The sequence below is a fragment of the Candidatus Liberimonas magnetica genome, assembly GCA_020523885.1.
In the GTDB taxonomy this organism is placed as follows: Bacteria; Elusimicrobiota; Endomicrobiia; order Endomicrobiales; family JAFGIL01; genus Liberimonas; species Liberimonas magnetica.
This window is the reverse complement of sequence record JAJAPY010000014.1, coordinates 1-57,671: the sequence shown is the minus strand read 5'-3', so window position 1 is coordinate 57,671 and position 57,671 is coordinate 1. Positions and strand designations below refer to the sequence as shown.

The 57,671-nt window shown below is 40.6% G+C and carries 58 protein-coding genes and 1 tRNA gene (1 of these 59 running past the window's edge); 39 read left to right on the top strand and 20 right to left on the bottom strand.

Annotation, left to right across the window (positions count from 1 at the left end):
- The 12 genes from LHV68_10405 to LHV68_10350 all read right to left on the bottom strand — a co-directional run.
- Positions 1 to 409, bottom strand: the 5' portion of a protein-coding gene (locus LHV68_10405; protein ID MCB4792281.1) for a flavin reductase family protein. It extends 104 nt beyond the left edge of the window; only the first 409 of its 513 coding nucleotides appear in the window; it begins with the start codon at positions 407 to 409; its stop codon lies beyond the left edge, outside the window.
- Between the two features lie 96 nt (positions 410 to 505).
- A complete protein-coding gene (locus LHV68_10400; GenBank protein ID MCB4792280.1) occupies positions 506 to 871 on the bottom strand; it encodes a cupin domain-containing protein in 366 nt (121 codons plus the stop codon).
- A 61-nt stretch (positions 872 to 932) separates the two neighbouring features.
- Positions 933 to 1,445 (bottom strand): flavin reductase family protein, encoded by a 513-nt coding sequence (locus LHV68_10395; GenBank protein ID MCB4792279.1) that lies wholly within the window; start codon positions 1,443 to 1,445, stop codon positions 933 to 935.
- A gap of 12 nt (positions 1,446 to 1,457) precedes the next feature.
- Complete coding sequence (locus LHV68_10390) at positions 1,458 to 1,805, bottom strand: hypothetical protein (protein MCB4792278.1); 348 nt, start codon at positions 1,803 to 1,805, stop codon at positions 1,458 to 1,460.
- A gap of 12 nt (positions 1,806 to 1,817) precedes the next feature.
- The gene (locus tag LHV68_10385) at positions 1,818 to 1,991 is read right to left on the bottom strand and encodes a hypothetical protein (GenBank protein MCB4792277.1); all 174 of its coding nucleotides are present in this window, start codon (positions 1,989 to 1,991) and stop codon (positions 1,818 to 1,820) included.
- 13 nt (positions 1,992 to 2,004) lie between these two features.
- Positions 2,005 to 2,565, bottom strand: coding sequence for a nitroreductase family protein (locus LHV68_10380; protein MCB4792276.1), 561 nt, complete (start codon positions 2,563 to 2,565; stop codon positions 2,005 to 2,007).
- A 14-nt stretch (positions 2,566 to 2,579) separates the two neighbouring features.
- Positions 2,580 to 3,443, bottom strand: coding sequence for a thiamine pyrophosphate-dependent enzyme (locus LHV68_10375; protein ID MCB4792275.1), 864 nt, complete (start codon positions 3,441 to 3,443; stop codon positions 2,580 to 2,582).
- 307 nt (positions 3,444 to 3,750) lie between these two features.
- Positions 3,751 to 5,463: a 2-oxoacid:acceptor oxidoreductase subunit alpha gene (locus tag LHV68_10370; GenBank protein ID MCB4792274.1), complete on the bottom strand. Its 1,713-nt coding sequence runs from the start codon at positions 5,461 to 5,463 to the stop codon at positions 3,751 to 3,753.
- A 19-nt stretch (positions 5,464 to 5,482) separates the two neighbouring features.
- The gene (locus tag LHV68_10365) at positions 5,483 to 5,893 is read right to left on the bottom strand and encodes a rhodanese-like domain-containing protein (GenBank protein MCB4792273.1); all 411 of its coding nucleotides are present in this window, start codon (positions 5,891 to 5,893) and stop codon (positions 5,483 to 5,485) included.
- Between the two features lie 18 nt (positions 5,894 to 5,911).
- Complete coding sequence (gene thiM, locus LHV68_10360; GenBank protein MCB4792272.1) at positions 5,912 to 6,712, bottom strand: hydroxyethylthiazole kinase; 801 nt, start codon at positions 6,710 to 6,712, stop codon at positions 5,912 to 5,914.
- 263 nt (positions 6,713 to 6,975) lie between these two features.
- Positions 6,976 to 7,788: a 4Fe-4S binding protein gene (locus tag LHV68_10355; protein ID MCB4792271.1), complete on the bottom strand. Its 813-nt coding sequence runs from the start codon at positions 7,786 to 7,788 to the stop codon at positions 6,976 to 6,978.
- A gap of 92 nt (positions 7,789 to 7,880) precedes the next feature.
- On the bottom strand, positions 7,881 to 8,306 hold the full coding sequence (locus LHV68_10350) for an Rrf2 family transcriptional regulator (GenBank protein MCB4792270.1): 426 nt from the start codon (positions 8,304 to 8,306) through the stop codon (positions 7,881 to 7,883).
- A gap of 470 nt (positions 8,307 to 8,776) precedes the next feature.
- Between LHV68_10350 and LHV68_10345 the strand changes: the two genes are divergently transcribed.
- Both LHV68_10345 and LHV68_10340 read left to right on the top strand, forming a co-directional pair.
- Positions 8,777 to 9,325, top strand: coding sequence for a nucleotidyltransferase domain-containing protein (locus tag LHV68_10345; GenBank protein MCB4792269.1), 549 nt, complete (start codon positions 8,777 to 8,779; stop codon positions 9,323 to 9,325).
- Entirely contained in the window at positions 9,322 to 9,708 is a 387-nt protein-coding gene (locus LHV68_10340; protein ID MCB4792268.1) for a hypothetical protein, read from the top strand. Before LHV68_10345 ends, LHV68_10340 begins: the two co-directional genes overlap by 4 nt.
- A 130-nt stretch (positions 9,709 to 9,838) precedes the next feature.
- On the opposite strand, the gene mnmA is transcribed toward LHV68_10340, so the two are convergent.
- From mnmA to feoB, 5 genes are read right to left on the bottom strand one after another with little or no spacing between them, the layout of a single operon-like run.
- Positions 9,839 to 10,915 carry a tRNA 2-thiouridine(34) synthase MnmA gene (mnmA, locus tag LHV68_10335; GenBank protein ID MCB4792267.1) on the bottom strand — a complete coding sequence of 359 codons (1,077 nt, stop codon included), beginning with the start codon at positions 10,913 to 10,915 and terminating at the stop codon, positions 9,839 to 9,841.
- Positions 10,906 to 11,205, bottom strand: a complete 300-nt coding sequence (locus LHV68_10330) for a 4Fe-4S binding protein (GenBank protein MCB4792266.1) — start codon at positions 11,203 to 11,205, stop codon at positions 10,906 to 10,908. The genes mnmA and LHV68_10330 overlap by 10 nt, the downstream gene beginning before the upstream one ends.
- Positions 11,206 to 11,259: 54 nt before the next feature.
- A complete protein-coding gene (locus LHV68_10325) occupies positions 11,260 to 12,276 on the bottom strand; it encodes an acetyl-CoA synthase subunit gamma (GenBank protein ID MCB4792265.1) in 1,017 nt (338 codons plus the stop codon).
- An 11-nt stretch (positions 12,277 to 12,287) separates the two neighbouring features.
- Positions 12,288 to 12,941: a metal-dependent transcriptional regulator gene (locus LHV68_10320; GenBank protein ID MCB4792264.1), complete on the bottom strand. Its 654-nt coding sequence runs from the start codon at positions 12,939 to 12,941 to the stop codon at positions 12,288 to 12,290.
- Between the two features lie 14 nt (positions 12,942 to 12,955).
- Positions 12,956 to 14,899, bottom strand: a complete 1,944-nt coding sequence (gene feoB, locus LHV68_10315) for a ferrous iron transport protein B (protein ID MCB4792263.1) — start codon at positions 14,897 to 14,899, stop codon at positions 12,956 to 12,958.
- Positions 14,900 to 15,090: 191 nt separating this feature from the next.
- Here feoB and LHV68_10310 point away from each other — a divergent pair, with 191 nt between their 5' ends.
- From LHV68_10310 to LHV68_10135, 36 genes are all read left to right on the top strand, one after another.
- On the top strand, positions 15,091 to 16,980 hold the full coding sequence (locus LHV68_10310) for a carbon starvation protein A (protein ID MCB4792262.1): 1,890 nt from the start codon (positions 15,091 to 15,093) through the stop codon (positions 16,978 to 16,980).
- A 146-nt stretch (positions 16,981 to 17,126) separates the two neighbouring features.
- Positions 17,127 to 17,711 (top strand): hypothetical protein, encoded by a 585-nt coding sequence (locus LHV68_10305; protein MCB4792261.1) that lies wholly within the window; start codon positions 17,127 to 17,129, stop codon positions 17,709 to 17,711.
- Between the two features lie 127 nt (positions 17,712 to 17,838).
- The gene (locus tag LHV68_10300) at positions 17,839 to 18,903 is read left to right on the top strand and encodes a hypothetical protein (protein MCB4792260.1); all 1,065 of its coding nucleotides are present in this window, start codon (positions 17,839 to 17,841) and stop codon (positions 18,901 to 18,903) included.
- Between the two features lie 400 nt (positions 18,904 to 19,303).
- Entirely contained in the window at positions 19,304 to 20,368 is a 1,065-nt protein-coding gene (locus tag LHV68_10295; protein ID MCB4792259.1) for a hypothetical protein, read from the top strand.
- Positions 20,369 to 20,687: 319 nt separating this feature from the next.
- Positions 20,688 to 20,779, top strand: a tRNA-Ser gene (locus LHV68_10290).
- A 531-nt stretch (positions 20,780 to 21,310) separates the two neighbouring features.
- The gene (locus tag LHV68_10285) at positions 21,311 to 23,686 is read left to right on the top strand and encodes a sodium-translocating pyrophosphatase (protein ID MCB4792258.1); all 2,376 of its coding nucleotides are present in this window, start codon (positions 21,311 to 21,313) and stop codon (positions 23,684 to 23,686) included.
- 90 nt (positions 23,687 to 23,776) lie between these two features.
- Positions 23,777 to 24,460 carry a DedA family protein gene (locus tag LHV68_10280; GenBank protein MCB4792257.1) on the top strand — a complete coding sequence of 228 codons (684 nt, stop codon included), beginning with the start codon at positions 23,777 to 23,779 and terminating at the stop codon, positions 24,458 to 24,460.
- Between the two features lie 12 nt (positions 24,461 to 24,472).
- Positions 24,473 to 25,924: an NADH-quinone oxidoreductase subunit L gene (locus LHV68_10275; protein MCB4792256.1), complete on the top strand. Its 1,452-nt coding sequence runs from the start codon at positions 24,473 to 24,475 to the stop codon at positions 25,922 to 25,924.
- Positions 25,921 to 27,753, top strand: a complete 1,833-nt coding sequence (locus tag LHV68_10270) for an NADH-quinone oxidoreductase subunit L (protein MCB4792255.1) — start codon at positions 25,921 to 25,923, stop codon at positions 27,751 to 27,753. Before LHV68_10275 ends, LHV68_10270 begins: the two co-directional genes overlap by 4 nt.
- A 119-nt stretch (positions 27,754 to 27,872) precedes the next feature.
- Positions 27,873 to 29,309 carry an NADH-quinone oxidoreductase subunit L gene (locus LHV68_10265; protein MCB4792254.1) on the top strand — a complete coding sequence of 479 codons (1,437 nt, stop codon included), beginning with the start codon at positions 27,873 to 27,875 and terminating at the stop codon, positions 29,307 to 29,309.
- 148 nt (positions 29,310 to 29,457) lie between these two features.
- Positions 29,458 to 29,946: a hypothetical protein gene (locus LHV68_10260; protein ID MCB4792253.1), complete on the top strand. Its 489-nt coding sequence runs from the start codon at positions 29,458 to 29,460 to the stop codon at positions 29,944 to 29,946.
- A gap of 1 nt (position 29,947) precedes the next feature.
- The gene (locus LHV68_10255) at positions 29,948 to 30,268 is read left to right on the top strand and encodes an NADH-quinone oxidoreductase subunit K (GenBank protein ID MCB4792252.1); all 321 of its coding nucleotides are present in this window, start codon (positions 29,948 to 29,950) and stop codon (positions 30,266 to 30,268) included.
- Between the two features lie 4 nt (positions 30,269 to 30,272).
- Positions 30,273 to 30,605 carry an NADH-quinone oxidoreductase subunit A gene (gene ndhC, locus LHV68_10250; GenBank protein MCB4792251.1) on the top strand — a complete coding sequence of 111 codons (333 nt, stop codon included), beginning with the start codon at positions 30,273 to 30,275 and terminating at the stop codon, positions 30,603 to 30,605.
- A gap of 119 nt (positions 30,606 to 30,724) precedes the next feature.
- On the top strand, positions 30,725 to 31,201 hold the full coding sequence (locus LHV68_10245) for an NADH-quinone oxidoreductase subunit B family protein (protein MCB4792250.1): 477 nt from the start codon (positions 30,725 to 30,727) through the stop codon (positions 31,199 to 31,201).
- A gap of 1 nt (position 31,202) precedes the next feature.
- Complete coding sequence (locus LHV68_10240; protein ID MCB4792249.1) at positions 31,203 to 31,652, top strand: NADH-quinone oxidoreductase subunit C; 450 nt, start codon at positions 31,203 to 31,205, stop codon at positions 31,650 to 31,652.
- Positions 31,653 to 31,755: 103 nt separating this feature from the next.
- Entirely contained in the window at positions 31,756 to 32,973 is a 1,218-nt protein-coding gene (locus LHV68_10235; protein MCB4792248.1) for a nickel-dependent hydrogenase large subunit, read from the top strand.
- Between the two features lie 77 nt (positions 32,974 to 33,050).
- On the top strand, positions 33,051 to 33,992 hold the full coding sequence (locus tag LHV68_10230) for an NADH-quinone oxidoreductase subunit H (GenBank protein ID MCB4792247.1): 942 nt from the start codon (positions 33,051 to 33,053) through the stop codon (positions 33,990 to 33,992).
- Complete coding sequence (locus LHV68_10225) at positions 33,989 to 34,384, top strand: 4Fe-4S binding protein (protein MCB4792246.1); 396 nt, start codon at positions 33,989 to 33,991, stop codon at positions 34,382 to 34,384. The genes LHV68_10230 and LHV68_10225 overlap by 4 nt, the downstream gene beginning before the upstream one ends.
- A complete protein-coding gene (locus LHV68_10220) occupies positions 34,381 to 34,896 on the top strand; it encodes a hydrogenase 3 maturation endopeptidase HyCI (protein MCB4792245.1) in 516 nt (171 codons plus the stop codon). Before LHV68_10225 ends, LHV68_10220 begins: the two co-directional genes overlap by 4 nt.
- Positions 34,893 to 35,345: a hypothetical protein gene (locus LHV68_10215; GenBank protein MCB4792244.1), complete on the top strand. Its 453-nt coding sequence runs from the start codon at positions 34,893 to 34,895 to the stop codon at positions 35,343 to 35,345. The genes LHV68_10220 and LHV68_10215 overlap by 4 nt, the downstream gene beginning before the upstream one ends.
- Positions 35,323 to 35,841: a DUF4416 family protein gene (locus tag LHV68_10210; protein MCB4792243.1), complete on the top strand. Its 519-nt coding sequence runs from the start codon at positions 35,323 to 35,325 to the stop codon at positions 35,839 to 35,841. Before LHV68_10215 ends, LHV68_10210 begins: the two co-directional genes overlap by 23 nt.
- 100 nt (positions 35,842 to 35,941) lie before the next feature.
- Complete coding sequence (rpmH, locus tag LHV68_10205; GenBank protein ID MCB4792242.1) at positions 35,942 to 36,079, top strand: 50S ribosomal protein L34; 138 nt, start codon at positions 35,942 to 35,944, stop codon at positions 36,077 to 36,079.
- A 54-nt stretch (positions 36,080 to 36,133) separates the two neighbouring features.
- The gene (gene rnpA / locus LHV68_10200) at positions 36,134 to 36,529 is read left to right on the top strand and encodes a ribonuclease P protein component (protein ID MCB4792241.1); all 396 of its coding nucleotides are present in this window, start codon (positions 36,134 to 36,136) and stop codon (positions 36,527 to 36,529) included.
- A gap of 3 nt (positions 36,530 to 36,532) precedes the next feature.
- Positions 36,533 to 36,775, top strand: coding sequence for a membrane protein insertion efficiency factor YidD (gene yidD, locus LHV68_10195; protein MCB4792240.1), 243 nt, complete (start codon positions 36,533 to 36,535; stop codon positions 36,773 to 36,775).
- A gap of 2 nt (positions 36,776 to 36,777) precedes the next feature.
- A complete protein-coding gene (gene yidC, locus LHV68_10190) occupies positions 36,778 to 38,286 on the top strand; it encodes a membrane protein insertase YidC (GenBank protein MCB4792239.1) in 1,509 nt (502 codons plus the stop codon).
- A complete protein-coding gene (locus LHV68_10185; GenBank protein MCB4792238.1) occupies positions 38,279 to 38,929 on the top strand; it encodes a protein jag in 651 nt (216 codons plus the stop codon). Before yidC ends, LHV68_10185 begins: the two co-directional genes overlap by 8 nt.
- A 198-nt stretch (positions 38,930 to 39,127) precedes the next feature.
- Entirely contained in the window at positions 39,128 to 40,543 is a 1,416-nt protein-coding gene (mnmE, locus tag LHV68_10180) for a tRNA uridine-5-carboxymethylaminomethyl(34) synthesis GTPase MnmE (protein ID MCB4792237.1), read from the top strand.
- Between the two features lies 1 nt (position 40,544).
- Positions 40,545 to 41,321 carry a 16S rRNA (adenine(1518)-N(6)/adenine(1519)-N(6))-dimethyltransferase RsmA gene (gene rsmA / locus LHV68_10175; GenBank protein MCB4792236.1) on the top strand — a complete coding sequence of 259 codons (777 nt, stop codon included), beginning with the start codon at positions 40,545 to 40,547 and terminating at the stop codon, positions 41,319 to 41,321.
- Positions 41,322 to 41,428: 107 nt separating this feature from the next.
- Positions 41,429 to 42,796: a chromosomal replication initiator protein DnaA gene (gene dnaA, locus LHV68_10170; GenBank protein MCB4792235.1), complete on the top strand. Its 1,368-nt coding sequence runs from the start codon at positions 41,429 to 41,431 to the stop codon at positions 42,794 to 42,796.
- A 197-nt stretch (positions 42,797 to 42,993) separates the two neighbouring features.
- Positions 42,994 to 44,100, top strand: coding sequence for a DNA polymerase III subunit beta (dnaN, locus tag LHV68_10165; GenBank protein MCB4792234.1), 1,107 nt, complete (start codon positions 42,994 to 42,996; stop codon positions 44,098 to 44,100).
- A 154-nt stretch (positions 44,101 to 44,254) separates the two neighbouring features.
- Complete coding sequence (locus tag LHV68_10160; GenBank protein ID MCB4792233.1) at positions 44,255 to 44,539, top strand: DUF721 domain-containing protein; 285 nt, start codon at positions 44,255 to 44,257, stop codon at positions 44,537 to 44,539.
- 121 nt (positions 44,540 to 44,660) lie between these two features.
- A complete protein-coding gene (gyrB, locus tag LHV68_10155) occupies positions 44,661 to 47,117 on the top strand; it encodes a DNA topoisomerase (ATP-hydrolyzing) subunit B (protein MCB4792232.1) in 2,457 nt (818 codons plus the stop codon).
- 64 nt (positions 47,118 to 47,181) lie between these two features.
- Positions 47,182 to 49,749 (top strand): DNA gyrase subunit A, encoded by a 2,568-nt coding sequence (gene gyrA, locus LHV68_10150; GenBank protein ID MCB4792231.1) that lies wholly within the window; start codon positions 47,182 to 47,184, stop codon positions 49,747 to 49,749.
- Positions 49,709 to 50,155 carry an archease gene (locus LHV68_10145; GenBank protein ID MCB4792230.1) on the top strand — a complete coding sequence of 149 codons (447 nt, stop codon included), beginning with the start codon at positions 49,709 to 49,711 and terminating at the stop codon, positions 50,153 to 50,155. Before gyrA ends, LHV68_10145 begins: the two co-directional genes overlap by 41 nt.
- Positions 50,152 to 51,219, top strand: coding sequence for a CehA/McbA family metallohydrolase (locus LHV68_10140; protein MCB4792229.1), 1,068 nt, complete (start codon positions 50,152 to 50,154; stop codon positions 51,217 to 51,219). Before LHV68_10145 ends, LHV68_10140 begins: the two co-directional genes overlap by 4 nt.
- A gap of 95 nt (positions 51,220 to 51,314) precedes the next feature.
- On the top strand, positions 51,315 to 52,178 hold the full coding sequence (locus tag LHV68_10135; GenBank protein MCB4792228.1) for a bifunctional methylenetetrahydrofolate dehydrogenase/methenyltetrahydrofolate cyclohydrolase: 864 nt from the start codon (positions 51,315 to 51,317) through the stop codon (positions 52,176 to 52,178).
- A gap of 98 nt (positions 52,179 to 52,276) precedes the next feature.
- Here LHV68_10135 and LHV68_10130 read toward each other — a convergent pair whose 3' ends face one another.
- Positions 52,277 to 54,679, bottom strand: coding sequence for a homocysteine S-methyltransferase family protein (locus LHV68_10130; GenBank protein ID MCB4792227.1), 2,403 nt, complete (start codon positions 54,677 to 54,679; stop codon positions 52,277 to 52,279).
- A 207-nt stretch (positions 54,680 to 54,886) separates the two neighbouring features.
- Between LHV68_10130 and LHV68_10125 the strand changes: the two genes are divergently transcribed.
- Positions 54,887 to 56,308: a transglycosylase SLT domain-containing protein gene (locus LHV68_10125; protein ID MCB4792226.1), complete on the top strand. Its 1,422-nt coding sequence runs from the start codon at positions 54,887 to 54,889 to the stop codon at positions 56,306 to 56,308.
- A gap of 32 nt (positions 56,309 to 56,340) precedes the next feature.
- On the opposite strand, the gene LHV68_10120 is transcribed toward LHV68_10125, so the two are convergent.
- Positions 56,341 to 57,033 (bottom strand): hypothetical protein, encoded by a 693-nt coding sequence (locus tag LHV68_10120; GenBank protein ID MCB4792225.1) that lies wholly within the window; start codon positions 57,031 to 57,033, stop codon positions 56,341 to 56,343.
- Positions 57,030 to 57,566: a MarR family transcriptional regulator gene (locus LHV68_10115; protein ID MCB4792224.1), complete on the bottom strand. Its 537-nt coding sequence runs from the start codon at positions 57,564 to 57,566 to the stop codon at positions 57,030 to 57,032. The genes LHV68_10120 and LHV68_10115 overlap by 4 nt, the downstream gene beginning before the upstream one ends.
- Positions 57,567 to 57,671 lie beyond the last annotated feature (105 nt).

Here is a 57,671-nt window from a genome sequence, read left to right as displayed (position 1 = left end):
GTGCCTCTACCACCCTGCCTACGAAGACAGTGTGTGTCCCGGCGTCCAGGCAGCTCTCAAGCTCGCATTCAAAAAAAGCTAGAGAATTGGCAGTAATTACGGGAGCACCTGTCACCCCTTTTTTGTATTCCATATTCTCAAATTTATTGAATGTTTTCCCGGATTTAAACCCGAAATGCCCGATAAAAGTCATCGGCACATCCTGTTCCAGGACAGATACAGAAAATACTTTACTATCCCTGATAAACTGATGGGTAAGGTTATCCCTATGCAAACAGGCGGTTATTTTTGCCGGTTCTGCCGTTATCTGTATCACGGTCGTAGCTACCTGAGCGTTCAATTTATCTGCGTTCTTTGACCCGACAATATACATGCCGTAACTTATTTTCTCCAATGCCTTTAAATCCATTTTCATTCCTTTAATGCCTTACCGAAAATATAAGCCCCGACTCATGTCGGGATAAGAAAGTTAATGATAGCGGGATGTCACGTTATTAAAGAAGCCTCAAGTTTCAGCCGGAGAAGCTTCGTTTGAACGGATCATCGTTAAAACCATTTTGAATTGATTCGTTGCTTCCAGGGCATGAGGTTCGTTTGCAGGAAGTATTATCATTTCTCCGGCTTTAATATCATGCTTTTTTCCTGATATCATTATTCTGGCACCGCCTTCTAAGATATAAATGTATGCATCAAAAGGTGCTTTATGCTCGCTTAAAGCCTGGCCCTTATCAAACGCAAAAAGCGTGATGTTCCCGGTCTCTTTTTTTAATATCACCCTGCTGACTATGGAACCGGCTTGGTATGATATAAGCTTATTTAGCTTAATAGCTTTACCTATAAGCTCGCCTTTTCCTGTCTTTGCGTTATCCATTTTTCTCCTGCTTTTCTCCTGCAAGTAACTTTAAGGATTTCTTAAATCCCTGTATAAAAATTTATATAGTTTCGTAAGCTTTTAGAATTTTCCCGTAAAACAAGGTATGAAAACTGTCATCTCCGTAATATTTTTTTATTATGCCGGGTTCTAAGGTTTCTTTAAGCAGGGAATTCTTATGGATTATTTCGCATTCGTAATACAGATCGCATCCTTCAACGATTTTAACTCCTTGGATTTTTCCGTTGGCCAGTTTAATGCCGCTTTTCTCTATTTTGTTTTCTATTTCGCCCGAATGTGACCCGCAGTACGAGAGTTCTTCTTTTAGTTTACCTCCGGGTACGCTTACGGAAAAATACCTGGCATTCTTCAGAAGTTTGTACGTATGCCGTAACGGCCTTACCAAAACCGTCATTACCGGTTCATTCCATATAACACCTATCATCCCCCAGCCGATAGTCATTACATTTATCTTTCCTTCTTTATCTTCAACGCATAAAAATACCCCGTCTTCCAGCATCGCTTCATAAAATTCCCTGCATTTTGAAAATATTTCGATTTCCCTTATTCCCATTTATAGTTCCCTTTATTTTAGAAATACCCTCATTTTAGTAACCAGACTGCCTCCGAGGTTACATTCGGATTTTACTGCTACCTCATCGCCCGGTTTTACGTCTATCAAAACATAAGAGGCGTCCTGGCTTGCATTGCTTGTCTGGCTTTGAAAATTCTGCTTTACTAATTCTTTTCCGTTTACAGAAACTCTTATCTCTTCTATGAAATGTTTTTTTCTGTCCCTTGAATCATGCAGGACACTAACGCTTAACATTTTTGTTTTATTGTCAAAACTCAAGGTTGTATCTTTTGCCGGATGAGCCAGTAAAACCGCTGCATTTAAAATCAGGGTAAAAAAAATAAAATATGTTTTAAACATTGTCCCCGTCCTTTAGCTGTTAGCTATAACAACTATAATGAAATGTATCGTAGCAAGAATGATTGCGCTAAAAGCAAGAAATTTATGGTACTTCAATTTCCATCTTAATAATCCGCTTAATGCCGTAATAAAAACAAGCGAATACGCGATTATTCCGAGCGGTTTGATTAAAGTGTGTATCTGCATAATTTACCTTCCTTCATATTTTATACTTATTGAAAAATACTATAGCTTCCACCGGTTTGCGCTGGGGCCTTTCTTTTTCTGTTTCTGCCTGCTTTTGGCTTAAACTGGGTTTCATCACATCTGAATGCTTGCCGAATATAACAAGGGTGATAACTTCCATTTCCTGCGGTATTCCGAGGGCTTCCCTGACCTTTTGCGGGGCATAGCCTGCTATAGGATGGGCTACAAAGCCAAGTTCAGCGGCACGCAATATCATAAAAGCCGTGGCCATTCCGGTATCGAATAAATAGTAATCCCTGCCGTCTTTGATAACACAGTCCAAATCTTTTTTACTTGTAACCGCTATTATCATCGAAGCGTCAGTTGCCCATTTATTGCCTTCATTAAGGGCCTCTTTTACTTTGTTTAATGCATCCTCTTCATAAGCAAAAACGTACCTCCAGGGCTGGTTGTTGAAACACGACAGGCAAAGCTGAATCGCGGAAGCGAGCTCATTCAACAGGTTTTCATCGATTTTGACCCGGTCAAGGGACCGGTATGACCTTCTTATTTCTATGGCTTTTTTTACATCCATAAAATACCTCTTTTTCAGGCTTTAAGCGTTTCAATCATTTTAGACAATTCGCCCTTATTTACTTTTCGTTTATATAACGGGTCTTTCATATTCTTATAAACGGCTAAGCTGTTCTCAAAAGGAGTTCTCTTTTCATTGATATAAAATATACCAAGCGGGAGTTTGTTTTCCTCCGTTGCTCTTTCAAAGGCCTTGACTTTATTATGAGGGTCATAGGCATCTTCTAAATAATAAGTATTTTCCTTAAACCAGGCAAACGTGTTTGTTTTATTAAAAGTCACACAGGGCTGCAGTATGTCGACCAGGGCGTATCCTTTATGTAAAACAGCTTTTTTAATTATTTCTTTTGTTTTATCCGTATCCCCGGCAAAAGCCCTTGCAACAAAAGGGGCTTCAAGCGAAATTGCAATCGCTAAAGGGTTAAACGGCTGTTCTATTACTCCCTGCACCTGGACCGGAGTTACAAAACCAAGCTGGCTTGTAGGCGAGGCCTGGCCTTTCGTAAGACCGTAAACCATATTATTGTGCACGATATGCGTTATGTCCGGGTTTCTCCTGATCACATGCAGGAAATGGTTCCCGCCTTCGCCGTAAGTGCAGCCGTCGCCGCTTTCTGCTATTACCACAAGTTCCGGGTTAGACATCTTTATGGCACTTGCGACAGGAAGAGACCTTCCATGAAGCCCGTTAAAATAGTTGCATTTGAAATAATGCGGTGCTTTTGCCGCCTGTCCGATACCTGATGATACCACAAGCCTTTCAGGGTTTATAGACAGCTCTGACAGAACCTTTTTCAGGATATTTAATATAGCGTGGTCTCCGCATCCCGGGCACCAGGCAATATCCACATTTCCCACATCATAGTCTTTTGGTTCCATACTAGTCCTCAAAACGAAAATTCATGTTCGACCTTGTTAAAGATGTAAACCCTTAAAAATTTCCACAATGGAATTTATATCTTCAAATTGAGACATTTGTTAGTTAAACTAAAATATATTTGAATTATCAATCAATTATTATAATTTATGTTAGCACAAAGTTTATCTAAATTTGACTATTATTGGTAGTATTTGTGCCTATTTAGTTATACTTAGCAGTATTAATACCTATTTAACTATAGTTAACTCTATTTAATAAATAATAACTTATTCCATTTTTTCGCTTTAATGACAGTTTTATATTAACTTATTTTACAATTATTTCTTTCAGTTTTTGCTCTACCTCTTCGACCGAGAACGGCATACCGCTGTATTTTAGTATCTTGTTTTCTATTTCTATACCTGTTTCAAGTTTGATGAGTTTTGCAAACTGCGAAGTTGCATTATTTTCTACGATTATAAGTTTTTTTGCTTTCTTTAGGTACTCCGAGGTTTTTGGATGAAGGGGATATACCTGCTTGAAATAAAGAAATGAAGCATCTTTCGTCCCTATGTTCGATATCGCTTCATCTATGATATGGCATGTCGAACCCCAGCCGATCACGAGGGTTTTGTAATCTTTATTGCCTATCAGCTCAGGTTCAAGTATATCCTGTTTTATCAATTCCATTTTTTTTAGCCTTTTATCAACCATTTTTACCCTTAATGAGAGGTCTTCTGTTATACGTCCATCTTCGTCATGCTCGTCGCTGTCTGCGCACACCATTCCCTCGCCGTACCCCGGGATTCCTCTCGGAGATATGCCGTCACCGGCCAGCTTGTACCTTTTGTAATCTTTTGAAGTCTTAACGAAGAAGTTTTCCTTATTCTCATCTAATTCAAGTGATTTCATATTGTAGTAGGCATCAATAATATACTGGTCGGTCAGGACAAAGACCGTGACCTGGTACTTGTCTGCCAGGTAAAAAGCTTTCTGGCCGATCATAAACATATCCTTTAATGTCCCGGGAGCAAAAATAATCCTCGGGAATTCCCCGTGGCCTGAATAAAGAGCAAGCTCAAGATCCGCCTGTTCTGTCCTTGTGGGAAGGCCGGTAGCAGGGCCCGGCCTCTGCGCCAGATGTATGACCAGAGGAGTCTCCGTCATAGCAGCAAGGCTTACTCCTTCTTCCATAAGGGCAAAACCGCCTCCTGAAGTAGAAGCAAGCGCTTTTGCACCTGTATAAAATGCGCCTATCGCCATATTTATAGCGCTTATCTCGTCTTCTGCCTGTTCTACGGCAATTCCGAACTTCTCGGCATTTTTTGCCATATAAGTCAGTATGCCGGTTGACGGGGACATAGGATAAGCCGATATAAAATTACAGCCTCCTGAAATAAAGCCCAAGCTTAATATCTCGGCTCCGTCTACAAGTATCTCATGTTTTACGTCATTATCTTTATTTATTTTAAAATCTATGTTTTCTTTCTTCTTTAATTCATCTCCCAGAGAATACCCCTTGTCTACAGCTTTAATGTTTTTTGTAAGGATATCTTCGCCTTTTCTTTTAAACAGCTTTGTAATCTCTCCGGTTAAAACAGCCTTTTCGCAGTCAAATAGACTTGCAATTATCCCTGCTGTTATCACATTTAAAAAAATCTTCCCGCCTATTTCCTCGGCTATTTTCGTCAACGGAAGCCTGATAATCGTATTTTTCGAAAGCATCTCGGTTTCGATGTTTTCCTCTTCGCCAATCACTATAGTTCCTGCCCCTATCCTGCCGGAAAGCCTGATGACACTGCCTTTTGTCAGGCAAAGGAGCACATCTATCCTGTCGGAATAGGCATATACTTTATTTGATGAGACCCTTATAGCTGTGGAATTTATTCCGCCTCTTACCCTGGACATGTATTCCTGGGAGGCAAAAACATTGTACCCGGAAAGTTTAAAGGCCCGGACAAGTATGCTTTCAATACTCTGAATGCCCTGGCCTGCCTCGCCTGCTAAAACGATCGAATAACCTTGTTTTTTATCCATCATTTTACCCTGTTTTCGTTCCTTACCTTACCAGCGGGTATTTTTCGCTGTCCCAGTCTAATATCCCGTTTTTCAAGTTATATACGCTCTTGATATCGGCTTTTTTCATAACACCAAAAGCCAGCCCGCTTCTATTCCCGGAACGGCAATATATAAAATAAGTTTTATTCTTATCAAGTTCCGACACTTTTGCTTTGAAATCATTGCCGTAGAAATCGATATTTACGGCATTTTGTATGTGGCCGGAACTAAATTCTTCAGGAGTCCGCATATCAATTATTACAAAATCCTTGTTATCCTTATGGCTCTGTATCAAAGAAAACGCCTTTTCAGAGTTCAGCTGCGCTGGGTCTGTCGCTTTTCTAATATAGGCTGACAAAAACAGCACTAGGATAACCGCTATCAGAACATGGCCGATATTTTGCAAATTCATATTTTCCTTTTAATTTATTTAGTTTATTACAGACACTTTCTGCATTTTTTCTATGGTGTCTTTATCAAGTTTGTATATTTCATCATAGAGTTTTTCTTTGAATGTGCCCGGCCCATAAGACACTTTTTGAGCAAGTTCTGCAGCTATTTCAAAACAGCAGAGCCCGCTTGCTGCGGCCAACGCAAGGTCTTTTTCAACAGCTGCAAATGTCCCTATAACAGAAGCTGCCATACAGCCTGTCCCTACTATGTTTGCCATAATACTGTGGCCGTTCTTTACAAAATAGGTTTTAGCGCCGTCGGTAACTATATCTTCTTTCCCTGTTATTACGACCGTACATTTACGTTTTTTAGAAAGGTCTTTTGCTATGTCCACAAGGTCTTTGTTGACCTCGGTTGAATCAACTCCCTTTGTCTTTATATCCTGGCCTGAAACCCTTGCTATCTCACTGGCATTCCCTTTGATTATATCAATTTTTACCTGGCCTAACAATTCAAAAACTTTATTATCCCTTAAAGCCGTTGCACCGGCCCCGCAGACGTCCAAAATGACCGGGATCCCTTTTTTATTGGCTGCTTTTGCGGCAATTTTCATAGAATCAATGAACTCCACGGTCAGAGTCCCGATATTTAAAACAAGGCTTGAGGCAATACCCGCCATCTCCTCGACCTCTTCCTTTGCATGCGCCATTACAGGAGAGGCTCCGAAAACCTTTACTACGTTTGCACAATCATAAATAGTTACCCAGTTCGTGAGGTGATGAACAACAGGTTTTTGTTTCCTTACCTGCGCAAGAATTTCACTGATCTTATCTTTCACAAAGATTCTCCTTTATTTAAAAGTTAAAATATGTTGATTTTTTTAGGTTTTACATTATATTACTTTTTTACTTATCTGTCGAGCCTCTAATTCTCTTCGTGTGTCCAAACTGAAAAACATAAACCGTAGGAAAGTGTTTTTTCGATTTTAAATGGCATTTTTTGTCATTCCTGCGAAAGCAGGAATCTATCTCAATGGGAGTTTTATTTCTAGATACCCGTTTTCACGGGTATGACACCTAATATGGACAGCTATGACTGGCTTTATTCTTTTATTTCGCCCTGAAGTGTTATCGTGGTATCGCAATAAGGTATCTTCTTTTTTGAATCCACAATAGCATCCTGTACTGCTTTTTGAAGGCCGAAACAACACGGCACCTCCATATTTAATACTGTCACGCTTTTAATATTCGATGTTTTAAAAAGCTCTGTAAGCTTATCTTTGTAATATTTTATGTCATCAAGTTTCGGGCACCCTATTACAAGGCGCTTATCTTTCAGGAAATCGCTGTGGAAATTGGCATACGCAAAAGGAACGCAGTCCGCCGCTATTAACAGGTCGGCCCCGTCAAAATAGGCAGCCTGCGGGTTTACTAAACTAAGCTGGACAGGCCACTGTCTCAGTTCAGATTCAGCTCTTGGGGCATCTTTTTCTTCTTTTTCATTTCTTTGTGTCTTTTTTTCTCCCCAGTCCATTGTGCGCGACCCGGGACACCCACCCATCTCAAATGGATGGCGTGTGTGGCCTTCTTTATTGAACTCTTCCGGGATTTCCATACCGTGTTTTTTTAAATGTTCAATGTGCTGGCCTAATTTGTCCGGTGCAGTTTTTTTAATATGTCTGATAACGCCTTTTTCATCATATTCATCAGCTTCACGTTCAACCACCTGCAGGGCATCAACAGGGCACTCACCAATGCATGCTCCCAACCCATCGCAGAAATTTTCTTTCACAAGCTTTGCCTTCGGCCCTTTCGGAGTATCTATAATTTTAAGGGCTCCTTCCGGGCACCCTGTTATACAGTTCCCGCAACCGATACATTTGTCTTCATCGATTTCAATCATCTGCCTTTTAATTTTAGCCATTTTTATCTCCTTGTTTACTTCAGTTATAAGTTATAAGCTGTAAGAAGACGTTACTTAATACTTAGTACTTATTCCTGCAGTTTTTATTTTTTCCAAAACGGTGTTTTTGCCTGTTCTTTTGCAAGCTCTGCCAAGGTTACATTTAACACTTGTTTTACAGCATCTCTTACCTTCTTCCATAATTTGTGTTGCACGCATTTTCGGGTTCTGCCACATACCCCGGCACCAAACACACAATCAAGAAAAGATATCTGTCCTTCAAGCGCGTTTACCACTTCAAAGGCGTATATCTTCTCAGACGGCCTTGAAAGCATATAACCGCCGTGCCCACCCCCTACGTTTCTAATGAGTCCTGCCAGTTTCAGGTTAGTGATTATGTGATCAAGATATTTTAAAGAATATTCATACCTACCGCAAATATCCTTTAACAAAACCGGTTTTTCTTTTGCATGCATCGCAAGGTCTGTCATCAGCCTCATCCCGTACCTTGTCCTTGCCGAAAGTTTCATAACTACCCTCTATTCTATAAATTCTATTGGTTTAGTAGAATTATACATTAAACCATTATTCTTTGTCAAGGAAGCAGTGGATTTTGGATAGTAATTAGTGCCTAGATCACAAATGAGCACAGCTTCTGTCTATCAAAAGGAAGAATGTGTGGATGCAAGACCTGACCTCAAACATGTTCGTTTGCTCCTGTTTCGTTCCGTGCTTATACGAGGAATGGCTCAAAATATTGGCTAAAAAGTGCTACAAAATTTAACTGGTGCTATCCAAATACTTATAATTCAATTTTTAAATACAAGCATGGTATGAATATACCATAATCATGGTAAACAAATACCATAATAACATCGAATATTTACGAATATTTTTATCTAAATTACTAAGTAGGAATCAAGAATAAAATAGTATTGACATATCTGCATGTTTATGGTATATTTATACCATAAACATGGTATAAACAGGATATCGAAAAATGATATTTAACCTTCGTTCTAAAATCACCAGAAAAATTCTTAATTTCTTTTTTTTAAATGATGGGGCAAGGGTTTATGTTAACGAGATAGCCCGCCAGATAGACGAAGAACCTAAAAACGTTTACAGGATATTAATCCGCCTTGAGGAATCAGGAATATTAGTAAGCGAATTTTCCGGGCGGGAAAGGTATTTTACTGCCAATTTAAAAAGCAGCCTTTTAAAAGAATATAAAACCATTTTTATGAAAACTTCAGGTATTGAAGCAATGCTAAAAAAAGCAGTACTGAAAATACCTGAAATACAAGAAGCCTTTATATACGGGTCCTATGCAAGCGGGAAATATAAACCAGGAAGCGATATTGACCTGTTGCTGGTAGGCAATCATAAAAGCATGGATGCTCAGAAAGTGATTTTTGACCTTCAAAAAGCAGCTAACAGTGAAATAAATGTTATTAATATTACTCCTGAAAACTTTAATAATAAAAAAGTGGAAAAAGACCAGTTGATATCTTCTATTTTTGCCGGGAAAGTAATTAAACTGCTATGAAATTTGACAAGAATTATTTTGTTGTTCAAAAATTTACATCCAATGAGCTTGAAAAGATACGGAAATCTGCCAAGCGAAACATGGAGTTAGCAGGTTCAGGCAATGCCCCTGAAATAATTTTTCATTTCTCATATATGACTCTCATAAAGATCGGTATTTACTGCATAGCTAAAGAAGGGTATAGGATTAAAAGCCGGCCTGGCCACCATGTAAAAATAATTGAAACTTTAAGCCAACTATTAGGGTCAAAAGATATCTTAATAGCCGGTGATAAAATGCGGAAAGACAGGAATATTGACCTTTATAGCGGGGACTCAGTAATTGATGAGAAAGAAGCTAAGGAGTATTATGAAATAGTCGAAGAACTTATTAAGAAAATATAGAAATAATAATCTTAATTCAGGTTGTTCTATTTCTTATAATATAATTACATATCATCCGATACTGTTTGTCAATAATTAAACAATTAGGGAATTATTATAAAACGATTAACGCTGATTACCTTTTGGCAAGTTACATAACCTTATCTATTACGCCGCCGCCAAGGACTTTGTCGGCTTCGTAAAATACGGCGGCCTGGCCTGGGGTGATGGCCCTTTGGTTTTCTTTAAAGACTATTTTTATTTCATCTTTTGATACCGGGTAGATCGTTGCTTCACTTTCTGTGTGTTTATACCTTATCCTGGCTTTTGCAACGAACGGTTCATCGGGCTTATCTATTGACACCCAGTTTACCTCTTTTACTATTACCGTGTTTTTGTACAGTTTTTCATCAGGGCCTATTATTATCGAATTGTTTTTTGAATCTATGGCAAGCACATAATGCGGGACGCTGTGGGCGCCGATGCCTTTTCTCTGGCCTATGGTAAAATTGTCTATCCCTTCGTGTTTTCCCACAACTTTGCCGTTTTCATCAAGGATTTTGCCAGGTGTAAATTTCTTCTCGCTAAACCACATCCTTAAAAACTTCCTATAATCGTTGTCCGGGATAAAACATATCTCCTGGCTGCCGGGTTTATCGTGAACTTTTAGCCCAAAGCCTTTGGCAAGCTCTCTTATTTCAGTTTTTGTATAGTCACCGAGCGGAAAAAGCGTTCGGGAAAGTTGTTCTTGCGTTAATGCGTACAAAAAGTATGACTGGTCTTTATTTATGTCCTTTCCTTTCTTTAAAATGTATCTATTTGCGGATTTATCAAACTCTACTTTTGCATAGTGGCCGGTTGCTATAAACTCAGCGCTAAGCCCCAGGGCTTTTTGGAGTAAACTACCGAACTTCATCAGCTTGTTGCAGGCTATACACGGGTTTGGGGTTCTACCGTTAGCATACTCATTAAAGAAATAGTTTATAACATTCTCTTTAAATTCTTTTTCATAATTAAGCGCGTAAAAAGGGATACCGATCTTATTTGCCACAGCCCTTGCATCATCTATGCCTTTAACCCCGCAACAGCCGGAATCGGAAAGTTCCCCGGTGTTTGGAAGCTTCATCGTAAGGCCTATGACTTCATAGCCCAGTTTTACTAAAAGGCACGCGGCGGTAGAAGAATCTACCCCTCCGCTCATTGCTATAACTACTTTCTTCATGAACAACACCCGCCTTTATCACTTCCGCAATCGCAGGTCGGCTCTGTGCCGCGCAAAAAACCGGTTATGACGGCATTGGCGCACCCTACGCCCGAACTTACCTCTATGGCTTTAAAAGCGCAGTTTCTTTTGCATGCCCCGCATTCCATACATTTGTCTTTATCCAGTATCCGGGCTTTTTTGTCTTTTATTTCAAAAACCGCATGCGGGCAAACCGTTACGCACATGCCGCACCCCGTACATTTTCCCGCATCAAGTTTCAAAGTTGATACGTTCTTTAAATATACTTGATCCATAAGTGCTCCTTAGATTCTTAAACCACATTCCACCTACGCTGTGGAACATGGTTATTAAATAAAGCGGTTTATTATCCACAAAAGAGTTCCCAGAAGTACCGCGGACAGCTGCAGGGGAACGGCTGTTTTCATTTCTTTTTTTACTCCCGAAAGCGAAGTATAAGTTGAGGCGCCTGTAAAGTTCATTAGAATAAAAGAAGAGACCGCTGGGATAATTAAAAACCATGCTGTTATTTCAACAGGGCTAAATTGTTTCAGATACAAAAAATAAATTATAAAAAATACTATTAAACCGGCAAAATAACCTTTAGATGAAAAACTTCTTAGCGGCAGGTACGGTAAAAACAGCGGGCCTATAACAGAACCGGTAATATATGCGATTAAAATAGTCTTGCATGAGATTATACCGTAAGATATTGAAAGTTGGAAGAAATATCCGTGTTTGTTAATGCCTGCCAATAGAAAAAAAGCTAATAGAGAAATAAGTAAATATTTTAAACCTCCCACAAACTCCAGAGGCACAAGCACCAACCGGTCATAAAACGAGAACCTCACTTTTCTCATTTCATCACCTGCTTTCATTCCGTTTAAAATAAATTGTTTTATATCCTCGGCGCGGATGGGGCCGTAGATAACGGAAAAACCTGAAAAGAGCTTTATGGTTTGAGCCGCAACGCCAACCGCGCCGAGCTGGGGAAGTATAAGCTGTTTATGGCTGACTATTTTTTCAAGGTTCACCGCGTTTATCCTGTTTAAAAGCTCCAGCGTACCGAAAGTTCCTTTGCCAGCCGCACACCAGACGTTTATTCCTTTTGTGTCAAGGACAAGCAGCCAGGCGTTTAGGCCGCCAAGTTCTTTTCTTAAGCTGTCGAACGTCAATTTATAATTCGCCGTGACAAAAACAACGGAGTCTTTGTCCGGGTTTCCTACAGCGTACATCCCTGGGTCAATTTTATAATTATCGCGGAGTATCCCAAAACGCATGCCAACCGCGCCAAACCAATCGTTAAACCCAAGGCTTGCGGAAACCTGCGGGATGTCTCCTGCTGCGGTATTTATCGTACCTATCATATATTCTCTATTCATTTTGGCAGTTTTTTTACATAGATGTTTTCAGCTATCTCGTCTTCCAACGCTATCTGTATCTCTTTTGACTGTATAACATATGAAGGGAATGTCTGGTGAACCTTTATTATGCTTCCGGGAAGTATTCCAAGGGACATAAGTTTGTGCAGCTGTGTCTGCACACCGGAAAGAATGTAGGATATTTTTGCTTTATCATTGGATTTCAGCTTTGTTAAAGGAACTATTATGCTTTCAACCTGGGTCTTTGCTTTCCTGCAGCATTCTCCTTCAGGTATAACGGCCCCGTGCGGATTTTGCCTCGGATGGCCAAGCAGGGTGCATATGCTATCTTCCACTTCCTTCGGGATAGTATGTTCAAGTTCGCAGGCAAAATGTTCGGCTTCTTCCTTTGTAATATCTAAAACATCGCACAAAAGCCGCTCGGCTATGCGCTGCCGCCTTATAATATCAGTTGCTATTTTCTCACCTTCAGGAGCAAGCTCTATTTTATCCTTATTTACCGTAACATAGTTATCTTTTATAAGCAACTCACCTGTTTTTTCATTTACCCTTTTTGTTATTTCGTCAAATACCTCTTTTGAATCATCCATCTTCTTTTCTTTAAGTTCCCATATTATGCTCAAAGCTTCTTCTATATTTTTGTCTATCATAAATTATCCTCCGCTTATAATTTTAACAACCCCGTGCTTAATAGATACGTTAGTATCAAATTTAAGATTCCACCCGTACTAAGCGCAAATATTGATACAAAGGTAATTATAGCAAATGCAACTTTTATCCCGCGTTCTTTAACTGTTACAAGAAACTGCGCTATGCATGGGATAAAAAGCGTAATAACCACAAGGCTAACCAACAGCTGCTGGTTAGTTAAAAAGCCGTTCTTTGCAAGAACATATAAACCCGCTGTGCCGTAATCACGCCTTAAAAAACCCATGATAAATATCTCGGCTGTATCAACCGGAAGCTGAAGCAAGTTTACGGTGATAGGGCTCAATATATTTTTTATCAAATCTAAAACTTTAAAAAAATCGCAGAAAAACAATAAAAGCGTGCCTGCTATGAACAAAGGTACAGCTTCGGTCAAGTACCATTTCAGCCTGTAAAAGGTCTTTGTAAGGATATTTAAAAGCTTTGGTATTCTGAATGGAGGGATCTCCTGAATAAAGCTGCTTCTTTCTCCTGGAATAAGCTTTGAGCTTATGTATCCCACTAAGGCCATTATAGTAAGAAGCACGATTACAAGTATATAGAACCCGCTAAAAGAAAGCCCACCCATAAGGCCCATTATTACACCAAGCTGTGCGGAGCAGGGAACGCACAAGGCAAGAAGAAGCGTTATTATCATCCTTTCTTTTTTAGTGTCAAGTATCCTTGAAGTTAAAACCGCCATAGTGCCGCAGCCAAGCCCGAGTATCATGGGTAGTATCGCCCTCCCATTTAACCCTACCACTTTAAATATCCTGTCAGACAAGGAAGAGAGCCTTGGCAGATACCCGGAATCTTCAAGCATCCCGAAGAAAATGAAAAATGCAGTAACTATAGGAAATATTATAGCAAAAGCATATGTAAGCGCCATCGTGATTATTCCGTACTTTCCGACCAATATATCCTTAAAAAAAGTAAGCTTTATATTGTCTGATACGAATTCTACTATATAAGGGTTTATATGTTTTTCAAAAACCGTGTGTTCAAGATAATCTACAACTGTACCTGCGGCAAATTGGCCTACGAATTTATACATTAAATATAACACTAATACCAGGATAACAAACCCGGAGAAAGGGTTCATCATGGCATTTCCGATATAGTTCTGAATCATCCTGCCAAGCGGTTTTGAAGTGTTTACGACTTTTTTTACTATATCTTCAATAACTTTTATCTTTTCTTCAAGAAGGACTATCTCTATTTCTTTATGCAGCTTATCCCTGCACTGTTTCCTGATAGTCTCGATTTTGGCCAAGTCCAAATTAAGGTATTTTACTATATCATCGTCTATGTCTCCGCTTGAAATAAGCCATAACAGCACAGCGCGATTGTTTTTAAAAGCGTCCGGCACTTCTTTTGCTATTTCTACAAGCGCATTTTCTATTACATCCGGATATCTGATATTCAGCAACCCTTTCCTGGGAGCAGCAAGAGCGGTTTTCAGTTTTGGTATCCCTTCTTTTGTGGTTGCTATAGTTTTTACGGTATCGATACCGAGGATATCGAATAACTTGCGGGTATCGATATCTATACCGCGCTCTTTTGCTTCGTCATCCATGTTAAGGTCAAGCAGCATCGGAAAACCAGTTTCCATAAGCTGCAAAGTCAATAGCAGCGACCTCTGGAGGTTTTTTGCATCTGCAACCTGAACAATACAGTCTATGCCTCCCTTGATGATAATATCAAGAGTTACCATCTCGTCTTCCGAGTGAGGGATTAGTGAATTAACGCCCGGCGTATCTATTACTTTATATTGTATGCCGTGAAAAGTTGCAAGGCCTTCCGCTATATCAACTGTGGTACCGGGATAGTTCGACACAGTTACATAACTTCCGGTTAAAGCGTTAAAAATAACGCTTTTCCCGACATTTGGGTTTCCTGCCAAAACTATTGTTTTTTTCATATTCGTTTCTAAAAAGTTTTTATATTATTATCCTTATATTTTTGAGTTTTATCCCCCTTCGCAGGTTGATGCTTCGGGGGATTTCGCTGAAGAAAATGAAGTACCCTGGTCGTAAGACCATGGGGTTTCATATTATAATCAATATATAGGCATGTTGCAATAGAGAACATAAATAAATATAATACTTACAGGTGAAAAAAATATTCTGGATATTTATTTCCATTACCGGCGCGGTTTCGCTTTCAATAGCAGCAGGGATATTTAACCCGCAGGAAAAAGTAAACGCGCTCTGGTTAATAACAGCAACCGCCTGTTTTTATGCTCTCGCTTACAGGTTTTATTCGGCTTTTTTAGTTACAAAAGTCCTTATGATTGATGAAACCGCCAAGACTCCTGCCATAAGGATGAATGACGGGATGGATTTTGACCCGACCAATAAATGGGTTTTATTCGGGCACCATTTTGCGGCTATCGCTGGAGCCGGGCCTCTTATCGGGCCGATGCTTGCCGCTCAGTTCGGTTACCTGCCCGGATTTTTGTGGATCCTTATCGGCGCTACTCTGGCAGGAGCTGTCCATGACCTGGTAATTCTTGCGGCTTCAGTAAAGCGAAACGGCAACTCCCTTGCTCAGATAGCTAAAGACGAAATAGGCCCTGTGGGAGGTATCGCCTGTTCTATAGCGATAATCTTTATTATTATCGTAGCACTGGCTGGCCTTGGCCTTGCTGTAGTAAACGCTCTGACCCACAGCCCCTGGGGAACATACACTATCGGGCTAACCATACCTATAGCGCTTTTTATGGGTTTTTATCTATGCAAAATCCGACCTGGGAAAATAACAGAAGTTACGATTATCGGGGTAACGCTACTGCTTCTTGCAGTTATTACAGGCCATTATATACCCGGGTCTTTCCTTGACCCGTATTTTAATTTATCAAGAAATACCCTTGTAATCATAATAGCTTTTTATGGATTTGTAGCATCTGTGCTTCCTGTCTGGATGCTATTATGCCCGAGGGATTACCTTTCTACTTATATGAAGATAGGAACTGTCCTTCTTCTTTCAATAGGCGTAATCGCCCTGGCTCCAGACATTCAAATGCCTGCTGTAACGAAATTCGCCTCTGGCGGCGGCCCGATAATCCCGGGAAAACTTTTCCCGTTCATGTTTATTACTATCGCCTGCGGCGCTATTTCCGGGTTTCACGCGCTTATCGCTTCAGGAACAACGCCTAAAATGATTATGTCAGAAAAGGATATCAGATTTATCGGTTACGGAGCAATGCTTACTGAAGGCTTCGTTTCCATGATAGCTCTTATCGCTGCAACGATACTTATCCCCGGGGACTATTTTGCAATAAACACAAAACTTTCTTTTGAACAGCTTGCCAGCATGGGTTTCCCGGTCCAAAGAATAACAGAACTTTCTCAAATGGTGGGGATAAACGTGGACGGAAGGCCCGGAGGAGCGGTATCTTTAGCCGTGGGCATGGCATCTATCCTTGGAAGTCTGCCGGGAATGAAAAACCTTATGCCATACTGGTATAATTTTGCTTTAATGTTTGAAGCGCTTTTCATTTTAACGACTGTCGATGCAGGCACAAGGGTGGCAAGGTTTTTGCTTCAAGAATCCGGCGGCTGTATCTGCAAACCACTCGCAGAAAGGCGCTGGCTGCCCGGGATAATATTATCGAGCCTTGTTGTAGTCTTTGCCTGGGGATACCTTATTTATTCCGGTAATGTTTCAACTATCTGGCCGATGTTCGGCGTGGCAAACCAGCTCCTTGCTGCTATAGCGCTCGGGGTAGGAACAACTATAATAATAAAATCCGGAAAGCTGAAATATGCCTTGGTAACCTTCATACCTATGCTGTTTATGTTTGTCACAACCTTAACCGCAGGTTTTCAGTTGTTCTTTATTTTTTTAAATAAAGCTTCGGTATCCGCTATAGCATCTGAAATAATCTCTCTTAAACTTGACGCTTTTTTGGTGCTTGTTATGGGAGTACTTGCTGTTGTGGTATTGATTGATATGGTTTATAAGTGGTATAATATGATTTATAATAATAAGGCTTTTTAAAATTAGTGGCGACCCCTTCTCAGGAGCCGGGGGCTCCTTAAATCTGTCGCCCTCCCGGGATGAATGCGAACGCATTCCTCCCCCGTCTCAAGACGGGGGATTCCATGTCGCGGAATTGAAAAAATCAGCAAGGAGAGAACGTAAAAATGACAGAATTCAAAGCATTTATGCCGCATGTAGAGGTAAACGGGCAAACCGTATTATCGATAGTTGACGGTTTAACCGTAAAAGAAACCGGCTTTAAGATCCTGGCAGCAAACTGGATAAAAGACCCGAAGCCGAATCACTGGTACTTGCAGGAAAACTGGCTTAATGCGTTTAAAGAGATATCAAAAAAAATAGGGCCTCTTGCGCTCAATGCCATAGGACGCAAGATACCCGAAAATGCAGACTGGCCTTCTGAAGTCAATTCAATAGAATCCGCGCTTCAGTCCATCGATATCGCTTACCATATGAATCACAGGATAAACGGCGAAGTTATGTTCAACCCTGCAACCGGAGCTATGAAAGAAGGCATTGGCCATTATGAATTCAAAAAAAACGAAGAAGGCCAGGTCCTTATGATTTGTCAGAATCCTTACCCGTGCGACTTTGATAAAGGAATAATTTATGCGGCTGCAAATAAATTTAAACCTGCCGGCGTTAAACAAATATCAGTTGTAGAAGAAGAAACTAATACCTGCAGAAAAAAGGGCGATGATACCTGCATTTATATTGTAAGCTGGTATTAAAATAGCGGATAGCCCAGGAGGAGCAGAGATTTACTCCCGCACTGGGATGGTAGTAGAGGGGAGTGCCAAGGTCAAAGACTTTGAAGCCCCTATTAGCTCCACGCTATCCGCTGATAAAGGAGATTTCATGTATTGTCCAAGCTGTGAAAACCTGATGGAAGAAGATTCTAAATATTGCGGTAAATGCGGGATGTTCCTCAACAAAACAAGCGAGATCCTTGTGCATGCAAGCATTGATTTTGCCTGGATATGGCGAAGGAGCTGGGCAGGATTTGCCGCTGCATTTATAGGCTGGATCATAGTATTCATCATAAGCCGGATGACGGGAAAAAATCTTTCCCCTATGATGAACAATGTTTTTGGAGGCATGGTTTGCGGCGTATTTTTAGGTACGGTCGGCGGTATAGTGGAAGAATCGGGTTACAAAGCGTTCTGGGGAGCGATACTAGGGACTATAGGCGGTGCGCTCGGCGGAATTGCTAATATCCCTTTAACGGACCTTTTAAGCGGTTTTACTTATGCCTATCCGTTATCAATACTTGCAACCTGGGCAATAGGCGGCATGTTCATCGGAGCAACAAGCGGAATTATAGAAAGGAACCTAAAAAAAATACTGGCCGGTTCTTTATTCGGTTTGATAGGCGGAGCTATCGGAGGGTTGCTTGGTTCGATCTTTTATGGTTCCATTTTATTAGAATTTAAACCTGAAAGCTGGGTCCTCAGCAGAATTATCGAAGGGGTTTCAGGAGGTCTCGTCGGAGCAGTTTTGTGGTTTTCAATAGGGCTAATAGAAAAAATATATATTTTCCACAGGAGGGAAGACCCGAAACTCGACAAAAAAACATGCAGTTTTTGCGGGAAAGTCAATCTCCTGAAGTTTTGGTATTGCGTAGCCTGCGGCCAGCCTTTGCAGGTTGCTGCATCGCGCCAGCGGATAACTATTCCGCCTTTTCGGGGTATGGAAAGGGTCGTTAATGCCTTCAGGTTCCTGTCGTGGCTCTTTGGAATGACTGGAATAATTATAACTCCTGTCATATTTTTTGTTTTCCTATCAAGGGACGTGTCCCTTGCACTTATATGCGCTGTTTTTAGCATATTGTTAAGCTACCTTTCCGTTGTATGTTTCAGGTTTATTTCCGACTTTTTGTCCTGCCTTATAAAAATATCGCTGCAAGAAAAATCCGAAGTTTAGGATATCCAACCTAAAAATAGGCCCATACCAGGGGCGGGAAAACGCTATGTTTTCAGCTATAATTGCACTTATATGCACTAATTGTTTTAACTGAGCTCATTTTAAGAAAGAAAGTTTCTATCTTTTCAATGCTTTTTGGCGGTATTCTTTACCTCATCTATATTACCAATTTGTTTTTCTAATCCTCTTGACATTGTAAAATAAAATATAATATAATAACTAATGTAACTATTTAGCAATATATAACAATAGTAATTATTTTTTATTTTTGTAATAGAACTCAAAAGGAGGTGATTATTTTATTCACTTTCTAATTGATTTATCATAACAATATTGTTGCATAAGTTATTTGAAACATCTCTTCGCAATCCGAAGGGAAAAACTTATATGGAGGAGAAGCATGAAAAAAATATTTTTTGTTGCAGTTTTATTGCTTGTAATTGCTTCAACTGTGATAAGAGCTGAAAATAAGATTGAAACCAAGTTTTCTGGTGTAATTTTTGTGAATTATATGATGCTTACTTCAGAATTTGCTAAAGGCGGTTCAGCTGCCAAAAATTTTAATAGCTTTGATATCAGCCGCGTACAGCTTGGCGCCAAGTCAAAATTCTCGGAAAACGTAGGTTCTTTCATACAATTCGAAGCAAATATGTATTCATGCGACAGCATGAAGAATCAATACACAGATAACATAGTCTACCTTAAGCAAGCATACCTTGAATACAAGGAACTTTATCCGAACGGGACACTTTTATTCGGGCTAATCCCCAGCGCTTGGACCGGATTTGAAGAATCGATGTGGAAAAACCGTTTTGTAGAAAAATTAAGCGCAGATGAAGACCTTTCAGTCCCGACCACTGAAAGAGGCATAAAAGTAAAAGGGAAAGTTTCGATAGCCGATTATGAGGCGATCGTCATGAACGGCGAAGGCAACAAAGTCGCTTCAGGAAGCGGTGGAGCTTTCAATAGCGCTACTACTACAGAAGTTAATCAATATAAAGATGCTGCATTAAGAGTAGCTGTCAGTCCTTTTGATTCAGAAGACCTGAAAGGAATAAAGATAAACGGATATATCCAGCAGGGGTGGGGCGCAATTGTAGATATAAAAAGAAACCGTTTATTTTACGGTGCATCCTATGAAGCGACAAAACTCAATGCAATGGCTACTTTGTATACCACTGAAGGGAATGGAGCATCACTTACAAATCCAAAAGGCTCTGGTTTATCTATTTTCGGCAATTATACTTTCATGGACACAAAATATGTATTTGCGCGCTATGATTCCTGGGATCCTAATAAGGATGTTTCAAATAACGCATACTCTAGAATCATCCTAGGTATAGGCCAAAATATTGTTGACAATGTAAGGGTTGCTCTTGCCTATAGCGCTATAACTCAGGAATTGGAATCCTCATCAGCAAAAAATCAAGGAATAGCCTCCGCCAACGTAGAAGTGAAGTTCTAGTAAGAACATTAAGCAAGCTTTATTATGGAAAACTGCCGCTATAGTTTTACAGCGGCAGTTTTTTTGTTCTCCCGTTTCTGTTGATTACGTTTGATAACTTGATTTAATCCAAATATTTTGATATGCTGTCGAAGATATTCATTGGTTTATCATTTCATTTTGGCAAAATCACTTGTTTTCGTAGCGAGAATTTAGATTTTTGAGCAAAACGACGGAATTTGAGGTGCTGCGTAGCCGCCGGCTACGTGAAACTGAAAATTCCAAAGTTGCAGCCAAAAATCCAAATTTGCAGTAGAAATAAAAGTGGTTTTGCCAAAATGGAGAGGTCGCATAGTTGGCTTAGTGCGCTGGTTTGCTAAACCGGTGTACGGGTTAATCCCCGTACCGAGGGTTCGAATCCCTCCCTCTCCGTTTTTTATCATCAAGGGATTCGAAAGAATCCTGACCGAGCTTTCAGCGAGGAAATGCCACAACCTCTAAATGTGTTATAAGAAGCGGCCTCCCTCTCCGTTTTTTATCATCAAGGGATTCGAAAGAATCCTGACCGAGTTTTCAACGAGGAAATGCCGCAACCTTTACAATGTTATAAGTAGCGGCCTCCCTCTTGTGGTTTTTCTGCTTTTTGTTTGGAAACTTGACTTTATCTTTAAAATATTATAAAAGATTATATAGTTTCTTTGATATTTAGTGTTTAAATAATACTTTATATATAATTTTTGGACAAACAATATAAAACATACCTGATAACCCGAAATTCTACACATTAAGAAATTAGATTAATAAATTAGTAAATTTAATCTATCAAATCGGTTATTGGCAATAGTAATGCATACAGAGTTGTATCATTAAATAGTGTGATACAACTTTTTATATTACTAAAAACTATAAAACCTCATTTAAGAAAAAATGTGGAAAAGCCAAAAAGGCTACAGGAGAATATTAATGTTTAAAAAATTAACCCCCGTATTAGCAGTGCTTATTTTAAGTATTTCAAGAGCCTTTGCCGGAGAATCCGACCTTATACTGCCGGATTTAAGTTCAGTAAATTTTTTGGGCGTCGATGGGAAAACACTCCTGATGTACGGGCTTCTTTTGTGCATTTTTGGGCTTTTATTCGGTTTTGTGCAGTACCTGCGCACAAAGAGCCTTCCTGTACACAAATCTATGAGCGAAATATCTGAGCTTATCTATGAAACCTGTAAAACTTACCTTATCACCCAGGGCAAATTCATAATATTGCTTGAGTTTCTGCTTGCTATAATAATAGTAGTGTATTTCGGCTGGCTGAGGCATTTTGAAACGTATAAAGTCTTTATGATAGTTGTTTGCAGTGTAATCGGGATATTGGGAAGCTACAGTGTCGCCTGGTTCGGTATGCGTATCAACACCCTGGCAAACTCGCGCTCTGCTTTTGCGAGTTTAAGAGGAATACCTTTCCCGACATTTGCTATACCTCTTCGGGCAGGTATAAGCATAGGAATGCTCCTTATAAGCATAGAACTGTTTGTGATGCTTTGCATCCTTTTGTTCATAGACCCCGCCTATGCGGGGCCTTGTTTTATAGGGTTTGCAATCGGAGAGTCCCTTGGCGCATCCGTACTAAGGATAGCCGGCGGGATATTTACAAAGATCGCTGATATAGGCTCTGACCTTATGAAAATAGTCTTTAATATAAAGGAAGACGACGCAAGAAACCCGGGAGTTATAGCGGACTGCACGGGTGACAACGCAGGCGATTCTGTAGGGCCGACAGCTGACGGTTTTGAAACATACGGGGTTACAGGAGTTGCTTTAATATCATTTATAATCCTTGCTGTAAAAGATCCGGTTATCCAGGTCCAGCTTCTGGTCTGGATATTCGTTATGCGCCTTGCGATGCTTGTGGCAAGCGCCCTGTCCTACGGGATAAACTCATGGCTGTCAAAATTGCGGTTTGCAAAAGCAGAGAAGATGAACTTTGAAACCCCTCTTACCTCGCTTGTCTGGATAACATCCTTAGTTTCTATCGGCCTTACATATTTAATATCTTACTTAATGATACCCGGGCTTGGGGACGGGACTCTGTGGTGGAAGCTTTCATCTATAATCAGCTGCGGGACCATAGCAGGCGCACTCATACCTGAACTTGTAAAGATCTTCACGTCTACGGAAAGCGCTTTTGTAAAGAACGTTGTTATATCCTCACGTGAAGGCGGAGCGTCTTTGAACATACTTGCAGGTTTTACTTCTGGAAATTACAGCGCTTACTGGATGGGCTTAACCATTGCGTTTCTTATGGGTATAGCATACGGAGTCAGCACGCTGGGACTTGGCGCTCTTATGATAGCGGCTCCGGTATTTGCTTTCGGCCTGGTCGCATTCGGATTTTTAGGAATGGGCCCTGTTACGATTGCGGTTGATTCATACGGACCTGTTACAGACAACGCACAATCGATCTATGAACTTTCTTTGATAGAAACTATACCAGGAATTAAAGAAGAAATACAAAAAGATTTCGGGTTCACGCCTGACTTTGAACGCGGTAAACACCACCTTGAAGCAAACGACGGTGCAGGAAACACTTTTAAAGCTACTGCAAAACCCGTACTTATAGGTACAGCTGTAGTAGGTGCAACAACCATGATATTTTCGATTATAGTCATGCTTACCAGCGGCCTTACCCAGTCTATTGAAAACCTTTCCATACTTTATCCCCCGTTCCTGCTCGGCCTTATAGCAGGAGGTGCAACGATATACTGGTTCACAGGCGCGGCAACGCACGCAGTTACAAGCGGTGCATATAAAGCAGTGGAATTCATAAAAGCCAATATAAAGCTTGACGGCGCCGTAAAAGCTTCAACCGAGGACTCAAAAAAAGTGGTCGAAATATGCACCAAATACGCTCAGAAAGGAATGCTGAACCTGTTTTTAGTAATATTTTTTACTACTCTTTCATACGCATGCCTTGAACCGTTCTTTTTTATAGGTTACCTTATATCTATAGCAATATTCGGATTATTTCAGGCTATATTCATGGCAAACGCAGGCGGCGCCTGGGACAATGCTAAAAAAATAGTTGAAGTTGACCTGAAGGAAAAAGGCTCCGAACTCCACAAAGCAACTGTAATCGGTGACACAGTAGGCGACCCGTTCAAAGACACTTCATCCGTAGCCTTAAATCCGATAATTAAATTTACTACATTGTTCGGGCTTCTTGCCTTAGAACTTGCGATAGAATTAAATAGAACTTTATCTTTAACTCTTGCAGTGATATTCTTCTTAGTCGCCGCAACATTTGTTGTAAGGTCATTTACGGAGATGAGAATAAAACCAGAGTAGAGACCACATACTTCAGACTACAGACCACAGACTAAAGATAACTAAAAGGTTTTTTAAAGTCTGTGGTCTGTAGTCTCCGGTCTAATGTTTATGATTAAGTACATAATAGGTTTATTAAGCACTTTTATCATCTGGATAATATCCCTGCTCGGGTACTGGGGGATCATACTTGCCATGGCGATAGAAAGCGCCTGTATTCCTCTGCCCAGCGAGGTCATAATGCCGTTCGGCGGATACCTCGTTGTTACAAAAGTATTCGGCTCTATCCACGGTGATATTATAGCTATTTTTTATGTGGCGCTTGCCGGAGCTTTCGGCTGTGTAATAGGTTCCGTAATAGCATACTGGGTAGGTCTGTGGGGCGGAAGGCCGTTTCTTGAAAAGTACGGCAAGTTCGTGCTTATTTCAAAAGCTGATATTGACAATGCAGACCGCTGGTGCGCAAAGTACGGTAATTTAGCTGTACTTATATCAAGGATGCTTCCTGTAATAAGGACTTTTATATCATTACCTGCCGGCATTATGAAAATGAACTTCAAGATCTTTATAGCATATACATTCATAGGGTCTTTACCGTGGTGTTTTATCCTTGCCTGGATAGGTTATAAGATAGGTCAGAATGTTTCTACGATCATAGAATGGACAAATGCGATAGAAACAAAATTAGGCAAGTTCATGCATATAATAGATGCATTTATAATATTGGGCTGTATACTATTGGCGGTTTGGTTCTTGAAAAAACATCTGGGTTCAAAAGAAACAAAACCTATTTAACTAACAAATAATATGAATTTTTCAAATAACTTTTTATTATTGTCCATAATATTCGTTCCTGTTATCGGGTCATTTATCCTGCCTGCGTTAGGCTGGGCTTCCGAGCGTTTGAGGAATTTATTTGCGCTCCTTTTTGTTTTGCTTTCCTTGGTATTCTCCTTTGCTCTTATCCCAACGGTTTTTGGCGGAAACACCATTACGATAACAAAACTTCTTCCTTTGGGCATGAACTTTGTACTGGTGGCGGACAAGCTTGCGGTTTTTATGGCCATAGTTTCATCGCTCATCGGCGCGGTAATAGTTTTCTACTCTTTTGAATACATAAGCCACTACGAGAACCGCAACGAATACTATTTTTTGGTCGTTTTGTTTCTTGGCTCTATGATGGGCATAGTTTTCTCCGGGAATTTGATATTCCTCTACACGTTCTGGGAAATAACAGCTATTGCTTCGTACAGATTGATAGGGTTTTACAGGGAACCGGACGTTGTCCTTAAGGCCGACAAATCTTTCCTTGTGACAGTTTTCGGTGCGCTGGTAATGCTTATCGGTTTTATCGGGATCGGGCAGATCACAGGTTCGTTTGACTTATCCGTAATACGGGATATTTTCAAATCAACGCCTTTGCCGAACCTTCTGGTTTTGCTTATACTGTTCGGGATATTTTCAAAATCTGCAACTTTGCCGTTTCACACCTGGCTCCCGGACGCAGGCGTTGCGCCTTCGCCTGTAACGGCTTTACTTCATGCTGCGGTCCTTGTAAAGATAGGGGTGTATGTTTATGCGCGGCTTTTCCTTGCGACTTTTACCGTGCCGGAGATCTGGCATACCATAGTCCCCTTAGTGGCTGGTTTAAGCGCTCTTGTTTCAGCAGGCGCTGCTATGGTAGACACTGACATAAAAAGGATAATAGCTTATTCGACTATCAGCCAGATAGGTTTTATATTCCTTGGCCTGTCTGTAGACAACGAAATGGCAGTAGCAGGCGGGCTTTTATACATACTGATGCACGGCCTTGCAAAAGGCGGGCTGTTTCTTTCTGCAGGTATAATCGAGCAGAGCACAAAAGTTAAAGATATAACTAAGCTTGGCGGGCTTGTTTCAAAGCTTCCTGTAACGGCAGCAGCTTTCATACTCTGCACATTTTCTATAATGGGCATTCCCCCTTTCGGCGGGTTCTTCTGCAAGTATATGGTGATAGCAGGAGCTATTTCAAGCGGGCATTTTTATATAGCGCTTGCTTTTATGGTGGGCGCTTTTATGACCCTGATATATCTTTTAAGGCTTTTTACTCTGGTATTCCTGGGGGAAGTTAAGACCGAGCCTGTCCACGGTGAAACATCTATCATGGTTTCAAGTGTTGTCATTTTAGCGTTTCTTTCGCTTGTTTCAGGTATATCTATTTATTATATAGCCGGGCCTGTACAAAGTATAGCTTCTGAACTTATGGGGATAATAAGATGACCGTTAATATTTTAATATTATCTATAATAATACCTGCTATTTTTGGAATAATCGCGTTTGTATCCGTAAGAAAACTTTCTTTTCTTAAAGAGCCCGCTGCTCTTATTGCGACTTTCTTGAACCTTATATTTGCCATCGCTATGTTCGGCAAAGAAATTACGTTAAACCTTCCGTGGGGCGGGTACGGGTTTGATTTTAATTTACGGCTTTATCATTTCAGCGCTTTTATAATCCTTGCATCAAGCGGTTTTAGTTTTCTTATAACTTTATATTCCGCCGTGTTCATGAAAGGCAAAAATTATGCAAACCAGTTTTATTCTTACCTTCTTTTGTCTGTCGCCATGGTAAACGGGGCTGTGCTTGCAGATAACCTGGTACTCCTTCTTTTCTTCTGGGAAGCGCTCCTTTTAACGCTTTTTGGAATGATCCTAATAGGCAGCAAAGATGCCCACAAAACTGCGGTAAAAGCTTTAATAATAGCCGGTATAACAGACCTCTGTATGATGTTCGGAATAGCTTTAACATATTATATAGCAGGTACTTTTACTATTTCCAAAATATCCATTGAACCGCACGTCCTTGGAAGCATAGCTTTTGTGTTTCTTATGATAGGAGCTATCTCAAAAGCCGGTTCCATGCCGTTCCACAGCTGGATACCTGATGCAGCTGTTGATGCGCCTCTTCCTTTCATGGCATTTCTTCCTGCATCGCTTGAAAAACTGCTCGGCATATATTTCTTAGCGCGGATATCACTTGACATGTATAAAATCAGCATTACCTCTCCTTTAAGCATGCTCCTTATGGTCATCGGAGTAACAACCATACTTCTTGCGGTTATGATGGCTTTAATACAGAAAGATTTCAAAAAACTGCTTTCATACCATGCCATAAGCCAGGTCGGATACATGATACTCGGCATAGGCACAGCGCTCCCAGTAGGTATAGTGGGCGGTATCTTTCATATGATAAACCACGCCATGTATAAAAGCTGCCTGTTTTTGACGGGCGGGTCAGTTGAAAAACAGGCTGGGACCACAGAGCTTAAAAAACTTGGCGGTCTAGGTGCAAAAATGCCGGTTACGTTTGTTTGCTTTATAATAGCTGCAGCTGCCATATCAGGCGTTCCGCCGTTTAACGGGTTTTTCTCGAAAGAACTTGTATATGACGGCGCTCTTGAACGCCACTGGCTGTTTTACGCTCTTGCTCTTCTTGGCTCGTTCTTTACCGCAGCATCGTTCTTAAAGCTCGGCCATTCGGCGTTTCTCGGGAAAATAAGTGAAGAGAACAAAAACGTAAAGGAAGCGCACTGGTCAATGCTCGTTCCCATGATAGTCATCGCTTCTTTCTGTGTCCTTTTCGGGCTTTATAACTCTCTTCCCATAAACAAACTTATTACACCTATCATAGCTCTACGGCTTGAAGGGGCTCACCACAGTTTCTCCGGCATGCCGTCAAATGTTTTACTCATAATACTTACTCTTGTGACCCTTGCAGGCGCACTTTTAAACCACCTCTACGGAGTAAAGAAGTCCGGTTCGGGGCTTGGCGCTTCAGATCATATACACTATGCTCCGGGTTTGTCGGGCATATATGACAGGGCGGAGAAAAGGTTTTTTGACCCGTATGATATAGGTCTTAAACTGGTTGACGTATTTAAAACGGTATCATTTTATATAGACAGGTTAATAGACCTTGTCTATAACAGGATATCCGTTGACACAACGTACTTTTTTGCAAGGAATGTCCAGTATTTACACGGCGGTAATTATTCGGTTTATCTGGCTTGGTCTCTTGTCGGGATAATTTTAATGACAGTGCTTTTGATTTAATGTTATATAACAGATTTATTGCAAATTGCAAAGTGAAAAATGCAAAATGCAAATTTAATATAATTCTCCATATAATTTTTTATTTTGCAATTTGCATTTTTAATTTAAGGTGGTATTAGATGCCCGTATCGTTCTTACTTGTACTTGTTCCCTTATTATGCGTTATTTTTGCTAATATGCCTCTTGGCAAGGCGGTAAAAAAGTTATTGTTTTATTTTGTTCTGCTTTTTTCGCTTGCACAAGTCTATCTTGTGGTTTGTTACAAAGACCTGCTGACAAACGGAACAATATACAGCCTTACCCCTGTTTTTAAGGTCAGCCTGGCCATAGATAGTTTGAGCCTCCTTCTTCTTCTTACTATACCGATAATAACTGTCTGTGCGCTTTTTATCGGCTGGTTCACTATAAAAGATGAGGTGCAGAAATACGATTTTACAAGTATGCTGCTTATGTCCCTAACGGGAATGAACGGGCTTGTCATGGTAAACGATATATTTTCTATGTATGTCTTCCTTGAGATAGTAGCTATTTCTTCGTTCATTTTAATAGCTTTTTACACGGATATAGGATCGCTTGAAGGAGCTTTTAAATATATCATACTATCAGCTGTAGCTACCATACTCATGCTTACAGCCATAGCTGTTTTTTTCACGGCAGCGGGCGACACTTCTTTTGTTTCTATATCAAATGCGATTAAAGGGTCCGGAAGAAATACCTTCTTAATAGCTGCCATGTCTATTTTTGTAGGCGGGCTTCTGATAAAAGGAGGAATTGCCCCGTTCCACGGCTGGGTAGCCGACGCTTACTCAAGCGCACCGGCCGCTGTATCCGTGCTTCTTGCAGGTATCATTACTAAAGTCGCCGGGATATATACATTGATAAGAATAGTGACCACCGTATTCGGGTTTACTCCCCAGCTTGAAATGATACTACTGTTCTTTGGCGCTTTCTCGATAATACTGGGCGCGCTCATAGCCATGGTCCAAAAAGACATGAAAAGAATGCTTGCTTATTCCAGTATAAGCCAGATGGGATATATAGTTTTAAGCCTTGGTACGGGAACGGCTCTCGGCATAGCAGGCGCGGTATTCCACTTGTTCAACCACGCCATATTTAAAGCCGGGCTTTTTGCAAACTCGGCAGCTGTAGAAGAAGCTGCCGGGACAAGGGATATGGACAAGCTCGGGGGCCTTTCATCAAAGATGCCTGTTACTGGTTTTACTTCTCTTGTTTCTTCGCTTTCAACAGCAGGTATTCCGCCGCTGTCCGGGTTTTGGAGCAAGCTTGTCATAATCATCGCTCTCTGGTCAAGCGGCCACTTTGTTTATGCTATAATTGCCGTGCTTGCAAGTTTATTAACACTTGCATATTTTCTTTCGATGCAAAGGCGGGTATTTTTCGGTAAATTAAAAGAAGAGTACAAAGATATAAAAGAAGCGCGCTTCGGGGTGATATTTCCTGCGATAATGCTTTCGCTTATAACTATAGGCGTCGGGATATTTTTTTTCTACGTGCTTGATACGTTCATGCTGCCGGTTAAAAGTATATTGGGATAGAAATAATAATTTCGAATAGGCAATTCCGAATTTCGAAAAACATAAAATAGCCGAACAGCAAATTATAATACAGTAGTTTGATTTTTGAATATTTGATATTTCAGTTTTTTTCGGATTTCGTGCTTCGGATTTCGGATTTGAGGTATTAATGTATATAGACCTGGTATTATTAAGCTTATTGACGTTTTTTTCTATATGGGCCGTTATGAGAGGAACCCTCTTGCGCGCTGCGATAGCGCTTGCATTGGTGAGTATCATACTTTCAATAATAATGTTCCGGCTCGGCTCAGCCCTGGCTGCGGTATTTGAGCTTTCTGTCTGCGCGGGGTTCATCACGGTCTTATTCATGAGCGTTATAAGCCTTACAAAACCTATGAACTATGTCGAGACCATGGAAATGACAAAAGGAAGGATAAAACGGTTCTGGTACCTTCCTGTAATAGTGCTCCTTTTTTTGGCAGGGCTTTTTTTCTTAAATATTCCCGTGCATTTTAAGGCTCAAAACATAGTTTCTTTAGCCAACGAAAGGGCGGTTTTATGGAACCTGCGCCAGTTTGATTTGTTCGGCCAGGTGGTGGTACTTCTTTTAGGGGTTTTTGGAATAGTTATTTTAATAAAGTCCAGGTTTGAGGAATAATATGGCAATTGATAATGCGGCACTTATGAAACTTATATTGATCTTTGTCCCGCTTCTTTTTATCATAGGGTTTTTTTGTATCATAATAACCCATAACATGATTCGTGCGCTTATCGGGCTTGAGATACTTACAAAAGCCGTTACCCTGCTCCTTGTTTTTGCCGGGTATATCACTGGGAACATGCCGTTCGCCCAGCCGCTGGTTATTACTCTTATTATTATAGAAGTCGTTATAATAGCTGTTACCGCAGGCGTTATATTAAATGTTTTCAAGCATAACAAATCCCTTGATGTAAGGAACTTAAGGACCCTAAAAGGTTAATTATATGATAGATAAACTTCTTTTTATACCGCCGCTCGCTTTTATTTTAATATTAACCGTCAGCTTTATTCTGTCCGCTATATCTTCAAAACTGGCGTTTAAGACAAAAGACCAAAGCGACGAAAAAAAGTCCTGTTATGCGTGCGGCGAAGATATCCCGAAACACAGGATGCAGCCTGAATATACGCAGTTCTTTCATTTTGCGTTCTTTTTTACCGTTATGCACGTGTTCGTCTTAATAATAGCCTGCGTACCGAAGCTTTCTATCGGGTTCGGGAACATAGCGCTGTTTTTTTTGGTGGCTTTAAGCGGGCTTTTAATATTGTTTAGGGACTAGGCCAGCCGCAAAGCGGCTGGAATGAAAATTGCAAAATGCAAATTGCAAAATTATTATTAATAAAAGCCGTTAACCTTAATTTTTCATTTTGATATTTTCATTTTGCATTAGGATTTATTATGGGTTTAGTAAAGAAAATCGTTACCTGGGCAAGAATAAAATCTCCCTGGATTATACATTTTAACACCGGGGCCTGCAATGCCTGCGATATAGAGATAGTTGCTGCTTTAACGCCTGTATTTGATGTTGAGCGTTTCGGTATACAGATCAAGGGTACGCCGAGGCATGCGGATGTGCTTGTGTGTTCAGGCCCGGTCACAAGGCAGATAAAGAACAGGCTTAAAAGGATCTATGAACAGATGCCTGAACCGAAGTTCGTGGTCGCCGTAGGAACGTGTTCATGTTCGGGCGGGGTTTTTGAAGGCTGTTACAATATCCTCGGCGGCATAGATACCGAGATTCCGGTCTCTGTCTATATACCGGGATGCCCGGCAAGCCCGGAAGCTATAATTGACGGCGTTGTAAAACTTCTTGCAAGCCTTGATGAAAAAAAGCCTGAGCCGCAAGATGTGCTTGTCCAAACTATGGAGAAATAATATGTCCAAAGAACAAGATATACAAAAACAATTCATGAATAAATTTGATTTTCTTGAAGGCAAATTTAAAATCGTGAAAAATAAGCGTATATTCCTGGATGTGCCCATAGATAAGTTCTGGAAAGTTATGGGGTATGCGGTGAAGATAGACCAATTTCCCCTTCTTTGCACGATAACAGGCCTTGACCAGGGCGATACCATAGGCTTGGTTTATCATTTGGCGGCTAACGACGGCATGATGCTGAACATTGAAACCAGCATACCAAAAAATAATCCTGTTATAAGGACAATTACCGATATCTATCCGAGCGCAACGCTTTATGAAAGAGAGCTTGAAGACCTGCTCGGAGTAAAAGTTGAGGGGCTGCCTGCAGGAAGAAGATACCCTCTGCCCGATGATTGGCCCATAGGCGACCATCCGTTATTAAAAGACTGGAAACCGAAGAACTAACTCGGTAGACGGGAAACGGGAGAAGGTAAACGGGGCTTTAAAGGTTTTGCTGTAATCGTCTACCATTTACCGTCTACCTTCTACCTGAAGTAAGGAGTTTTATATGGCTAAAGTAACTATTCCAATAGGGCCGCAGCACCCGGCTTTAAAAGAGCCGGCAAGTTTTAATATTACGCTAGACGGCGAAAAGATAGTCCACATGACCCTGAAATTGGGGTACAACCACCGCGGCATAGAAAAGGCTGCGGAGTCCCGGACTTATATACAGAACATTTATCTCTTAGAAAGAGTCTGCGGTATTTGTTCTCATTCACATTCCAGCTGTTATGTGCAATGTGTCGAAGACATAGCTGCGTTAGAAGTGCCCAAACGGGCTCTTTATATACGCTCTCTCGTAGGAGAGCTTGAAAGGCTTCACAGCCATCTTTTGTGGCTTGGCGTAGCGGGCCACGAGGTCGGGTTCGATACTCTTTTGATGTACACCTGGCGCGACAGGGAAATAGTGATGGACCTCTTAAGCATGCTTACCGGGAACCGCGTGAATTATGGCATAAACACTATAGGCGGAGTAAGAAGGGATATAACAAAAGACCAGATAAAAGATATCCTTGTAGCCGTGGATAAACTTGAAGAGGAAACAAAGTATTATGCGCAGGTCGCTACCCAGGAAGTAACCCTTGCAAAAAGGCTTTCAAGGGTAGGAAAACTTTCCCATGAAGACGCAGTTAAACTCGGCGCTGTAGGCCCTACAGCCAGGGCTTCAAATGTTGACAGGGACATTCGCCGCGATGACCCGTACGCCGCATACGGTGAAATATCATTTAAGGTAATAACAGACAATCATAACGATGTTTACGGCAGGACTTTAGTAAGGATAGGCGAACTTCTGGAATCGTACAATATGATCCGGCAGATAGTAAAGAATATTCCTGACGGGCCTATTACGGTTAAAGCTCCCAGAAGGATACCTGTTGGTGAGGCTGTTTCAAGGTGCGAAGCGCCAAGAGGAGAAGATATGCATTACATAAAATCAAACGGCAGCGATAAACCCGAAAGGGTCAAAGTCCGCGCTCCTACTCTTGCAAACGTACAGGCCGTAGCAAAGATGCTTGAAAACGGGTACCTGGCAGACGTACCTATAGTTATAGCAGCCATTGACCCGTGTTTTTCATGCACTGACAGGACAACGATAGCTGTAAAAGACGGTAAAAAAACCAGGGGACTCATCGAATGGAAAGACTTAAGAAAATACAGTATCGAATGGTACAAAAAAAATGAAGGGATAGACTTATCAAAAATAAAATTGCAAAATGAAAAATGAAAAATTGCGGGACATATTAAAAAAGTCAAGGTTTACATTTTGCATTTTGCACTTTTCAATTTGCAATGGTTACTGACATGATTAATCAATTATTTGAGATTTTTATATTTCCGGGGTTTCTTTTCCTGGGCACTATAAGCTTTATCGCAGAATACCTGGACAGGAAGTTCTACGCGAGGTTACAAAACAGGGTAGGGCCTCCCTGGTTCCAGCCTGTTGCTGATTTCATAAAGCTCCTTGCCAAAGAAGAGATAATCCCGGCTGATGCCGAACCGAAAATAATCAAGATTTTGCCGGTCGTTTCTTTGAGCTCTGTAATCACGGCTTTTCTTTACATACCTTTATGGCATACAAAGGCATTATTTGCTTTTAACTGCGATATTATTGTAATAATCTATCTGCTCACTATCCCGACCCTTACTTTTTTCCTTGCCGGCTGGTATTCAACTTCCATATACTCTATGCTCGGCGCCGTGCGCACCCTAACTCAATTGTTTGCCTATGAAGTGCTCTTGTTCTTAAGTATCTTAAGCCCTGCTCTTTTAGCGGATACCTGGACTTTAAGCGCTGTAACGGAATTTTATTCTAAAAACCCGTTGTTATGCCTTTTAAATATCCCTGCTTTTATTATTGCAGTGATATCGGCTCAGGGCAAGCTTGAAAAAGTGCCTTTTGACATACCCGAAGCAGAGACTGAAATAGTAGCGGGAACGTTCACGGAATACGGCGGGAGGCTGCTTGCACTGTTTAGAATGACTATAAGTTCCGAGTTAATAGTCATATCAGCATTACTTGCCGCAGTATTTTTCCCGTTCGGATTAGGCTTTAATCCTGTTATCGGTTTTTTGATATTTTTATTTAAAATGCTTATTATGATAGCGATACTTGCGATATTCCGTACAATCGTTGCGCGTTTGAGGATAGACCAGATGGTGGAACTTTGCTGGAAAGTCCTTGCACCGCTTGCGATCCTTCAGCTATTCTTGAATTTGATAATAAAAGAGGTCTTTTTAAAATGATACGCCCGGGCAGGATGTTCCTTAAAGTCATATGTTCTTTTTTCAAAAAGCCGGCTACTTCCATGTACCCTTTTATAAAAATTGAAAAACCGGCCAAATTCAGGGGAAAACTTAAATTTTACCAGGAAAGGTGTATCGGCTGTAAATTATGCATGAAGGACTGCCCAAGCAATGCCATCACGATCGTAAACGTCGGACAGCCCGCGGCTCAAAATGCGGCAGGGGCAGAACCTCAAAAACCGGCAGAAAAAAAATTTGAAGCTATAGTTGATCTTGATAAATGCCTTTATTGCGCCCAATGCGTTGATTCCTGCATGAAAAAAGCCCTCGAGGCAACAAGAGAGTTCGAGCTTGCTTCCTTAGACCACAAGAAACTTAAAGTAAAAATATGAAAATAGCTATGAACCTAAGCAAGATACTTAAAACCAGGTTTTTTGGCGCCGAAAAAATCGCCGTCCTGGCCATAGGTTCAGAGCTGCGTGCCGACGATGCCTCAGGCATGCTTGTCGGACAGGAACTGGGCAGTAAATTAAGAAGGTCAAAAAAACTCTCAAGGCATGTAAAAATATTTTTGGGGAACACTGCCCCTGAGAACCTTACCGGAGAAATAAAAAGCTATAAGCCTTCGCACCTGGTGCTTATAGATTCCTGCGAGCTCGGGAAAAAACCCGGGACAATAGGCCTGATCGATCCGGATATGGCCGCAGGCATATCTTTTTCAACCCATCAGCTTCCTTTAAAAATATTAGTCGATTATATGAAGAGGTCTTTAAATTGTAAGGCTTTTATCCTCGGCGTACAGCCTAAAGTTTTAAAATACGGGCATAAGCCTTCAAAAGAAGTATTAAAAACCTCTAAAGAGCTTGCAGCAGTACTCTTTAAATCCATACAGAGTGTTTTATGAAAATCCCCAGCCATCTAATTGTTTCAAGTGTTTTTAGTTCCGGCGTTTATGTTATAACTAAATCGCCTGTCATTTCTGTTTCTTCATTTGTCGCAGGTATATTCCTTGACCTCGACCATTTAATAGATTATTGGAGGCAGTATCCGGGGAGCCTTGACGTCCGTCATTTTATCGAAGTTTGCGACAAATACAGGATTAAAGTATTAACTCTTTTCCTGCATTCTTATGAGCTTCTAATTGTTTTTGCCGTAGTGGTCTATCTGACTAAAAGCCCTTTGCTCTTAGGCTTAAGCCTAGGGCTTGCACAGCATATATTCCTTGACACGATAGGGAACAACTTAACCGAAAATTCTTTGTCTTATTTTTTTATTTACAGGTGGTATATTGGTTTTGATTACACCAAGGTATTTGATACGGAGAAGGCCCATGGGCAGGATAACAACTTATAAACCTGTAAAGTTATTTATCGGGATGATCTCAAGGTCAAAAGACCTTATTGAAAAAACTGAACCGTTTTTAATATCTAACTGGGGTACAATGGATATTAAAAGCCCCGTTGTACCGTTTGATTTTACTGATTATTATGCAAAAGAAATGGGCACCGGCCTCCTCCGGCAATGGGTAGGTTTTGAAAAGCTTATTGAGCAGGAAGAGCTCTCAAATGTAAAAACAGAAACAAACAATATAGAAAATAACTTTTTAAACAGCTCAAACAGGCAGATCAACCTTGACCCGGGATACCTTGCTTTGTCAAAGATAGTGCTTGCTTCAACCAAAGATTATAGCCACAGGATATACTTAAAAAATGGGATTCATGCTGAAATTACAATGATTTATCAAAACAAACAGTTTACCCACCTCCCCTGGACATACCCGGACTATAAGTCAGCCGCGGCAGCCAAATTCTTTGTGGATTTACGCCAGATCTATACCGGTCAAATGTAAACTTTATTTTATTTTCATTCGCCAGTTTATATTTGACACTTGAGCTATTATTGTGTATAATTAAGCCCACATTTTGACAAATTCAAATTAGAGGGTATATATGGTTAAACGTACATTCCAGCCGAACGTTCGGCGCAGAAAAAAAGCGATCGGGTTTAGAGCCCGGATGAGCACAAGCGGCGGCCGCGGAGTTTTAAGCCGTAGAAGATCTAAAGGCCGCAAGACTTTATCTGCTTGATGATTGTTTTTATGCTCCCGTTAGATGTTTCTATGAAGATTAAACACATCAAAAATGTCTTTTAATGATAATATAAACAAGGATCTAACGGGGTTTACTTTTAGATATAAAGAAAGGCTTCACAGCCAGAAGGATTTTAAACAAGCTATAAGTTTAGGCCGGAAGCTGGTTCATCCGGCTATTTTTATATACATTTACAAAAGAAAAGATTCTGAAGGTTTGACAAGGCTGGGCCTTGTAACAAGCGGTAAACTGGGTATCGCTGCGCACCGCAACAGGTTAAAAAGACGGCTTAGAGAGATCTTCAGATTGAACAAATACAGTATGGCCCGGGGCCTGGATATTGTTTTTATCCCTAAAAAAGATGCCATTGACCTGAATTTTGAAAAACTGCGTGACCTTGTCTTAGGTTTACTTGAGAAAGCACAAGCTTTTGAAAAAAGAATATAAAAAGTGAAAAGAATATTACTTTACATTATTACCGTTTATCAGAAAATTTCAAGCATAGGATTTGCACACTGCAGATTTTATCCGAGCTGTTCTTGCTATACGCATGAAGCTGTAGAAAGATACGGCGTATTGACCGGTACTTGGCTTGGGTTTTTAAGGATATCCAGATGCCACCCTTTTTCTAAGGGAGGCGTTGACCCTGTACCGGAAATCAAAAAATGTAATAACTTTTCGATCAAAATATAACCATGGAAAAAAACACTTTTTTAGCTATAGTTTTATCAACTTTATTCCTTATTCTATGGTGGACATTTTATCCGCAGCAGCACGCAGTAGCGCCCCAGCCTTTGAGCAAAACCGAGCAAGCCAAGGAAACCCAAGGACAGCAAAACATAAAACCGGAGCTCCTCAGCCAACAACCAAAAACACCTGTAAAAGAAATAGCTGAAAAAGAAATTACTATAGATACAAACAAATACCATGCGGTATTTACAACCAGAGGCGCTGCTATAAAGCACTGGGTACTAAAAGAGAATATGTCCAGAAGAATAGATCTTAGCTTATCTGAAGACCTTTTAATGTTCTCTACATTCAATGATATTAATTTTGAAATCGTTGAGCAGACACCAAAAAAAATAATTTTTGCCGCACAACTTCCCCAAAACAAGAAAATAACAAAAACCTATACTCTTTCTGATACATATATCCAAAACTTAAAAATAGACACTAATACCCCTTTCAAAATACTTATCGGCCAGGGGCTTGGTACAGACGAAACGGATAAGGATGAGAACATAAAATTAACACGTGCTTTAGCATATCCTGTTGACGCTTTAAAAAAGATGGAAAATTTAAAAATCGGAGAATATGACTTTCCCGGTTATAAATGGGCTGCTTTAGATAACCGGTATTTTTTATCTGCAATAATCCCAGAAAATGATAAAGGTTTTGACAAAATAATTGTATCTAAAAGCGGCAAAAAAGAGCCTCCTTCTTTAATATTGTCTAAAGAGAAGTTTTCAGGTGACGGGACTGTTAGTATTTCCGTGGATTTTTATCTCGGTCCGAAATTGCTTAGCTCTTTAAAAGCTTTGAATATAGGCTTTGAAAATACGATTGATTTCGGGATGTTTGGCTTCTTAAGCAAGATCGCTTTGGAAGTTTTAAACTTCTTTTACCGTTTAACAGTTAATTTTGGCTGGTCTATAATACTTTTAACCGTAGTTATTCAGATAATAGTTTTTCCCCTGACTATAAAAAGTTTTAAAGCTCAGGCCGCTATGAAGAAACTAAACCCGATGATAAAAGAAATACAGACAAAATTTAAGAGTGACCCGAAAAGGCTTAATATAGAAATGCTAAATGTGTACAAGACCCAGAAGGTAAATCCCCTGGGCGGCTGTCTGCCGATGCTGCTTCAGATCCCTATTTTCTGGGCTTTATTCAATGCCTTAAGAACAACTTACGAATTGCGGGGTGCTCCCTGGATATTCTGGATAAAAGACCTGTCAGTGCATGACCCTTACTATATCCTTCCTGTCGTAATGGGCATAGGGATGCTGTTCCAGCAGAAGATGGTCTCTGTAAGCGCTGACCCGACACAGGCAAAAATGATGTATTTAATGCCAGTGGTGTTTACTTTTATGTTCTTAAAATTTCCGTCAGGCCTTGTATTGTACTGGCTTACAAACAGCATGATATCTATGATAGAACAATATTTTATTATGTTACGCCAAGAGGAGGTAGGTAATGTCTGAGATAGAAATTGAAGGTAAAACCATAGAAGAAGCTATAGAAGAAGGGCTCGGGAAACTCGGGGTTTCTAGGGATAAAGTAGACGTCAAGATATTAAATGAAGGGGCTACAGGTTTGTTCGGCCTAATGGGTAATAAGCCAGCCAGAGTAAAACTCATTATAAAAGGTACTTCTGCATCCGGTGTGGACTATGCGCAGGCACAGGAAAAAGCAAAAGAGTATATCGAGAATATAATAAAATTTATGGGGCTTTCCTTTACAAAGATAGATACATCTCAAACAGACGAAGGGGTGCTGGTAAACGTTAAATCTACTGACAGCAGGTTTATAATCGGCAAGAACGGGCAAACGCTCGATGCTTTGGAACATGTCTTGAACCTCATGGTGAACAAGAATGAAGAGACCAGGACAAGAATAATCTTTGAAACAGAGGGTTACCGTAAACAGCAGGAAGAAAGGCTTAATGCAATGGCAGATAAAGCTATAGCGGAAGTAAAACGCACGGGTAAACCCTACAGGTTTGAACCGATGTCCTCCAAGGAACGAAGAATCATACACATTTCTTTAAAGAATAGCACCGATATTGAAAGTTTTTCTGAAGGAGAAGGCGCCTTCAGGAAAGTGGTCATTAAACTGAAAAAATAACTTCTTGCTGTTTCCAATATAACTACCCATTAAGCAAGTTAAGGCTGCTAAAAGCATTTTAACTTAAATACAAAATGAAAATTGTAAAATGTAAAATTGTTGTATCCCGCTTTGCGGGATAATTTAATAGTCCCGCAGAGCGGGACACCTTAATTTTTCATTTTTCACTTTGCATTTTGCACTATCGTTTCCTCTTCTATGTATCAAAATTCCACAGATACCATAACCGCAATATCTACTCCTCTTGGGCAAAGCGGCCTCGGTGTAATTCGTTTAAGCGGGCCGGATGCTGTCAGGATCATCGAATCGTTTTTTAAGCCTGCGGCTGACAAACCTGCGGTTGACAATCCAATTTTCGCAGCAAGGTCCCATACCCTGCATTACGGTTTTATTCGCGACAAAGAAAGACTTATTGATGAAGTCGTTGTAGCCGTATTTAAAGCACCGCATTCCTATACCGGAGAAGATATTATAGAAATATCCGCTCACGGAGGGCCTATTGTTTTAAAGGAAATATTAGCGCTTTGCCTGGCAAACGGCGCCAGGCTTGCTGCCCCGGGTGAGTTTTCTTTCAGGGCATTTGTAAACGGCAGAATGGACCTGACAAAAGCCGAGGCGGTTCAGGACCTTATAGCAAGTAAAACTGTTTTAGCAGCACAGGCAAGTATAAACCAGTTAAAGGGAAGTCTTTTTGAGAAGATCAGTTCCTGGCGAAAAAAGATAATAGGCCTCCTGTCCGATATTGAGGCCTCCCTTGACCATTGTGAAGAAGAAATAAAGTTCATTACTGATAAAGAAATAGCAGCTGTCATAAAATATTTAATCCAAGAAATTAACGTCATAGAAAAATCAGCTTTAAAAGAAAGCTATTTAAGAGACGGTTTAAAGGTTTCCATAATAGGAAAACCGAACGCTGGAAAATCGTCTATTTTTAATGTTCTATTGGAAAAAGAAAGAGCTATAGTTACCGAATACCCCGGGACAACAAGGGACACTATTGAAGAAACCATCGATTTAAAAGGTATACCTGTCGTAATAACAGATATGGCCGGGTTAAGAGAAAAAGCCCCAGATCCGGCGGAAAGGATCGGGCAGGAAAGAGCTAAGGACTGCATCAAACTTGCAGATATGGTCTTATGGATCTTGGATTCTTCAACTGAACTAGGGCCGGAAGATAAATATATCTGGGACATACTTTCCCCTTTAAAAGACAAAAAGAGCGTGGTTCCTGTTTTAAACAAGACAGACCTGCCTTTAAAGCTTGATGAAACAGAGTTAAAAAAGATTTTTTGCCGGGAAATGAAGGTGATTAAACTATCGGCACTAAAAAAATCCGGTTTTGAACAAATAGAAGAGGCTATTCTTGCAAATTTTAAAAAAGACAATAATCTGGCCGATGAGCCGTTCCTGCTTAATGAAAGGCATCTGGACGCTTTAAGATCGGCTAAATCTGATTTAAATACTGCCCTGACTTCTGTCAATACAGGCGAAAGCGAAGAGCTCATAGCTTTTAATCTGAGGGAAGCTTTGAATCATCTGGGCGAGATATCCGGAGAAAATATAACAGACGAAATCCTTGAGAATATTTTCTCAAAATTTTGCCTAGGCAAATAATATGCGCCAGCCAAAAGGCCAGAATTTTTTAATCGATAAAGATACGGCAATAAAGATCGTTAACGCTGCAAGCCTTGGGCCAGACGATAATGTAATTGAAATAGGGCCGGGAAAAGGGATCTTGACTGGCTTTGTTGCCCCCAAGGTTAATTCTCTTATTTCAATAGAAATTGATAAAAAATTAAGTATACGTTTAAAAGACAAATTCAAAAATATTAATAATGTAACTATTATAAATGAAGATTTCCTAGATTATAAAATACCTGACCGGCCGGGCAATATAAAATTAGTAGCAAACCTTCCTTATTACATAGCAACTGCAATCCTGCAAAAGCTTTTACCCCAAAAGACCTGGACTACCGCAATATTTATGGTCCAGAAAGAAGTCGGGGAACGGATAGTGTCCGGCAAGGACAACAGCGCGTATGGCTTTTTATCAATATTCTGCCAGTACTATGCAGAGTGCCGCATATTATTTAAGTGCAGCCCCGACTTGTTCTTTCCAAAACCTTTGGTCGATTCTGTAGTTTTACAAATAACCAATAAATTTCCCCTAGAGCCGGACATCGATTTATTTAAAGTAGTAAAGCTTTCTTTTTCCCAAAAAAGAAAAACCATCCTTAATTCCCTTTCAAATGCTTTAGCTTGCGAAAAACCCGCTATTTCAGCTGTCTTAAAACAAGCCGATATTGATCCCACCTTGCGGCCTGAAAACCTTTCAATAGATGCTTTCAAAGACTTGACTTTTCTGTTAAAAAAATGTAAACTTTTGAAGTAATTGAAATACAGTAGATAATAAAATATGGTAAAAATATAGATTTAGAAAATAAAATAAATCTAGTAATAAAAGTTATACACATTTGTGGATAACGTTGGGGATAACATATGAATAATGTGGAAAAGCTATGGAAAAAAGTTGTGGAAAACCTGCAGGGCCAAATGAGCCAGGAATCCTTTAATTTGTGGATAATTCCTTTAAGGCCTATTTCAGCAGAAAATGGAAAATTCTTGCTTCAGGTTCCGAACAAATATTTTTCTGATTGGATAAAGAATTACCAAAAAAACAATATAGAAAAGATCCTCAGCGAAGAAATACAGGGCGATGTAAAGTTAGAGTTCCAAGAGATGCAGGACCTTACATCTATATTAAAAAAAGTCGAAGATATCCTGGAACCTGCTGTACCTCAGCATGCTTCAAAAGAGTTTTCACAGGAACAGTTTAATCCGAAATATACGTTCGATAATTTTGTCGTAGGAGCATCGAACCGTTTTGCCCACGCTTCCTGCGAAGCTGTCTCAAAAATGCCCGGCAGGCAGTTTAACCCTTTGTTTATATACGGCGGGGTCGGCCTTGGCAAGACGCACCTTCTGCACGGTATAGGCAATTATATATGTAAAAACAACCCTTCTTTGAGAGTCCTTTATGTAACAAGTGAAAAATTCATCAACGAATTCATAGATTCTCTTAGGTTTGAAAAACCGGCTTCTTTCAGGAACAAATACAGGAATGTCGACTGCCTTTTGATAGATGATATACAGTTTTTGGTAGGGAGACAGAGTTCTCAGGAAGAGTTCTTTTATACTTTTAACACTCTTTATGATTCGAAAAAACAGGTAGTCATTACATCCGACAGGCCGCCCAAAGAACTTCCCACTCTTGAACCCCGCTTGATATCCCGTTTTGAATGGGGTGTTATAGCTGACATACAGCCGCCGGATCTTGAGACAAGGATAGCTATTTTACGAAAAAAAGCTGAAGCGGAGCATTTATACATACCTGATGATGTCATTTTATATATCGCGACACAGGTCAAATCAAATATCAGGGAACTCGAAGGGTCGCTCTTAAGAATAACTGCTTTTTCTGCTTTTACCGGGACCCCTTTGACAGTAGACTCTGTACAAAAAATATTAAGGGATGTAGTACGGCCGCCTGAAGATGCAATGCCTATTACGATAGACAGGATACAAAAGATAGTAGCAAAGCATTTTAACCTTGATGTAAAAGATATGAAATCAAAAAAACGCACAGATGCGGTGGCTTTCCCAAGGCAGATAGCGATGTATCTGGCAAGGACCTTGACCGATGAATTTTCTACCACAGAAATAGGCGAGGCTTTCGGCGGCAAAGACCATACCACTGTCATGCATGCCTGTAATAAAATAAAAGCCAGAATGGGCAGTGACCCTTATTTTATAGCAAAGATTAACCAGATCAGCCAGGAAATTCGTACGGGAAAAGATGTGGAGTAGTGTTTATTTCTGTGCGCAATAAAAATATCTGTGTATATTGTGAATAGATTATAATTATTATACACATGAAGTTATGCTTTAAGTTCTTTAAGGTTTCCTATATACAGTACAGTTTATAAAATGCCGGATAAAGTTATAGACAGTATACAATTGCTATTACGACTACGACTTTTCTATTCTATAAACAGGAGGATATAATGAAAATAATATGTTCAAAGGGGGAACTGGTAAAAGGGACTCAAATAGTTCAAACCATAGTCTCTCCAAGAAGTACTCTTCCTATATTGTCTAATTTTTTAATGGAAGCGGAAGGGCAGACTATAAAACTATCATCAACCGACCTGGAGGTAGGGGTATCCTGCTTCATAAAAGGCGAAATAGTGAAAGAAGGAAGCATTACCATACCTGCAAAAAGGTTCAGTGATATAGTGAGGGAATTGAACGATGATAAAAATATAGAAATAAAAACCGATGAATCGAACGAAATAAACATAAAATGCGAAAAATCACATTTTGTCCTTATGGGCCTTCCTAAAGCGGATTACCCGGTTCTACCTTCTTTCCCTAAAGAAGGGGCCTTTACGGTATCACAACCGGTGCTTAAGAAAATGTTGAGAAGGACTGTATTCTCAGCTTCAATGGACGAAACAAGGTATGTCTTAAACGGAGTTTACCTCATTTTAGAGGAAGAGAATCTTAAAATGGTCGCAACTGACGGCAGGCGACTTTCTTATATATATAAAAGCGGGATGGACAAAAAAATCGAAAGGAGAGCTATTATTCCATCAAAAGCCGTGAACGAGTTACAGAGAGTACTGGCCAGTGATGATGAAAAAGAAGAAGTAAAAATAGGTTTAACTGAAAATCAGATAGCCTTTCAATTCAGCCTTATAACAATAATATCAAGGCTGATCGAAGGAACATTCCCTAATTATGAGCAAGTTATCCCAAAAAAATTTGAATCGCAGATAAAAGTTAATACAAAAAACATACTTTCGGCTGTTAGGCAGATGGCTTTGCTTGTGTCGGACAAAACCTCTATAGTAAAGTTCTTTTTTGCCAACAATGTTTTAAGGATATCGGCCTCTGCAGCGGGTTTAGGCTCAGGTGAAGTAGAGCTGGATATAGATTATAAAGGGCAAAAACTTGAGATAGCTTTTAACCCGTCCTTTTTAATAGACATATTTAAAAATATAGATGAAGATGAATTGTATTTTGAGCTTACCAGCTCGCTTAATCCCGCGGTCGTAAGGCCGGTAAACGATAAAAATTATATCTGTGTCGTGATGCCGATGCGGCTGTAACTCTTAAGTTAGCCTGATCTATGGTGGCTAACTTCAATGCAAAATTAAAATTGCAAAATGCAAAATTGTTGTATTCGCCTTTGGCGAATAATTTAATAGTCCCGCAAAGCGGGACACATTAATTTTTCATTTTAAATTTATATCAAAGATAAATATGGCTTTTACCCAGGCAAATGCAATAGTCAACATCATAAAAAACCAGTTAGGGCTTAATGAAAAAACATATACGGTAATCAGGGTCTGGGATAAAGAAATCGGGCCCATGTCGAAATATGCGAGCCTTGCAGCTGTAAAAAAAGGAAAATTGATAGTAGAAGTTTCGTCAAGTTCGGTATTCCAGGAAATGACTTTGCGTAAAACTGATATAATAAAAAAAATAAATCAGTATTTCGGAAAAGAAAAAGTAGTAAAAGATATAAAATTCGAATTAAAAAAATAAATACTTAGCGTTTAGCGGATAGCGTAGAGCGGATAGTAGAAAGAAAAGACATTGTGCTTTAGTTTTTTCTATACGCTAAACTCTATGCGCTCTACGCTAAAAAATTGAGGGAGTTAATTAGATGGAAAAATCTACAGAAGAAAATATCAGTGACAGCAAAAAATACGACGCTTCAAAAATACAAGTATTAGAAGGGCTTGAAGCTGTCAGGAAACGGCCTGCCATGTACATCGGCTCTACGGGCTCTGCAGGCTTGCATCATTTGGTCTATGAAGTAGTGGACAATTCGATAGATGAAGTCCTGGGCGGTTATTGCAAGACCATAGATGTAATAATACATCCTGATAATTCCTGCACCGTAATAGATGACGGCCGCGGCATACCTGTTGAGCCGCATCCTAAGTATAAAAATGTATCAGCGCTTGAAATAGTGATGACAAAACTGCATGCAGGTGGCAAATTCGACCATAACGCGTACAAGGTCTCGGGCGGCCTTCACGGAGTGGGCGTGTCCTGCGTGAACGCTTTATCCGAGATAATGACAGTGGAAGTTTACCGAGACGGCAAGATATACACTCAAACCTATAAGCGCGGCGTGCCCCAGGAACCGGTAAAGGTCGCAGGCAAGTCTGACGACCGCGGCACAAAGATAACTTTTAAGCCTGACCCGCAGATCATGACGGCTACAACATTCTCTTTTGACATACTTTCAAACCGCTTGCGGGAACTAGCTTTCTTAAATGCCGATACGCGTATTACGATAATAGACGAGAGGGAAGACAAAGAACACACTTTTAATTACGAAGGAGGGCTAGTAACCTTCGTTAAGTTTTTAAATGCGAACAAGAACCCGCTTCACCCTACACCCATATACTTCTCGAAAGAAAAAGACGATGTAATAGTGGAAGTTGCCATACAATACAACGATGCTTATAACGAACAGATATTCACTTTTGTGAACAATATAAACACCATAGAAGGTGGAACGCACCTTTCGGGTTTTCGCTCTGCTCTGACCAGGGTCATAAATGATTATATAAGTAAAAACGAGGTTACCAAAGGAAAAGGCATATCTCTTTCGGGAGATGACGTAAGAGAAGGGCTGACCGCCGTAATATCGGTCAAGGTGCCAAACCCGCAGTTTGAAGGCCAGACAAAGACAAAGCTTGGAAACTCTGAAGTGGAAGGTACCGTAAAATCCATAGTAGACAGCGCCCTTTCTTCCTTCCTTGAAGAAAACCCCTCAGTATCGAACAAGATAATAGAAAAAGCCATAATAGCAGCAGAAGCTCGCGAAGCCGCCCGCAAAGCAAGGGAGCTGACCCGCAGAAAAGGTGCGCTTGATTCAGCATCGTTACCTGGCAAGCTTGCAGACTGTTCGGAACGCGACCCGGAAAAGTGCGAGATCTATATAGTCGAAGGAGAGTCAGCGGGCGGTTCGGCAAAACAGGGAAGGGACCGGTCTTTTCAGGCGATACTTCCATTGAAAGGAAAGATCCTGAACGTTGAAAAGTCAAGGCTCATAAAAATGCTGGGCAATGATGAGATAAGGACTTTGATTACAGCCATAGGCACAGGCATAGGACAGGAAGAATTTGATATTTTAAAAACAAGATACCATAAAATAATAATAATGACAGACGCCGATGTTGACGGAGCCCACATAAGGACGCTTCTTCTGACATTCTTTTACAGGCAAATGTCCGAGCTTCTTTCCAAAGGATATATATACATAGCTCAGCCGCCGCTTTTTAAAGTAAAAAAGAACAAAAAAGAAATGTATCTGCACACGGAAGAGCATATGGAAGAGTTCCTTCTTAAAGAGGGCTCTGAAGGCGTAGAGCTTTCTATCTCAAAGCAGGGCAAGAAAGTCGCTTCTTTTGACGACAAAAAACTTGAAAATGTCTTTCGTTATATAAACGAGCTGGACGGGCTTGTAAAGAAACTGCGCAGGAAAAAAGTAGGGTGGAAGGATTATATGAAATTCAAAGAAAACGGCAAACTACCCCTTTACAGGATAGATAATTATGAGGACAGCAAACCCTTGTACATATTCTCGGATAAGGAATGGAAAAATTTTAAACTCGAATACTTGAAACGGAAAGAGCAGGCTATTAAGGCCGAAGGAGAACTGCCGCTTGAAGTAACGGAAGACCTGGGAGATAAAGTTAAAGAAGACCTCTGGGAACTGCCCAGGATAGACGTGCTGGCAAAAAAGCTGGAAGATTCAGGTCTGGATATGACGAATTACGGAGAAAGCACGGAAAAACCCACCTATCATCTCAAGGCCGCCAACGAAACTTATGACCTTTTCAGCATGAACGAGATAGTCGAAAAGATAAAAGACCTTGGCAGGCAGGGCGCGAGCATACAAAGGTATAAAGGCCTGGGAGAAATGAACCCGGAGCAATTGTGGGAAACTACGATGAACCCAAAAAACAGGAAACTCCTACAGGTTACGCTTGAAGATACCATAGAAGCTGATAGAATTTTTACAACGCTCATGGGAGATAAAGTAGAGCCGAGAAGGCTTTTCATAGAAACTCACGCCCTTGATGTAAGAAATTTAGATGTATAAATTATAGCGTAGAGCGAATAGCGTTTAGCGTATAGAACTACTAATTATAAAAAGGAAGAAAAAAATGGCAAAGAAAAACGATGACAAACCGGAAATACCGGAAACTCCCGGAGATAGGAACGAAACGCCGGCAGGTAAAGAAGCCAAAGAAATTCCTGAAACTCCTTTAGACCCCAATATAGCGCCGCGCAACATAGAAGACGAGATGAGGTCTTCATACATTGATTATGCTATGAGCGTGATCGTAGGCAGAGCTCTGCCTGATATCAGGGACGGGCTTAAACCTGTCCATAGAAGAATACTCTTTGCCATGAAGGAAATGGGTTTAAGGCATAACACGGCATACAAAAAAAGCGCAAGGGTCGTAGGCGATGTCCTTGGCAAATACCACCCTCACGGCGATTCATCTGTTTATGAGGCTATGGTAAGAATGGTTCAGGATTTTTCACTTAGGTATCCCTTGGTTCAGGGTCAGGGAAACTTCGGAAGTGTTGACGGCGACCCGGCTGCTGCAATGAGGTACACGGAAGTCAGGCAGCAGTTGATAACCGAAGAAGTCCTGGCCGATATCGACAAAGAGACAGTTAACTTCACTCCGAACTACGACGGTTCCCTAACCGAGCCTACCGTGCTTCCTTCAAAATTACCAAATCTCCTTGTAAACGGTTCATCTGGCATAGCCGTAGGCATGGCAACAAATATGCCGCCCCACAACCTTACCGAAGTCGTTGACGGGACTATAGCTTATATTAATAACCCGGAAATAGAAATAAATGAACTTATTAAAATAATGAAAGGCCCGGATTTTCCCACAGCCGGGATAATTTATGGCAGAGAAGGAATAAAAGATTATTTTGAGACCGGCAGAGGCTCGATAAGAATAAGGGCAAAAGCCGATATAGAAGAAATAAGAAGCGGGAAATCAGCTATAATCGTAAGAGAAATTCCCTATCAGGTGAATAAAGCCCAGCTTTTAATGACTATAGCCGATCTTGTCAGGGATAAAAAGATAACCGATATATCGGACTTAAGGGACGAATCCGACAGAGACGGCATACGCATGGTAATAGAGCTTAAAAGGGAAGGAAACCCACAGATAGTCTTAAACCAGCTTTATAACCATACCCAGATGGCCGTTTCATTCGGTGTTATCATGCTTGCCCTTGTAAACAATAACCCGAAAGTCCTTAACATGAAAGAGATGATCCACTATTTTGTGGAACACAGAAAAGACGTAATAATAAAAAGGACTAAATATGAGCTTAACAAAGCCGAAGCAAGGGCGCATATCTTAGAAGGGTTAAAGATAGCCCTTGACCATCTTGACGCCGTAATAAAAACCATCAAGGAATCCAAGGACGTAGAGACAGCGCGCACAAAATTGATGGATAAATTTAAATTGAGCAAAATACAGGCTCAGGCTATCCTTGACATGAAACTGCAGCAGCTTACCGGCCTTGAGATAAGAAAGATAGAAAATGAGTATTTAGAGATAATTCAACTGATCGAAAAATTAAAGTCTATACTCGCGGATGCAAAAAAGATTTTAAAAATAGTGCAGGAAGAGCTTCTTGCGATAAAAGAAAAATATGGAGATGAAAGAAAGACAAGGATAGTAAGCAAAACAGTTGAACTCGGCATCGAAGACCTAATCCAGGAAGAAGATGTTGTAGTCACCCTTTCTCATGCTGGGTATATGAAAAGGCTTCCTGTAACTACTTACAAGGCCCAGAGGCGCGGAGGAAAAGGCATTACAGGTATGACAACAAGGGAAGAAGATTTTGTGGAGAACTTCTTTACTACGAACACGCATGCATTCATGCTTTTATTTACCAATAAAGGCAGGGTCTACTGGATAAAGGTCTATGAAATACCGGAAGGCGGACGAACCGCAAAAGGCAAAGCCGCTGCTAACCTGGTACAGCTTTCCAGCCCGGACGAAAAAGTAACCGCCGCTATTCCCATAAAATCGTTCGAAGAAGAAAAAGAAAACTATCTTTTGATGTGCACTGTGCAGGGTACCATAAAAAAAACCCCGTTATCGGAGTTTGCTAATCCGAGGCGCGGCGGGATCATAGCCATAGGGCTTGATGAAGGCGACCTTTTAATAGAAGTAAAACATACAGACGGGAATTCCGAAGTTGTCGTTGCCACGCAATTCGGTATGGCGATAAGGTTCAAAGAAAAAGAGGTGCGGGCTATAGGCCGTGGAGGCAGGGGTGTAAGAGGCATAAGGCTTGCAAAAGGCGATAAAGTAATAGGAATGGAAGCTGTAACGCAGAAAGATGTGTTTTTAACGGCTACGGTAAACGGTTTTGGCAAAAGAACAGAGATATCCAAGTACAGGCTTCAGTCCCGGGGCGGCAAAGGCGTAAGGAATATGAAAACAACCGAACGGAACGGCAACGTAATAGGCATAAAAAAGGCAACTGATGGAGACGAGGTGATGCTTATGACAGAAAAAGGCATTACTATCAGGCTTGCTTGCAAAGCTGTTTCCATAATCGGAAGGAACGTCCAGGGCGTGCGGCTTGTAAGGCTTGATGAAGGCGATAAACTGGCCGCCATTACTACAGTCATAGCAGAAGAAAATGAAAACGGCAATGGTAACGGAAACAGCAAGGAAAAATAAAAAGTTCTCTTTTTTTTCGCATACGGCAGACGCAGGTATGCGGGTTTGTGGAAAAAATATACGGCAGGTCTTTGAAAATGCGGCAAAAGGGCTCAACGATTATCTGAAAATACGGATTAATAAGAGAAAGCTAAAGGTTAAGATTAAGCTAAAGGGAAATTCTTATGAAGGCCTAATTGTACAATGGCTTAACGAACTTCTTTATATTATATATTCAAAAAGAGTGATTTTTACAAGTTACAGGTTAATAGAGCTGACAGAAAGGTCATTAAAGGCAGAGGCCACAGCAAGAAAGCTGTTAGAAGGATCACATTTCAGCCGGGAGATAAAAGCCGTTACTTATCATAATATAAAAATAGTGAAAACGAAAAATGGATACAGCACAAAATTGATATTTGATATATGATCTTTGAAAAAAACAGGTTTGATTACCCGGGCGCCATTCATATACACACTCAATATTCTTTTGACGGGAATACCGGCGTTAAAGATATAGTGTCAAGCGCAAAGAAAAACGGCTTGAAGTTTATTATCATAACAGACCATTTCAGCCTGGAGGCGTTGAAAGAAGGCTGGGAAGGCTGGCATGACGGCGTGCTTGTTCTAGTCGGAGAAGAGATATCCCCGAGGTATAACCATTACCTTGCTTTTAACATAAAAGAACCGGTATTAGCGCAAAAAGATTGCAATGAACCTCAAAGTTACATAGATAAGGTACAAATGCAGGGTGGTTTCGGGTTTATAGCCCATCCTGACCACACAGGCGCTAAAAAGTTCAGGATAAAAGATTATCCGTGGATAGACTGGTCGGTTGAAGGCTATACTGCGATGAGCATATGGGACCTGATGACCGACTGGCAGGAAAATCTGACGTCGGTTTTAAAAGCCTTATTTTCATATATATTCCCGGCTTGGGTACTAAAAGGCGCTAAGAATGAAACTCTTTTCAGGTGGGACGAGCTTAATAAAACCCGGAAAATCTCAGGTTATGGCGAAATAGACAACCATAACTCAAAAAAACAATATTTCGGATTATTTTTTAAGATATTCCCGTTTGATTTTGCGTTCTCTACCATAAGGACCCATTTAGTCTTAAACGAAGCTTTAAATAATGATTATGAAAGAGCAAAAGAACAAATTTATGGTGCCATAAAGTCTTTTAGCTTATATGTATGCCAGGAAAGATGGAATAAAACAGGCGGTTTTGTGTTTTCCATAAAAAATTCAAAGAACAGCGCATATTATGGCGGAGAAATAAATATTTTAAATGAAGACACTAAATTAGAAGTTCTCCTTCCTTCTAAAGGAAAAATAAGGGTAATTTGTAACGGCGGCATCATAAAAGAAGAAGTTTCAAAGAGAATTGAAATAAAAATTGAAAACGCCGGCATATACAGAGTTGAAATTTATCAAAAGAAACTGGGATTTTATAAGCCGTGGATATATTCGAACCCGATATGGGTAAAATAAATAATTGCAAAATGAAAAATTAGCAATGAAAAATAAAATGTATTTTGCAATGCTAATTGATAATTATGCAATTTGCATTGAGTTGAGTAATTAAAATGAATCTGATAGACGGCAAAAAAATATCTCAGGAAATAAAGGATAAATTACCCATCCGGGTAAAGGCGCTTAAGGAAAAAGGAATAATCCCCGGCCTTGCTACTATACTTGTGGGAGAAGATCCGGCAAGCCAGGTGTACGTTGCAAGCAAGATAAAATCCTGCGAAGAACTCGGGATAAAGTCGTTTAACTATAATTTAAAAAATACGTCAACCGAAAACGATATAATAAAACTGATTAAGGAGCTGAACAACAAAAAAGAAGTAAACGCCATACTTTTGCAGCTTCCTCTTCCAAATGGCCTTTCAAGCGATGTGTGCATAGAAAGCATAAGCCCAGAAAAGGACGTTGACGGGCTTCACCCTCACAGCCTGGGCCAGCTTGTTTCCGCAAAATCGTGGGAAGAAATAGAAAAGAAAAAACTGTTTATCCCCTGCACTCCTTTAGGAATAGTTTATTTGTTGAAAGGCTATAATATAGGAGTAAGCGGCAAAAAAGCCGTTGTAATAGGACGTTCGAACCTTGTTGGAAAACCGATTGCGATGCTCCTTCTTTCACTGAATGCAACGGTAACTATGGCTCATTCAAAGACTAAGGCTATAGAAAAATTATCTAAAAATGCAGACATATTGGTAGCAGCGATAGGAAAAGAACGGTATGTCAACGAAAAGTTCGTAAAACCCGGAGCCGTCATAATTGACGTAGGTATAAACAGGACACAAAACGGCATTTGCGGCGATGTGGACTTTGATAAGGTAAAAGACATTGCAAGTTATATTACCCCTGTACCTGGCGGGGTAGGAAAGATGACTATAGCGATGCTGATGCACAACACGATACTTGCAGCGGAAAAATCACTTTAAATATTCCGATACTTCCATGTTCTTATGGAAAAAAGGAGGTGAAGATAAATGGCTGCTAAGAAAAAAGCAAAAAAGAAAAAGAAAAAATAAGTAAATCTTTATAACAAGTTTTTAGCTACCTCAACGGCTTCGACAGCATCTTTGGCATAAGCGTCAGCGCCGATATCTTGGGCGAATTTCTTGGTCACGGGCGCGCCGCCGATTATTACTTTAGAATTAAGTTGTAACGTATTTTTAAGTTTTATAACATTTTCCATTTCAAGCATAGTCGTAGTCATTAACGCTGAGAGGCCAATGAGGTGGCTATTTAACTTTTTTGCCGTTTCAACTATAGCCTTTGCCTCGACGTTTTTCCCCAGGTCTACGACCTCCCAGCCATGGCTTTCAAATACAACCGAAACTATATTCTTGCCTATATCGTGAACATCGCCTTTAACCGTTGCTAAAACTATTTTGTTTGTTACGAAAGAAGTGTCTTTTATCAGCATAGGTTTTACCTTGCTAAAAGCAAGCTGGGCTGCTTCCGCGCAGCGGATAACTTGCGGAAGAAAGTATTCCTTGTTGTTGAATTTTTCCCCCACGTCGTTCAAGGCTTTAAGGATTATCAAGTTTGCTATATGAAGAGGAGAAAAACCTTTATCAATGACCTCTTGAAGTATACCGGTTATCTCTTCCCTGTTGCCTTCCAGTATAGCTGTGTAGAGTTTCTTGTCGCTTGGCATGTCTAGGGTTTGAACGGCTTCGATTGCTTTCTTAAAAGAGCCGTGTTTTTTAATGTAACGTTCAGTGCCGGAATCTTTGGCTAATAGAAGGTTTTTAGCGGAACTATCATTTATTCTCCAGTTTTCATTCGGGTTTAATATCCCCATGTTAAGACCAGAAGCCTTTGCAAGCTTTAAGAACGTAGAATTGATAACCTGGCGGTTAGGCATACCGAAGGAAATGTTTGAAACGCCGAGCACGGTTTTATTTTTTGGCCAAAGTTTATTTGCTTTTTTAATAGCATTAAGGGTCTCGAGGCTTTGTTTGGTAGTTGCGCTGACAGACAAAGTTAAAAAATCAAATATAATTTCATTTTGAGAAAACCCATATTTTTTTGCATAAGCCCGTATTTTATTTGCGATAGAGAGCCTTTGTTTTGCCGTTTCAGGTATCCCCCTTTTGTCAGTACAAAGGCCGACAAGGGCTGCTCCGTATCTTTTTGCTAAAGGTAAGATTCGTTTAAGGTTTTCATCGTCCCCGTTTATGGAATTTATTATTGGTTTTCCCGCACACTCTTTAAGCCCTGCTTCAAGCGCACTGATGTTGCTTGAATCAAGGCACAAGGGGACGCTTACCACTTCCTGTATCTCGCTTACGGCTTTTTTCATAAGGTTTACTTCGTCAAGGCCAGGTACGCCCATATTAATATCTAAAATGTCAGCTCCAGACTTTACCTGCTCCTGTGCTTCTTTGCGGATAGTCGTGAAGTTGTCGTTTGAAAGCTCTTCCTGAAACTTTTTTCTGTTTGTCGGGTTTATCCGCTCTCCGATAATAAAAAGCGAGGGTTTTTTATAAAGGTCGAGTGCTTTTACCCGGGACGAGACAAGGAAACTATCCTTAGGATTTCTTTTCTTAGGTTCTTTCCCTTTAAGTTTTGATGCAAGCGCTTTGATGAACTCCGGAGTTGTCCCGCAGCATCCGCCGAACAGGTTCACTCCCAGTTTGTATGCTTCTAAAGAAGCTTTTAAAAAATCATTGCAGGTGCCAGGGAAAACCGTCTGCCTATTGATTAGTTTCGGCATACCGGCATTTGGTTTAAATGAAATGGGAAGCTTAGAATACTTTGTAAGGGTATGAGCTAATTTTAAAAGGTCTTTGGGCCCCACTGAGCAGTTCAGCCCGACGGCATCAGCGCCCATTGCTTCTGCAACGGACAAGAACGACAGGATATCCGTTCCGGTAACCGTAGAACCGTCAGTGTTAAATGTCATCTGCACAACAACCGGCCCGTTAAAGTTATCTTTTACAGCCAGAAGCGCAGCTTTAACTTCGCGTATCTCTGCCATGGTTTCAATGAACATAAGATCAGGCCCGGCAGTGTTGATAGCCTTGACCTGTTCAGCGAATATTTCATAGGCAGAATCAAACGTAGTCGCTCCCAATGGTTCTAGGTAAGAGCCTATGGGCCCGATATCTCCTGCGACAAACGCATTGTATTTTTTAGCAAGTTTCTTTGAATTGTTTATACCTGCCTGGTTAATCTCAAAAAGTTTATCAGTTAAGTTATAGTCCGCCAGTTTATGCCTGTTTGCGCCGAAAGTGTTCGCAAAGATAATGTCCGAGCCTGCTTCAAGATAGTCTTTTTGTATTTCGGCTATCCGTTCCGGATACTTTAAATTAAGCTCTTCCGGAGCACCTACTCCGTCAAGAGACCCCCTCTTTTGAAGCTCCGTACCCATAGCGCCGTCAAGGATAAGGCACCGTTCTTTGACTAGTTCTTTAAAATCATTTTTATTCATTAAAACCTCTATATTTTTTACTGTACGTTCCCGTAGTTTTGCCGCAGGAACATTAATTGTTTATATATCGGTAAAAAAAGATTATATAAGATTGAACGATATTATTCAAGTGTAGAGTTTATTGTTTTATGTGTTGACAAAAAATTCGGAATCATCCATAATATTGAAGCAGTAAAAAATCAAATATAAAAAAGCTCTTAAAACCATATGAAAAAAAACATTCTTTTAAAGGTTTTATTCTCTGTTTTACTGATAATCTTATCGTACGTATCTGCCTTTAGCCAGGCCTTGCAGGAAAGCTGTACCATTGAGCCTGCCGCCCAAGCGCAGGCCGGTGCTGTGTCGGACGAAACCGCTGTGGAAAATTCGCTTGAAGACAATGTAATAGTTTCAACGCCGGCCGCGGCCGTGCCGGTATATCCTGACAGCGTCCGCTCAGCTATAAAACGCTCCGAAGCGCAGTTTAGAAAAGCGATCATATATTATGAGCAAGGCAACAAACAAAAAGCGCGCGAGTTTTTCTCCGGCTCCCTTAAAGAGCTCTCATCCTGTGGTCTTGATGAATACGCCTTCTACCAGTCACGCGACGGCCTGGACAAAATCTTTACGGAATTTTCCTCTCTTTTTACCCATTCAACAGCCACAGCCCGGCAGGCGGCACAATACGAAATCTTTATGGACACTGCTAATCCGCAGGTCCAGAAATACCTGGAGCTTTACTCCAAAGGCGAGTGCAAAGAAAGGATAAAAAAAGCGCTTGAGCGTTCCGGCCGTTACCGGCCCATGATTGAAAAGATCTTAAATGAGTACGGCCTTCCACGCGAGCTTATTTACCTGCCGGTTGTTGAGAGCTTATATAATGTAAACGACCGTTCCCGGGCCGGCGCAGTTGGTTTGTGGCAGTTTATGGTGTCAAGGTCACGGGAGTTTGACATGCGGGTAAACTACTGGATAGACGAACGTAAAGACCCTGTAAAATCTACCCGTGCTGCTGCCAGGTACTTAAGGAACCTCTACTACATGTTTGACAACTGGCACCTGGCGCTTTCAGCATACAACCGCGGAGAGTACGGGCTTGCCCGAGACCTTAAATTCTCAAAGGCTACAAATATTGAACAAATAAGCGAAAGAAGGGCCGTGCCCAAAGAAACTGAGCTCTACGTTCCCCAATTTATTGCCTGCACGCTTATAGGCGATAACCCGAAAAAATACGGTTTTGACCTGCATTACGACAAACCGCTGAAATATGACGAGGTAAGCCTTGAAAACATAGTGGACCTGGAAGTCGCTGCAAAGTGTGCAGATATTAGCGCCGCAGAGCTGAAAGAACTTAACCCTGCGCTAAAAGCGTGGTGTACGCCGCACGGCTACCCGGGCTTCATTTTAAAAATACCGGCCGGGACAAAAGATTCCTTCCTTCTAAACCTCTCACAGGTAAAGGAGCTTAACCCTTCAAGGGGTTTTGTTAAGTACCGCGTGGAAAAAGGCGATTATCTGGGCAGGATAGCAAAGAAGTTTTCAACAAGCGTTACCGCGATAAAAGAGGACAACCACATCAAAAACGCCCGGGCACTGCAAATCGGACAGGTGCTTGTAGTGCGCCCCGGCAGGAAATTCTCGGCTAAGTGACGCTCCCTCCGGCTCCCGAGGATGGGCTGCACTTAACTTGTTCCAACAACAATCATTTTATTAATAAAATCCATTACATTTTTAACCCGAGGCCTTTGTTCTTTATGAAAATATCCGCTGAGAACTTCGACAAAATCAAGGTTTTTTATGTGCCTTTTGAATTCAGATGCAATATATTCCCGTACATCTTTATCTGCGTTAAATAATTCTTTAATGTCTGAATATGAAATAAGGAATATTATATCTTCCATATCCTTGCTAAACCTATAATCCCCCTTGGCTCTATTATTAAACGCTTCTAATTTTGAAGAAATCAAATAAGGAAGAGCGAACATATTAATATAGTGTTTTGAAGGCAAAACGTATTTAACGGACCTCTCCATGCCCTGTTCATACCAGATGTTTGTAAAACCCAATATCTTTTCATCAGTAGGCATTACGTCTATAACAACATCATTATACGACCACCTGCAAATAACTTTTGAGAACCTATCATTCTTGAGGCCAAGTTTCCTCAATTTACTTTCAAGCCTGCTGTATGCTATTCTTCCCGTGACCTCTATGACAACATCCACGTCTTCAGTAAGCCGTATTTCTTCTTTGTATTGCGGAGCATATAAAGGAACAATAACCCCTCCGGTAAAAACAACTTTATTTATAAGCGGGCGCAATGCTTCTTCCGCTGTTTCCAGCATGCTGATAACATGGTCAAAATCTGAGTTCATTTTAAACCCGACAATCTATTATGGATTTCCTTCTTCGCGATCTCAATATCTCTTGCCCTGCCTATACGCAATGCGTCAATAAGGACGAACATCTCATACAGCCTTGAATCTTTGAGCGAGGCGCCGGGAACAGATATATGCAGCGGCTTTACCGCTTTACCTTTTGAAAAACCGTCTTCGGAAGGCCACACAACGATATCCTGGCTTGAGGAGATGAGATTTCCTTTTAAAGGCGGCGCGGAATACGCAGTTGGGATCCCCTTTGCAATTTCTCCCGGTTCGGCAGGATATACATAGGGTAAACCATAAATAATAAATTCCTCAAGGTTCCTTAGTTTTACTTTATTAGTAACCGGATCAAGTAATTTTGATTTTATCATCCGGTTAACAGCATAACTAACATCAGATTTGCTGATGAAAATAGAATCTGCTATCTCACGGACAGTCCATCTGCCGTAAGCCCATAAATGAATTTTTAGCAGTACTAATATATCTTGAGGTTTCATGGCTGATATAATTATAGCATAGAACATTAAAAATGTCCACAATAATTGGACAGATGTCCAGCATATCAGGACGAGAGATATCAGATACCGTAGGGGCGGGCCTTGCGTCCGCCCGTAACAATACAGAATTGT

Excerpts from the sequence above, each read along its gene's own strand:
- LHV68_10400 (MCB4792280.1), bottom strand. The coding sequence starts at position 871 with ATGGATAACGCAAAGACAGGAAAAGGCGAGCTTATAGGTAAAGCTATT.
- LHV68_10395 (MCB4792279.1), bottom strand. The coding sequence starts at position 1,445 with ATGGGAATAAGGGAAATCGAAATATTTTCAAAATGCAGGGAATTTTAT.
- LHV68_10390 (MCB4792278.1), bottom strand. The coding sequence starts at position 1,805 with ATGTTTAAAACATATTTTATTTTTTTTACCCTGATTTTAAATGCAGCG.
- LHV68_10385 (MCB4792277.1), bottom strand. The coding sequence starts at position 1,991 with ATGCAGATACACACTTTAATCAAACCGCTCGGAATAATCGCGTATTCG.
- LHV68_10380 (MCB4792276.1), bottom strand. The coding sequence starts at position 2,565 with ATGGATGTAAAAAAAGCCATAGAAATAAGAAGGTCATACCGGTCCCTT.
- LHV68_10375 (MCB4792275.1), bottom strand. The coding sequence starts at position 3,443 with ATGGAACCAAAAGACTATGATGTGGGAAATGTGGATATTGCCTGGTGC.
- LHV68_10370 (MCB4792274.1), bottom strand. The coding sequence starts at position 5,463 with ATGATGGATAAAAAACAAGGTTATTCGATCGTTTTAGCAGGCGAGGCA.
- LHV68_10365 (MCB4792273.1), bottom strand. The coding sequence starts at position 5,893 with ATGAATTTGCAAAATATCGGCCATGTTCTGATAGCGGTTATCCTAGTG.
- LHV68_10350 (MCB4792270.1), bottom strand. The coding sequence starts at position 8,306 with ATGAAACTTTCGGCAAGGACAAGGTACGGGATGAGGCTGATGACAGAC.
- LHV68_10345 (MCB4792269.1), top strand. The coding sequence starts at position 8,777 with ATGATATTTAACCTTCGTTCTAAAATCACCAGAAAAATTCTTAATTTC.
- LHV68_10340 (MCB4792268.1), top strand. The coding sequence starts at position 9,322 with ATGAAATTTGACAAGAATTATTTTGTTGTTCAAAAATTTACATCCAAT.
- LHV68_10330 (MCB4792266.1), bottom strand. The coding sequence starts at position 11,205 with ATGGATCAAGTATATTTAAAGAACGTATCAACTTTGAAACTTGATGCG.
- LHV68_10325 (MCB4792265.1), bottom strand. The coding sequence starts at position 12,276 with ATGATAGGTACGATAAATACCGCAGCAGGAGACATCCCGCAGGTTTCC.
- LHV68_10320 (MCB4792264.1), bottom strand. The coding sequence starts at position 12,941 with ATGATAGACAAAAATATAGAAGAAGCTTTGAGCATAATATGGGAACTT.
- feoB (MCB4792263.1), bottom strand. The coding sequence starts at position 14,899 with ATGAAAAAAACAATAGTTTTGGCAGGAAACCCAAATGTCGGGAAAAGC.
- LHV68_10305 (MCB4792261.1), top strand. The coding sequence starts at position 17,127 with ATGACAGAATTCAAAGCATTTATGCCGCATGTAGAGGTAAACGGGCAA.
- LHV68_10300 (MCB4792260.1), top strand. The coding sequence starts at position 17,839 with ATGTATTGTCCAAGCTGTGAAAACCTGATGGAAGAAGATTCTAAATAT.
- LHV68_10295 (MCB4792259.1), top strand. The coding sequence starts at position 19,304 with ATGAAAAAAATATTTTTTGTTGCAGTTTTATTGCTTGTAATTGCTTCA.
- LHV68_10285 (MCB4792258.1), top strand. The coding sequence starts at position 21,311 with ATGTTTAAAAAATTAACCCCCGTATTAGCAGTGCTTATTTTAAGTATT.
- LHV68_10280 (MCB4792257.1), top strand. The coding sequence starts at position 23,777 with ATGATTAAGTACATAATAGGTTTATTAAGCACTTTTATCATCTGGATA.
- LHV68_10275 (MCB4792256.1), top strand. The coding sequence starts at position 24,473 with ATGAATTTTTCAAATAACTTTTTATTATTGTCCATAATATTCGTTCCT.
- LHV68_10270 (MCB4792255.1), top strand. The coding sequence starts at position 25,921 with ATGACCGTTAATATTTTAATATTATCTATAATAATACCTGCTATTTTT.
- LHV68_10265 (MCB4792254.1), top strand. The coding sequence starts at position 27,873 with ATGCCCGTATCGTTCTTACTTGTACTTGTTCCCTTATTATGCGTTATT.
- LHV68_10260 (MCB4792253.1), top strand. The coding sequence starts at position 29,458 with ATGTATATAGACCTGGTATTATTAAGCTTATTGACGTTTTTTTCTATA.
- LHV68_10255 (MCB4792252.1), top strand. The coding sequence starts at position 29,948 with ATGGCAATTGATAATGCGGCACTTATGAAACTTATATTGATCTTTGTC.
- ndhC (MCB4792251.1), top strand. The coding sequence starts at position 30,273 with ATGATAGATAAACTTCTTTTTATACCGCCGCTCGCTTTTATTTTAATA.
- LHV68_10245 (MCB4792250.1), top strand. The coding sequence starts at position 30,725 with ATGGGTTTAGTAAAGAAAATCGTTACCTGGGCAAGAATAAAATCTCCC.
- LHV68_10240 (MCB4792249.1), top strand. The coding sequence starts at position 31,203 with ATGTCCAAAGAACAAGATATACAAAAACAATTCATGAATAAATTTGAT.
- LHV68_10235 (MCB4792248.1), top strand. The coding sequence starts at position 31,756 with ATGGCTAAAGTAACTATTCCAATAGGGCCGCAGCACCCGGCTTTAAAA.
- LHV68_10230 (MCB4792247.1), top strand. The coding sequence starts at position 33,051 with ATGATTAATCAATTATTTGAGATTTTTATATTTCCGGGGTTTCTTTTC.
- LHV68_10225 (MCB4792246.1), top strand. The coding sequence starts at position 33,989 with ATGATACGCCCGGGCAGGATGTTCCTTAAAGTCATATGTTCTTTTTTC.
- LHV68_10220 (MCB4792245.1), top strand. The coding sequence starts at position 34,381 with ATGAAAATAGCTATGAACCTAAGCAAGATACTTAAAACCAGGTTTTTT.
- LHV68_10215 (MCB4792244.1), top strand. The coding sequence starts at position 34,893 with ATGAAAATCCCCAGCCATCTAATTGTTTCAAGTGTTTTTAGTTCCGGC.
- LHV68_10210 (MCB4792243.1), top strand. The coding sequence starts at position 35,323 with ATGGGCAGGATAACAACTTATAAACCTGTAAAGTTATTTATCGGGATG.
- rpmH (MCB4792242.1), top strand. The coding sequence starts at position 35,942 with ATGGTTAAACGTACATTCCAGCCGAACGTTCGGCGCAGAAAAAAAGCG.
- rnpA (MCB4792241.1), top strand. The coding sequence starts at position 36,134 with ATGTCTTTTAATGATAATATAAACAAGGATCTAACGGGGTTTACTTTT.
- yidC (MCB4792239.1), top strand. The coding sequence starts at position 36,778 with ATGGAAAAAAACACTTTTTTAGCTATAGTTTTATCAACTTTATTCCTT.
- LHV68_10185 (MCB4792238.1), top strand. The coding sequence starts at position 38,279 with ATGTCTGAGATAGAAATTGAAGGTAAAACCATAGAAGAAGCTATAGAA.
- mnmE (MCB4792237.1), top strand. The coding sequence starts at position 39,128 with ATGTATCAAAATTCCACAGATACCATAACCGCAATATCTACTCCTCTT.
- rsmA (MCB4792236.1), top strand. The coding sequence starts at position 40,545 with ATGCGCCAGCCAAAAGGCCAGAATTTTTTAATCGATAAAGATACGGCA.
- dnaA (MCB4792235.1), top strand. The coding sequence starts at position 41,429 with ATGAATAATGTGGAAAAGCTATGGAAAAAAGTTGTGGAAAACCTGCAG.
- dnaN (MCB4792234.1), top strand. The coding sequence starts at position 42,994 with ATGAAAATAATATGTTCAAAGGGGGAACTGGTAAAAGGGACTCAAATA.
- LHV68_10160 (MCB4792233.1), top strand. The coding sequence starts at position 44,255 with ATGGCTTTTACCCAGGCAAATGCAATAGTCAACATCATAAAAAACCAG.
- gyrB (MCB4792232.1), top strand. The coding sequence starts at position 44,661 with ATGGAAAAATCTACAGAAGAAAATATCAGTGACAGCAAAAAATACGAC.
- gyrA (MCB4792231.1), top strand. The coding sequence starts at position 47,182 with ATGGCAAAGAAAAACGATGACAAACCGGAAATACCGGAAACTCCCGGA.
- LHV68_10145 (MCB4792230.1), top strand. The coding sequence starts at position 49,709 with ATGAAAACGGCAATGGTAACGGAAACAGCAAGGAAAAATAAAAAGTTC.
- LHV68_10140 (MCB4792229.1), top strand. The coding sequence starts at position 50,152 with ATGATCTTTGAAAAAAACAGGTTTGATTACCCGGGCGCCATTCATATA.
- LHV68_10135 (MCB4792228.1), top strand. The coding sequence starts at position 51,315 with ATGAATCTGATAGACGGCAAAAAAATATCTCAGGAAATAAAGGATAAA.
- LHV68_10130 (MCB4792227.1), bottom strand. The coding sequence starts at position 54,679 with ATGAATAAAAATGATTTTAAAGAACTAGTCAAAGAACGGTGCCTTATC.
- LHV68_10125 (MCB4792226.1), top strand. The coding sequence starts at position 54,887 with ATGAAAAAAAACATTCTTTTAAAGGTTTTATTCTCTGTTTTACTGATA.
- LHV68_10120 (MCB4792225.1), bottom strand. The coding sequence starts at position 57,033 with ATGAACTCAGATTTTGACCATGTTATCAGCATGCTGGAAACAGCGGAA.
- LHV68_10115 (MCB4792224.1), bottom strand. The coding sequence starts at position 57,566 with ATGTTCTATGCTATAATTATATCAGCCATGAAACCTCAAGATATATTA.